60 protein-coding genes (2 of these 60 running past the window's edge) are annotated in these 54,189 nt (G+C 59.9%); 33 read left to right on the plus strand and 27 right to left on the minus strand.

Translation table 11 applies throughout. The annotated features are described in order from the left end of the window. The 6 genes in view from hemH to SynPROSU1_RS04080 are tightly spaced (at most 56 nt apart) and all read left to right on the plus strand, a layout consistent with a single transcriptional unit that may run on beyond the window. Positions 1–360: the 3' portion of a ferrochelatase gene (gene hemH / locus SynPROSU1_RS04055; protein WP_186571608.1), read on the plus strand. It extends 816 nt beyond the left edge of the window; the window shows 360 of its 1,176 coding nt (coding positions 817–1,176); its start codon lies beyond the left edge, outside the window; it ends in the stop codon at positions 358–360. A gap of 56 nt (positions 361–416) precedes the next feature. Then, positions 417–2,204: a biosynthetic-type acetolactate synthase large subunit gene (gene ilvB, locus SynPROSU1_RS04060; RefSeq protein ID WP_186571609.1), complete on the plus strand. Its 1,788-nt coding sequence runs from the start codon at positions 417–419 to the stop codon at positions 2,202–2,204. Beyond that, positions 2,201–2,548: a nuclease gene (locus SynPROSU1_RS04065; protein WP_186571610.1), complete on the plus strand. Its 348-nt coding sequence runs from the start codon at positions 2,201–2,203 to the stop codon at positions 2,546–2,548. Before ilvB ends, SynPROSU1_RS04065 begins: the two co-directional genes overlap by 4 nt. Next, positions 2,541–2,765: a GIVxVP protein gene (locus tag SynPROSU1_RS04070; protein WP_186571611.1), complete on the plus strand. Its 225-nt coding sequence runs from the start codon at positions 2,541–2,543 to the stop codon at positions 2,763–2,765. The genes SynPROSU1_RS04065 and SynPROSU1_RS04070 overlap by 8 nt, the downstream gene beginning before the upstream one ends. Positions 2,766–2,798: 33 nt before the next feature. Next, on the plus strand, positions 2,799–3,986 hold the full coding sequence (locus SynPROSU1_RS04075) for an amino acid ABC transporter substrate-binding protein (RefSeq protein ID WP_255444780.1): 1,188 nt from the start codon (positions 2,799–2,801) through the stop codon (positions 3,984–3,986). 22 nt (positions 3,987–4,008) lie between these two features. Then, the gene (locus tag SynPROSU1_RS04080) at positions 4,009–5,676 is read left to right on the plus strand and encodes an NAD(P)/FAD-dependent oxidoreductase (protein WP_186571613.1); all 1,668 of its coding nucleotides are present in this window, start codon (positions 4,009–4,011) and stop codon (positions 5,674–5,676) included. 19 nt (positions 5,677–5,695) lie between these two features. Here the strand turns inward: SynPROSU1_RS04080 and SynPROSU1_RS04085 are convergent, their stop codons facing one another. The 4 genes from SynPROSU1_RS04085 to SynPROSU1_RS04100 all read right to left on the minus strand — a co-directional run bounded on the left by SynPROSU1_RS04085 (position 5,696) and on the right by SynPROSU1_RS04100 (position 9,302). Then, a complete protein-coding gene (locus SynPROSU1_RS04085; RefSeq protein WP_255444781.1) occupies positions 5,696–6,280 on the minus strand; it encodes a hypothetical protein in 585 nt (194 codons plus the stop codon). Between the two features lie 93 nt (positions 6,281–6,373). Further along, the gene (gene pgeF, locus SynPROSU1_RS04090) at positions 6,374–7,162 is read right to left on the minus strand and encodes a peptidoglycan editing factor PgeF (RefSeq protein ID WP_186571615.1); all 789 of its coding nucleotides are present in this window, start codon (positions 7,160–7,162) and stop codon (positions 6,374–6,376) included. Positions 7,163–7,173: 11 nt separating this feature from the next. Next, positions 7,174–8,058 carry a Tab2 family RNA-binding protein gene (locus tag SynPROSU1_RS04095; protein ID WP_186571616.1) on the minus strand — a complete coding sequence of 295 codons (885 nt, stop codon included), beginning with the start codon at positions 8,056–8,058 and terminating at the stop codon, positions 7,174–7,176. Next, positions 8,055–9,302, minus strand: coding sequence for a S1 RNA-binding domain-containing protein (locus SynPROSU1_RS04100; RefSeq protein WP_186572227.1), 1,248 nt, complete (start codon positions 9,300–9,302; stop codon positions 8,055–8,057). Before SynPROSU1_RS04100 ends, SynPROSU1_RS04095 begins: the two co-directional genes overlap by 4 nt. Positions 9,303–9,376: 74 nt before the next feature. Here SynPROSU1_RS04100 and SynPROSU1_RS04105 point away from each other — a divergent pair, with 74 nt between their 5' ends. The 6 genes from SynPROSU1_RS04105 to folE all read left to right on the plus strand — a co-directional run bounded on the left by SynPROSU1_RS04105 (position 9,377) and on the right by folE (position 14,668). Further along, the gene (locus SynPROSU1_RS04105; RefSeq protein ID WP_186571617.1) at positions 9,377–10,192 is read left to right on the plus strand and encodes a creatininase family protein; all 816 of its coding nucleotides are present in this window, start codon (positions 9,377–9,379) and stop codon (positions 10,190–10,192) included. A 102-nt stretch (positions 10,193–10,294) separates the two neighbouring features. Next, complete coding sequence (locus SynPROSU1_RS04110; RefSeq protein WP_115023913.1) at positions 10,295–11,014, plus strand: aldehyde oxygenase (deformylating); 720 nt, start codon at positions 10,295–10,297, stop codon at positions 11,012–11,014. Positions 11,015–11,127: 113 nt separating this feature from the next. Next, positions 11,128–12,168, plus strand: a complete 1,041-nt coding sequence (locus tag SynPROSU1_RS04115) for a long-chain acyl-[acyl-carrier-protein] reductase (protein ID WP_186571618.1) — start codon at positions 11,128–11,130, stop codon at positions 12,166–12,168. 13 nt (positions 12,169–12,181) lie between these two features. After that, a complete protein-coding gene (locus tag SynPROSU1_RS04120; RefSeq protein ID WP_186571619.1) occupies positions 12,182–13,171 on the plus strand; it encodes an acetyl-CoA carboxylase carboxyltransferase subunit alpha in 990 nt (329 codons plus the stop codon). A gap of 24 nt (positions 13,172–13,195) precedes the next feature. After that, positions 13,196–13,903 (plus strand): SDR family oxidoreductase, encoded by a 708-nt coding sequence (locus tag SynPROSU1_RS04125; RefSeq protein ID WP_186571620.1) that lies wholly within the window; start codon positions 13,196–13,198, stop codon positions 13,901–13,903. A gap of 9 nt (positions 13,904–13,912) precedes the next feature. Next, a complete protein-coding gene (folE, locus tag SynPROSU1_RS04130) occupies positions 13,913–14,668 on the plus strand; it encodes a GTP cyclohydrolase I (RefSeq protein WP_186571621.1) in 756 nt (251 codons plus the stop codon). A gap of 11 nt (positions 14,669–14,679) precedes the next feature. Here folE and SynPROSU1_RS04135 read toward each other — a convergent pair whose 3' ends face one another. Continuing rightward, entirely contained in the window at positions 14,680–15,342 is a 663-nt protein-coding gene (locus SynPROSU1_RS04135) for a phosphoribosylanthranilate isomerase (protein WP_186571622.1), read from the minus strand. Between the two features lie 71 nt (positions 15,343–15,413). Here SynPROSU1_RS04135 and SynPROSU1_RS04140 point away from each other — a divergent pair, with 71 nt between their 5' ends. Further along, on the plus strand, positions 15,414–16,664 hold the full coding sequence (locus SynPROSU1_RS04140) for a site-2 protease family protein (protein WP_186572228.1): 1,251 nt from the start codon (positions 15,414–15,416) through the stop codon (positions 16,662–16,664). On the opposite strand, the gene SynPROSU1_RS04145 is transcribed toward SynPROSU1_RS04140, so the two are convergent. Next, a complete protein-coding gene (locus SynPROSU1_RS04145; RefSeq protein ID WP_186572229.1) occupies positions 16,622–17,338 on the minus strand; it encodes a lipoate--protein ligase family protein in 717 nt (238 codons plus the stop codon). The two genes, SynPROSU1_RS04140 and SynPROSU1_RS04145, sit on opposite strands and share 43 nt — an antisense overlap. A gap of 27 nt (positions 17,339–17,365) precedes the next feature. Between SynPROSU1_RS04145 and SynPROSU1_RS04150 the strand changes: the two genes are divergently transcribed. After that, complete coding sequence (locus SynPROSU1_RS04150; protein ID WP_186571623.1) at positions 17,366–18,133, plus strand: sulfite exporter TauE/SafE family protein; 768 nt, start codon at positions 17,366–17,368, stop codon at positions 18,131–18,133. 19 nt (positions 18,134–18,152) lie between these two features. Here the strand turns inward: SynPROSU1_RS04150 and SynPROSU1_RS04155 are convergent, their stop codons facing one another. Further along, positions 18,153–18,623 carry a CRR6 family NdhI maturation factor gene (locus tag SynPROSU1_RS04155; protein ID WP_186571624.1) on the minus strand — a complete coding sequence of 157 codons (471 nt, stop codon included), beginning with the start codon at positions 18,621–18,623 and terminating at the stop codon, positions 18,153–18,155. An 83-nt stretch (positions 18,624–18,706) separates the two neighbouring features. On the opposite strand from SynPROSU1_RS04155, the gene psaM reads away from it, so the two are divergent. The 3 genes from psaM to SynPROSU1_RS04170 all read left to right on the plus strand — a co-directional run bounded on the left by psaM (position 18,707) and on the right by SynPROSU1_RS04170 (position 20,277). Then, positions 18,707–18,811, plus strand: a complete 105-nt coding sequence (gene psaM / locus SynPROSU1_RS04160; RefSeq protein ID WP_025362433.1) for a photosystem I reaction center subunit XII — start codon at positions 18,707–18,709, stop codon at positions 18,809–18,811. Between the two features lie 140 nt (positions 18,812–18,951). Beyond that, a complete protein-coding gene (locus SynPROSU1_RS04165) occupies positions 18,952–19,254 on the plus strand; it encodes a hypothetical protein (protein WP_186572230.1) in 303 nt (100 codons plus the stop codon). Between the two features lie 69 nt (positions 19,255–19,323). Continuing rightward, on the plus strand, positions 19,324–20,277 hold the full coding sequence (locus SynPROSU1_RS04170; RefSeq protein ID WP_186571625.1) for a protochlorophyllide reductase: 954 nt from the start codon (positions 19,324–19,326) through the stop codon (positions 20,275–20,277). A gap of 6 nt (positions 20,278–20,283) precedes the next feature. On the opposite strand, the gene SynPROSU1_RS04175 is transcribed toward SynPROSU1_RS04170, so the two are convergent. From SynPROSU1_RS04175 to SynPROSU1_RS04205, 7 genes are all read right to left on the minus strand, one after another. Further along, the gene (locus SynPROSU1_RS04175; protein ID WP_186571626.1) at positions 20,284–21,153 is read right to left on the minus strand and encodes a sulfotransferase; all 870 of its coding nucleotides are present in this window, start codon (positions 21,151–21,153) and stop codon (positions 20,284–20,286) included. A gap of 48 nt (positions 21,154–21,201) precedes the next feature. Continuing rightward, the gene (gene bchL / locus SynPROSU1_RS04180; protein WP_186571627.1) at positions 21,202–22,092 is read right to left on the minus strand and encodes a ferredoxin:protochlorophyllide reductase (ATP-dependent) iron-sulfur ATP-binding protein; all 891 of its coding nucleotides are present in this window, start codon (positions 22,090–22,092) and stop codon (positions 21,202–21,204) included. Positions 22,093–22,210: 118 nt separating this feature from the next. Then, complete coding sequence (locus SynPROSU1_RS04185) at positions 22,211–22,351, minus strand: hypothetical protein (protein WP_186571628.1); 141 nt, start codon at positions 22,349–22,351, stop codon at positions 22,211–22,213. Between the two features lie 12 nt (positions 22,352–22,363). Further along, positions 22,364–23,833 (minus strand): FAD-dependent oxidoreductase, encoded by a 1,470-nt coding sequence (locus SynPROSU1_RS04190; protein ID WP_186571629.1) that lies wholly within the window; start codon positions 23,831–23,833, stop codon positions 22,364–22,366. Positions 23,834–24,069: 236 nt separating this feature from the next. Beyond that, positions 24,070–25,656 (minus strand): ferredoxin:protochlorophyllide reductase (ATP-dependent) subunit B, encoded by a 1,587-nt coding sequence (locus SynPROSU1_RS04195; RefSeq protein ID WP_186571630.1) that lies wholly within the window; start codon positions 25,654–25,656, stop codon positions 24,070–24,072. A 4-nt stretch (positions 25,657–25,660) separates the two neighbouring features. Further along, positions 25,661–26,938, minus strand: a complete 1,278-nt coding sequence (locus SynPROSU1_RS04200) for a ferredoxin:protochlorophyllide reductase (ATP-dependent) subunit N (protein ID WP_186571631.1) — start codon at positions 26,936–26,938, stop codon at positions 25,661–25,663. Positions 26,939–27,047: 109 nt separating this feature from the next. Beyond that, on the minus strand, positions 27,048–27,425 hold the full coding sequence (locus SynPROSU1_RS04205) for a hypothetical protein (RefSeq protein WP_115023893.1): 378 nt from the start codon (positions 27,423–27,425) through the stop codon (positions 27,048–27,050). 116 nt (positions 27,426–27,541) lie between these two features. Between SynPROSU1_RS04205 and SynPROSU1_RS04210 the strand changes: the two genes are divergently transcribed. Then, on the plus strand, positions 27,542–28,327 hold the full coding sequence (locus SynPROSU1_RS04210) for a BMC domain-containing protein (protein WP_115023891.1): 786 nt from the start codon (positions 27,542–27,544) through the stop codon (positions 28,325–28,327). A 25-nt stretch (positions 28,328–28,352) separates the two neighbouring features. On the opposite strand, the gene SynPROSU1_RS04215 is transcribed toward SynPROSU1_RS04210, so the two are convergent. Further along, the gene (locus SynPROSU1_RS04215; protein WP_370586277.1) at positions 28,353–28,874 is read right to left on the minus strand and encodes a non-canonical purine NTP pyrophosphatase; all 522 of its coding nucleotides are present in this window, start codon (positions 28,872–28,874) and stop codon (positions 28,353–28,355) included. Positions 28,875–29,290: 416 nt separating this feature from the next. Here SynPROSU1_RS04215 and SynPROSU1_RS04220 point away from each other — a divergent pair, with 416 nt between their 5' ends. The 13 genes from SynPROSU1_RS04220 to cbbX all read left to right on the plus strand — a co-directional run bounded on the left by SynPROSU1_RS04220 (position 29,291) and on the right by cbbX (position 42,641). Continuing rightward, a complete protein-coding gene (locus tag SynPROSU1_RS04220; protein WP_006169870.1) occupies positions 29,291–29,602 on the plus strand; it encodes a BMC domain-containing protein in 312 nt (103 codons plus the stop codon). Between the two features lie 71 nt (positions 29,603–29,673). Beyond that, entirely contained in the window at positions 29,674–31,089 is a 1,416-nt protein-coding gene (locus tag SynPROSU1_RS04225; RefSeq protein WP_115023888.1) for a form I ribulose bisphosphate carboxylase large subunit, read from the plus strand. Positions 31,090–31,148: 59 nt separating this feature from the next. Continuing rightward, on the plus strand, positions 31,149–31,490 hold the full coding sequence (locus tag SynPROSU1_RS04230; protein WP_115023886.1) for a ribulose bisphosphate carboxylase small subunit: 342 nt from the start codon (positions 31,149–31,151) through the stop codon (positions 31,488–31,490). Positions 31,491–31,591: 101 nt separating this feature from the next. After that, positions 31,592–33,961, plus strand: coding sequence for a CsoS2 family carboxysome shell protein (locus SynPROSU1_RS04235; RefSeq protein WP_186571633.1), 2,370 nt, complete (start codon positions 31,592–31,594; stop codon positions 33,959–33,961). 7 nt (positions 33,962–33,968) lie between these two features. Further along, a complete protein-coding gene (locus SynPROSU1_RS04240; RefSeq protein ID WP_186571634.1) occupies positions 33,969–35,714 on the plus strand; it encodes a carboxysome shell carbonic anhydrase in 1,746 nt (581 codons plus the stop codon). Positions 35,715–35,716: 2 nt separating this feature from the next. Next, positions 35,717–36,031, plus strand: coding sequence for a carboxysome peptide A (locus SynPROSU1_RS04245; RefSeq protein WP_186571635.1), 315 nt, complete (start codon positions 35,717–35,719; stop codon positions 36,029–36,031). After that, the gene (locus SynPROSU1_RS04250; RefSeq protein WP_115095164.1) at positions 36,031–36,282 is read left to right on the plus strand and encodes a carboxysome peptide B; all 252 of its coding nucleotides are present in this window, start codon (positions 36,031–36,033) and stop codon (positions 36,280–36,282) included. Before SynPROSU1_RS04245 ends, SynPROSU1_RS04250 begins: the two co-directional genes overlap by 1 nt. A 53-nt stretch (positions 36,283–36,335) precedes the next feature. After that, positions 36,336–36,872 (plus strand): BMC domain-containing protein, encoded by a 537-nt coding sequence (locus tag SynPROSU1_RS14110; protein WP_186571636.1) that lies wholly within the window; start codon positions 36,336–36,338, stop codon positions 36,870–36,872. A gap of 111 nt (positions 36,873–36,983) precedes the next feature. Further along, positions 36,984–38,828 carry an NAD(P)H-quinone oxidoreductase subunit F gene (locus SynPROSU1_RS04260; protein ID WP_186571637.1) on the plus strand — a complete coding sequence of 615 codons (1,845 nt, stop codon included), beginning with the start codon at positions 36,984–36,986 and terminating at the stop codon, positions 38,826–38,828. A gap of 10 nt (positions 38,829–38,838) precedes the next feature. Further along, on the plus strand, positions 38,839–40,329 hold the full coding sequence (locus SynPROSU1_RS04265) for an NADH-quinone oxidoreductase subunit M (protein WP_186571638.1): 1,491 nt from the start codon (positions 38,839–38,841) through the stop codon (positions 40,327–40,329). Next, positions 40,326–41,465 carry a CO2 hydration protein gene (locus SynPROSU1_RS04270; RefSeq protein ID WP_186571639.1) on the plus strand — a complete coding sequence of 380 codons (1,140 nt, stop codon included), beginning with the start codon at positions 40,326–40,328 and terminating at the stop codon, positions 41,463–41,465. Before SynPROSU1_RS04265 ends, SynPROSU1_RS04270 begins: the two co-directional genes overlap by 4 nt. A 35-nt stretch (positions 41,466–41,500) precedes the next feature. Beyond that, entirely contained in the window at positions 41,501–41,752 is a 252-nt protein-coding gene (locus tag SynPROSU1_RS04275) for a 4a-hydroxytetrahydrobiopterin dehydratase (protein ID WP_186571640.1), read from the plus strand. Beyond that, positions 41,736–42,641, plus strand: a complete 906-nt coding sequence (gene cbbX / locus SynPROSU1_RS04280) for a CbbX protein (RefSeq protein ID WP_186571641.1) — start codon at positions 41,736–41,738, stop codon at positions 42,639–42,641. Before SynPROSU1_RS04275 ends, cbbX begins: the two co-directional genes overlap by 17 nt. Here the strand turns inward: cbbX and SynPROSU1_RS04285 are convergent. From SynPROSU1_RS04285 to SynPROSU1_RS04305, 5 genes are all read right to left on the minus strand, one after another. After that, the gene (locus tag SynPROSU1_RS04285) at positions 42,595–43,818 is read right to left on the minus strand and encodes a chloride channel protein (RefSeq protein ID WP_186571642.1); all 1,224 of its coding nucleotides are present in this window, start codon (positions 43,816–43,818) and stop codon (positions 42,595–42,597) included. The two genes, cbbX and SynPROSU1_RS04285, sit on opposite strands and share 47 nt — an antisense overlap. Further along, the gene (locus SynPROSU1_RS04290) at positions 43,815–44,072 is read right to left on the minus strand and encodes a 2Fe-2S iron-sulfur cluster-binding protein (RefSeq protein ID WP_255444882.1); all 258 of its coding nucleotides are present in this window, start codon (positions 44,070–44,072) and stop codon (positions 43,815–43,817) included. The genes SynPROSU1_RS04285 and SynPROSU1_RS04290 overlap by 4 nt, the downstream gene beginning before the upstream one ends. A gap of 98 nt (positions 44,073–44,170) precedes the next feature. Continuing rightward, positions 44,171–45,865: a cadherin repeat domain-containing protein gene (locus tag SynPROSU1_RS04295; RefSeq protein WP_222929901.1), complete on the minus strand. Its 1,695-nt coding sequence runs from the start codon at positions 45,863–45,865 to the stop codon at positions 44,171–44,173. Between the two features lie 167 nt (positions 45,866–46,032). Then, positions 46,033–47,511, minus strand: a complete 1,479-nt coding sequence (locus tag SynPROSU1_RS04300) for a cobyric acid synthase (RefSeq protein WP_186572232.1) — start codon at positions 47,509–47,511, stop codon at positions 46,033–46,035. Between the two features lie 23 nt (positions 47,512–47,534). After that, positions 47,535–47,858, minus strand: a complete 324-nt coding sequence (locus SynPROSU1_RS04305) for an Npun_F0494 family protein (protein WP_255444784.1) — start codon at positions 47,856–47,858, stop codon at positions 47,535–47,537. A 112-nt stretch (positions 47,859–47,970) separates the two neighbouring features. Here SynPROSU1_RS04305 and SynPROSU1_RS04310 point away from each other — a divergent pair, with 112 nt between their 5' ends. After that, on the plus strand, positions 47,971–48,552 hold the full coding sequence (locus tag SynPROSU1_RS04310; protein ID WP_255444883.1) for a nucleoside triphosphate pyrophosphatase: 582 nt from the start codon (positions 47,971–47,973) through the stop codon (positions 48,550–48,552). Between the two features lie 16 nt (positions 48,553–48,568). On the opposite strand, the gene SynPROSU1_RS04315 is transcribed toward SynPROSU1_RS04310, so the two are convergent. Beyond that, positions 48,569–48,712, minus strand: a complete 144-nt coding sequence (locus SynPROSU1_RS04315; RefSeq protein ID WP_186571645.1) for a hypothetical protein — start codon at positions 48,710–48,712, stop codon at positions 48,569–48,571. A gap of 113 nt (positions 48,713–48,825) precedes the next feature. Between SynPROSU1_RS04315 and SynPROSU1_RS04320 the strand changes: the two genes are divergently transcribed. Beyond that, positions 48,826–49,068, plus strand: a complete 243-nt coding sequence (locus SynPROSU1_RS04320) for a hypothetical protein (protein ID WP_186571646.1) — start codon at positions 48,826–48,828, stop codon at positions 49,066–49,068. Between the two features lie 32 nt (positions 49,069–49,100). Here SynPROSU1_RS04320 and SynPROSU1_RS04325 read toward each other — a convergent pair whose 3' ends face one another. From SynPROSU1_RS04325 to rpsD, 6 genes are all read right to left on the minus strand, one after another. Next, the gene (locus tag SynPROSU1_RS04325) at positions 49,101–50,219 is read right to left on the minus strand and encodes a hypothetical protein (RefSeq protein WP_222929902.1); all 1,119 of its coding nucleotides are present in this window, start codon (positions 50,217–50,219) and stop codon (positions 49,101–49,103) included. Positions 50,220–50,776: 557 nt separating this feature from the next. After that, complete coding sequence (locus SynPROSU1_RS04330; RefSeq protein WP_186571648.1) at positions 50,777–50,974, minus strand: hypothetical protein; 198 nt, start codon at positions 50,972–50,974, stop codon at positions 50,777–50,779. Positions 50,975–51,288: 314 nt separating this feature from the next. Continuing rightward, the gene (locus SynPROSU1_RS14115; protein ID WP_304623045.1) at positions 51,289–52,164 is read right to left on the minus strand and encodes a calcium-binding protein; all 876 of its coding nucleotides are present in this window, start codon (positions 52,162–52,164) and stop codon (positions 51,289–51,291) included. A gap of 408 nt (positions 52,165–52,572) precedes the next feature. Next, positions 52,573–52,881, minus strand: coding sequence for a hypothetical protein (locus SynPROSU1_RS04340; protein WP_255444786.1), 309 nt, complete (start codon positions 52,879–52,881; stop codon positions 52,573–52,575). Positions 52,882–53,119: 238 nt separating this feature from the next. After that, on the minus strand, positions 53,120–53,746 hold the full coding sequence (locus SynPROSU1_RS04345; RefSeq protein WP_255444787.1) for a DUF4079 domain-containing protein: 627 nt from the start codon (positions 53,744–53,746) through the stop codon (positions 53,120–53,122). A gap of 61 nt (positions 53,747–53,807) precedes the next feature. Next, positions 53,808–54,189, minus strand: the 3' portion of a protein-coding gene (gene rpsD / locus SynPROSU1_RS04350; protein WP_115023856.1) for a 30S ribosomal protein S4. The gene runs 227 nt beyond the window's last position; only the last 382 of its 609 coding nucleotides appear in the window; its start codon lies beyond the right edge, outside the window; it ends in the stop codon at positions 53,808–53,810.

Here is a 54,189-nt window from a genome sequence, read left to right on the forward strand (position 1 = left end):
ATCAGCTTCGTCAGCGAGCACATCGAGACGCTCGAGGAAATCGACATTGAATACCGGGAGCTGGCCACCGAGGCCGGGGTGGTGAATTTCCGCCGGGTGCGGGCTCTTGACACCTATACGCCCTTCATTGAAGGTCTTGCTGATCTGGTGACCAGCAGCCTGCAGGGCCCTGAGGTGAGTCTCGATGCGGCGGCCGAACTGCCTACCAAGGTGAAGCTCTACCCCCAGGAGAAGTGGGAATGGGGCTGGAACAACAGTTCTGAAGTCTGGAATGGCCGTCTGGCCATGGTTGGTTTTTCGGCTTTTCTGCTCGAGTTGATCAGTGGTCAAGGGCCGCTTCATGCCCTCGGATTGCTCTGATCAAGCCAGGGGCGCTTCCGGCCCTTAATCTTGAGGGTCATTGACCTGTCGCACCTGTGACTCTCACCTCCGCGTCTTCGGCCGTCACCGGGAAGCAGGCAGGTAACGGTGGGGAGAGAATCTCAGGGGCCACAGCCCTGATGGATGCCCTGCGACGCCATGGCGTCGACACGATCTTCGGCTACCCCGGCGGGGCGATTCTTCCCATCTACGACGCTCTCCACATCGCCGAGAGCGAGGGGTGGGTGAAGCACATCCTGGTGCGACATGAGCAGGCCGGCACCCACGCTGCCGATGCCTATGCCCGCGCCACAGGCAAGGTGGGAGTTTGCTTTGGCACATCAGGGCCCGGTGCCACCAACCTGGTCACCGGCATTGCCACCGCCCAGATGGATTCGGTGCCGATGGTGGTGATCACCGGTCAGGTCCCTCGCCCGGCGATCGGCACCGATGCCTTTCAAGAGACCGACATCTTCGGCATCACCCTGCCGATCGTGAAGCATTCCTGGGTGGTGCGGGATCCAGCGGATCTTGCGTCCATCGTTGCCCAGGCTTTTTTGATCGCGGCCAGTGGGCGTCCGGGCCCTGTGCTGATCGACATCCCGAAGGATGTCGGCCAGGAGATGTTCGACTATGTGCCGGTCGAGCCCGGGTCGATCGTTCCTCAAGGCTTCCGCAAGCCCCAGCCGCCCCGGGATGAGCCGATCCTGTCGGCGCTTGAACTGATTGCCGAGGCGGAGTGTCCCCTGCTCTACGTGGGTGGTGGAGCGATTTCTGCCAGCGCCCATGACAGCCTCCGCGTGATCGCTGAGCGCTTCCAGATCCCCGTGACCAGCACCTTGATGGGGAAGGGTGCCTTCGATGAAAACGATCCCTTGTCGGTGGGCATGCTCGGCATGCACGGAACGGCCTATGCCAACTTCGCCGTTACCGAATGCGATCTGCTGATTGCCGTCGGCGCTCGCTTTGACGATCGGGTCACCGGCAAGCTCGACACCTTTGCCCCCCGGGCACGGGTGGTCCATTTTGAGATTGATCCGGCCGAAATTGGCAAGACGCGTCGCCCTGACGTTGCGGTGCTGGGTGATCTGGGCCTGAGTGTGGCGCGTTTGGTGGAGCTGAGCCTGCAACGCGAGGTGCAACCACGCACCGCTCCTTGGCTGAAGCGCATCGCCGAGTGGAAACAGACCTACCCCCTCACCGTTCCTCCCTCAGAGGGCGCCTTGTACCCCCAGGAGGTTCTGCTGGCCGTTCGCGATCTGGCACCGAACGCGATCGTCACCACCGATGTGGGGCAGCATCAGATGTGGGCCGCTCAGTACCTGCGCAATGGTCCTCGCGGCTGGATCAGCAGCGCTGGTCTTGGCACCATGGGCTACGGCATGCCCGCTGCGATGGGCGCTCAGGTGGCCTGCCCCGACCGTCAGGTGGTGTGCATTGCCGGTGATGCCAGCATCCTGATGAACATTCAGGAACTGGGAACCCTGGCGGCCTACAACCTCCCGGTGAAGGTGGTGATCGTCAACAACCATTGGCAGGGAATGGTGCGCCAGTGGCAGGAGAGCTTCTACGAGGAGCGCTACTCCGCTTCCGACATGCTCAATGGCATGCCGGACTTCGTGGCTCTCGCTCGCTCCTTCGGTGTTGACGGCGTGCATATCCGCGAGCGGCAGTCGCTGCGCGGGGATCTGGAGGCGGCGCTAAACGCCCCCGGCCCGATGCTCATTGATGTGCACGTTCGCCGTGGTGAAAACTGCTACCCGATGGTGCCCCCCGGCAAAAGCAATGCTGAAATGGTGGGCCTTCCGGCTCCCATGCCGAGTCTCAACACCACGACCCCTTGATTCGTTTCGTCTTAACCGGTTTGCTGTTGCTGCTTTGTGCGGCACCGGTTCAGGCTGCTGAGGTGCTTCAGGTGCGCAACAGTTCCCTGCTTCAGGTGGGTGATCGCAACCGCACCTACACCGTTGTGCTGGCCTGCGCCGCAGTTGATGCGAGCCGGGAAGCCGAGGCGACGGCATGGCTTCGTCAGGAGCTGCCCCGCCGGCGCAGGGTCAATCTTCGCCCGATCGGCTCCAGCGAGGGCCAGCTGAAGGCTCGGGTGACGCCCATCGGCGCGGAGCGTGACCTCAGCACCGGCTTGATTGCCGCTGGTTTGGCCAGCGACAGCTGTGGCGCCAATGGCTGATAACCGAGTCGCCCGGGGCATTGTGTTGGTGCCTTGCCTGCTTCTTGGGGGTGCCTTCCTGGCAACGGCCGCCTGGGGGCAGGGTGCTGCTGCTGAAAATCGCACGCTCGCCATCGGGATTGGTGCTGGCTTGCTCTTGGCCGGTTGGTTGTCCCAATTGGGTGGCGCGTCTGAGGGCTCTGTGACAAAACCAGACGAGTCCGACTCCAATCCCTAACTTGCGTGGATCGGGTTGCTTCCCTCCGATCCCATGTCGAAGCCTGAGTGGCGCCGCTGGCCTTGGCTGTCGTGGTGTGTGGTCGCAGCAACGCTGATTGGCTGCCAATCCATCGTGGCCAGTGGTCTCAATCGCCCGCGTTTGGCGGTGCTGCTGCCGATGGGGCACCGCGATGCGCACGTGCGGCAAGACTTCCTCCAGGGCTTTCGTCTCGGTCAGTCTTCGGTTGAGGCCTGCGGTGAGTCCTTCCCGCTGGTGGCGTGGCATGGGCTCAACTCCGGCGAGGAACCTGATGCGCAGTTGATGCCCTCCCGCGAGCTCAAGCTGCTGGTGGCTCCCCCCTCTGCGGACCTGCGGGCCTTTGCCGCTTTGGCGGTTGAGCGTGACCTCACTGTGTTGTTGCCCTTTCAGCGCGGCCAGTCCTTGGACACCTTGCGTGGTCTCGAAGGCCGTTCACGGCTCTGGCCAATCGTTCCCTCGCACCAGGAGGATCTCAAGGCGATGGTGGCCGCGGCGATGAAAGCCGGTTGGGGACGAGCCATGGTGGTTGAAGACCCTGCCGCCCTGGAATCCACCAGCTCCAACGCTTTCGTTGAGCTGTTTCAGGCTGCGGGCGGCATTGTTGAAAGCTATGAAGCGGAGCCAGTGCAGCGGGTTGACCCCAGCAACGGACGGCGTCTTCAGCGGTTTAAGGACGACATGTCCTGGTCGTGGACGCCCACTGTTGTGGTGGCCGATGCTCCGGATGGACCTTTGTCCCAACAGCTGCGAGCGGAGCAGCAGCAGGGCCGCTTTGGTGGTGGTGCACCGCGAACACCCAACTGGATCTGGCTGAGTGAGGCTGAAGGGCTGCAGGATGCTCCCGAGGTTCCGTGGCAACAGCTCGGCCTCCAGCATCCAGCCCGTGGTGAGGCCTGGCCGGACTTCCAGGAAACCTTCCAGCAGCACACCGGCTCGGCTCCATCGCTGCTCGCCGGTGCCGGCTTCGACACGGCGCGGCTGCTGGCCCTAGCGGATGCAGCACCGTTGCCCCTGTCTGCTGATGGCACCAACGACGCCATGGGTTGGCTGGATCCGGATCAGGAGGTCGTCCAGATTTGCGAGGCCTTCGATCGGCGTCGACGCGGAGAGCCTTTACTCCTGGAAGCTGCGGCCAGTGATTCCCGCTTCCGTGCCGGCCAGGCCCCGTCCGGTCAGGCCATTGCCGGTCTGATCGAATGAGGTCTGGGGATCCAACCTCGAGATGCTGCGCCTGAGTGAGTTGAAACTGCCCCTCGATCACGGGGAGGAGGCACTGCAGGAGGCGGTTCTCAAGCGCCTGCGGATACCGCCAGACCGTCTTTTGAGCCACACCTTGGTCAAGCGCAGTGTCGATGCGCGTCGCCGCGACAGGATTCAGTTGATCTACAGCGTGGATGTGCAGGTCAAGGGTGAGGCGGCCTTGCTGCAGCGCATCGGCAACAAAGGTCGGGTGCGTCCCGCACCGGACACCCGCTACCGGCCGGTCGGTCGTGCTCCGGATGGCTTCCCATTGGAGACGGTCGAGCGGCCGGTGGTGGTGGGAGCGGGCCCCTGCGGCTATTTCGCGGCCTTGCTGTTGGCGCAGATGGGCTTCCGGCCGCTGTTGCTGGAACGGGGCGAGTCGGTGAAGCAGCGCACCCTGCAGACCTTCGGCTTCTGGCGGGGCACCAGCCCCTTCAACCCGGAATCCAACGCCCAATTCGGTGAGGGGGGGGCCGGCACCTTCTCGGACGGCAAGCTGTACAGCCAGGTGAGCGATCCTGAGCACTACGGCCGCAAGGTGCTGGAGGAGCTGGTGGCCTGTGGCGCCAGCGAAGAGATCTTGACGCTGCATCGACCCCACATCGGCACCTTCAAACTCGCCACCGTGGTGCGCGGCCTTCGGGCGCGGATTGAAGCGCTGGGGGGTGAGGTGCGGTTCAACAGTCGTGTGGAGCGCCTGCAGCTCAGTGCCAGCACCGGTGAAAAGCCCCATCAACTCGAGGGGGTGGTGCTGGCTGACGGTGCGGAGATCCCTTGCCGCCATCTGGTGCTGGCCCCGGGGCATTCGGCGCGGGACTGCTTTGAAATGCTGGAGGAGGTTGGTGTGCAGCTGCAGCGCAAGCCGTTTTCGGTGGGTGTGCGGATTGAGCATCCGCAGCATCTGATCGATGCAGCCCGGTGGGGGGAGGCGGCCGGCCATCCGCGTCTCGGGGCGGCCGAGTACAAGCTGGTGCACCATGCCGAGAACGGACGCTGCGTCTACAGCTTCTGCATGTGTCCCGGTGGATTTGTCGTGGGTGCCACCTCGGAAGAGGGCCGGGTCGTGACCAACGGCATGAGTCAGCATTCTCGTAATGAGCGAAACGCCAACAGCGGCTTGGTCGTGGCCCTGGATGCAGACGACCTTGCCCCGTTTGAACGTTTTCCCGGGGACCCGTTGGCGGGAATAGCCCTGCAACGGGATCTCGAGCAGCGTGCCTTCCAGCTTGGGGGCAGCACCTATGCCGCTCCAGCGCAGCGGCTGGAGGATTTTCTCCTCGCCCGTTCGTCAACCCGCCTTGGCGCCATCGCAGCGTCGTATCAACCGGGCGTGCATCCTGCCGATCTGACCGATCTTCTTCCCGCTCCGATCGTTGAGGCGTTGCGCGAGGCGTTGCCGGCTTTTGCCCGCAAGCTGAGGGGCTACGACCACCCCGATGCTGTGCTCACCGGCGTCGAAACCCGCACGTCATCGCCCGTTCGCATACCCAGGGATGACGCACTGGAATCCCTCAATGTGAGGGGTCTGGTGCCGGCGGGGGAGGGGGCGGGCTACGCCGGCGGCATCCTTTCGGCTGGAATCGATGGCATTCGGGCCGCTGAAGCCTTAGTCCTCCAAATCCTGGGGACTGTCCCTCAGTCCCCTTGACCCTCACCCGACTCGGCGATCAATACCCTGCAAAGGGTGTGGAGGAGTGATGCACCACGATGCGTAGAGCCCCCTCGTCATCACGCACGTAGCCGAAGGTCTTATCGACCTTGCTGGTGGTGCCATCGGCTGCTTCCAGATGAACCCAGCCCATGGCATTGGCGGTGTTCCCAAAACTCTGAATCACGAAAATTTCAGGCTCACATTTCACCCAGGGGCTCCGCTTGGCCCCGGGGGTACCAATGGCAAAGCCGGAGTCGCCGAAGGCCGGATCGTCCCCGACGAAATACGACACAGCACCACTGCGGGTGTCGCGGAAGGTGACGTCACCTTTGGCCCAGGTCGGCTTGAAGGCCACGGGACCGAACTGATAGCCGTAGGCCGCATCAATGACTTCGCCTGCCAGGGGTTTGGATTTGGCCAGACCGCCCTTTTTATGGGTTTTGCTGATGGTGATAAGGGCCTCGCACCAGGCGTCCTGGGCGGCCTTCACCTCGCTCACCTTGATGGTTTCCGACATCACGGCCGGCTTGGCATCAGCGGCAACTCCACAAACAAACAGAGGAGCGACGGATGCCGCACTCGCCAAACCCAGGCGAAGCATCGATTGGAACATCGTGAAAGGTCAAATGCCTTCTCAAACTGGCCTGCAGCTCAAGGCTCGTCAGCCTTTGCCATCAAACCGTGATTTGAAGGTTCAGGTTGGGGCTTGCGCCACGATTCCACTCCACTGCACGGCTTTCACCTGATCGCGTCGCCATGAATGGAACAGCTCGGGTTCACTGACGGTGCAAAGCGGGCAGTGGGAGATTCGTTCGCCGGCGATTCCCGCCTGTTGGAGTTGCAACCGGGCAGCGGCACGGATGTCCAGACGATGCCGCCCCGGTTGCTCATCCGTTGAGACGGCTCCGCGTTCCGACAGGTCAACATCGCCTGGGATGGCGGCGGCGATGGCCTGCACCACCTCATCGCCCACCTGGTAACGCGGCCCGCTCACGGCAGGCCCCAGGGCAATGACCAGATCCTCCCGCCGGGCACCCTGCTCCACCAGGCGATCCAGGGCTGTGATCAGGATTCCAGCGGCCACGCCTCGCCAGCCGGCATGGCAGGCCGCCGCATGCCCGGTGCCTGGATCCGCGATCAGCACCGGCGTGCAGTCGGCGCCGCACACCCAGAGGCTTTGCCCTCCGCGATCACTCACAAGGCCGTCGCCTTTAGGCCAGGGATCCTGACGGGCATCACTGGCGTTCAGCACGATTCCACTGTGCACCTGCTGGGGACGATGGACACTGATGCCGGCGCTGATGTAGCCAGCTAATTCATCGGGTCCGCGGCCATGCCACAGCCGGGTGAAGAACCCATGCTCGAAGCCTTGTTCGTGTAGCAGATCGCTCTGGAGGTAATACCCCCCATAGCAACCGACCCAGGTCCAGCCCTTCAACGTGTTGAAGCTGCTGTCTGGTCGATCAAATGGCCCGTCTTTCATCAGCCCTGCAATCAGGCCATCGGGATGTCCCGCAGCATCCAGAAGCCGCCAAAGGTCTGCTCCTCTGGGCTGGCCTGGATGGCGATGAATTGCAGACCGCGCACCTGCTGTTGTGAGGTCGTCAGTGCTTCTGCGATTTCAGCGGCAACCCCAGGTTCCAGGTCACTCACCAGCCAGCGGTCGTCCTGACCGGCTTCCAACACCAGTTGCCGGTCTTCAACGGTCATTCGTACTGGTTCGAGACCGCCCAACCAGCCCGCCATAGCGAGGGAGCGGCTCTGGCTGAACAGTCGTAAACCCGGGACGGAAGCATCGGGATCGATGCCATCGGGCACCGGCAGAAGCCCGCTGAAACTCATCGGCCATTCCGCTGCCTCCAGCAACAGGCTTGCCGGCAAGGCAGCCCAGCTCCAGGCATCCCCTTGAACCTCCTCCGGGAGCGGCACCGGCGGCGTTGGGACAGGGGCCGGAGCAGGGGCGAGGGGGCCGGCCATGAAGCCCTCCTCTTGCGGGTACACCTCCCGTTCGCGTTGTTGCAGCCAATCGAGCAAGGCAAACGTGCGGCGACTTGGAATCACCTCGAGGTCTTGTTCTGCCGCGGCACGCTGCACCATGGTGCGCATGGAACTGCGCCAGCAGCGCAGGCGTAGGGGGGATCCCCAGCCTCCGCTGGCGGACATCTCCTTGGCTTCCGCCATGGCTTGGCTCAGCCACAGTGAATTCACCTCGCCGGAGGGACACACCTTGGCGAAGCGAAAGGGTGGTGCGTCGCTGCTCGCCGGCGGCGTGGAGGTGATCAGCAGTTCCCAGCGCTTGCGGCCATCGGCCTCCAGGATCGGTCGGGAGTAGAAGTCGAGTTCCCAGTCTTCAGAGGCTGTCAGGGCAGCAGTGCTCATCCGGCGGATTGCTCCTGCTGCTTCAGCATGTTTTGTGCCCGGCTGGCACGATCGGCGGCTTCAGCCATCACTTTGTCTTTTTCAATCAAGAGCTCGCCGGGGGGGCCTTCGAGAAGGGCTGTGTTGAGGCCAATGCGTCCGCGTCCCGGGTCCAGTTCCGTGATCAGGGCGGACACCCGGTCGCCCTGATCAAACACCTCACGGATCGAGCGCAGGCTGCCGTTGGTGATCGCTGATTGGTGCAGCAGTCCGCTGATGCCACCGAGGTCGATGAACAGGCCGTAGGGCTTCACAGCAGCAACTTGGCCTTCCACCAATTGACCCACTTCCAGATCTTGAAAGCGTTCAGCGACGGCGGCACGTTTTTCAGACATCACCAGCTTGCGGGTTTCGGAATTGACCTCGATGAAGGCCACGCCCAGGGTCTTGCCCACCAGCTCCTGGTGATTCTCACCGTTTTGTAGTTGAGAGCGGGGAATGAAGCCCCGAAGCCCTTCGAGATCGCAGGTGACACCACCGCGGTTGAAGCCATTCACGATGACCTGAACCACTTTTCCCTGCTTCTCCATGTCCTTCACCCGGTCCCAGCTCTTGCGCAACTCCAGGGCGCGGCAGCTGATCGTGACCATTCCATCAGCGTTCTGCTCACGGGTCACCAGAACTTCAACTTCCAGGCCCTTGGGGAAGCGCTCGCGGAAGTTGGTGATGACGCCGAGGCCCGCCTCGCTCTTGGGCATGTAGCCCGGAGCCTTGCCGCCGATATCCACATACACGCCATCGTTTTCGATGCCGATCACGTTGCCCTTGATCACTTCCCCGGTCGTGCCGACTGGTGCGTTCTCGTCGAGGGCGGCGAGGAACGCTTCTTCGTCGAAATCGAAATCGTCAACGCTGCGCGGTTGATTGCGCTGCTCTTTCTTGGGCTTGCTATCCGGCGCACCCATCAGGTCAGCCATGGTCATGCCTTCCATGCCGCCCATGTCGAAACGGGCGTCGTCGTCCGTGCTTCGAGAGGTGGCTGACTCCTGTTGCACCGGCCGTGGCGGTGTGGCGAGACCGGCACGTTCCTCAAGGATGCGTGCTTTTTCCGCCGCTGCTTCAGCCGCCGCGCGAGCTTCTGCAGCCTCCAGCTCAAGCTTTTCCTGCTCTTCGCGGCGATTGATCTGCATCACCTGCAGCGGTTTGGTCGCTGCCGGCTTGGGTGCCTTCGGGCGGTTGGGCTGCGGGCTGCCGGCTGCGGGCATGGACCATCGGGGTCGTCGATCGCCCATTTTGACAGGCTGGGCTGGGATCAGCATCCCCATGCCTGTGCAACTCCATGGATCAGCCCCGCAAGCGATTTGATCAGCTGACATGGCCTGAGGCCAGAAACGCTGCCTCTCGGCCTGGTGCCACGGTGATCTGGCCGTTTGGAGCCCTTGAGCAACACGGCCCCCAGCTGCCCCTGGCGACGGATGCCGTGTTCGCTGAAGGCATCCTGGATTCGGTTCTGTCTGGGCTTGATCCCGGTCTACCGCTGTGGCGGTTGCCTTGTCAGGCCATCGGCTTTTCGCCTGAGCATCAGAACTTTCCCGGCACCCTCAGTCTTTCGGCTTCTCTCATTCTTGATCTGGTCGAGCAGGTGGGCATGCAATTGGCGGCGATGGGGATGCAGCGCCTCGTTTTGTTCAATGCCCACGGCGGCCAAATCGGTTTGTTGCAGGTTGCGGCCCGCCAGCTGCGGGCCCGCAGCCCGTCGCTGGCTGTTCTTCCCTGCTTCCTTTGGAGTGGTGTGGACGGGTTGGCTGATCTGCTGCGAGAAGAGGAGTTGCTCCATGGCTTGCATGCCGGGCAAGCCGAAACCAGCTTGATGTTGCAGCTCGAGCCAGACCTGGTCGGGTCAGCCCGCCCTGTGGATGGACTTGTATCGTCTGGCTCCTCTCAGGAACCGCCGGAGGGGTGGAGCCTCGAAGGGGCGGCACCCTGCGCTTGGCTCACCGACGATCTCAGTGCAACGGGCGTGATCGGGGATGCGCGTGAGGCATCGGCAGGCCTGGGCCGCCGCTTGGAGGAACGTCTTATTCGCCATTGGCAGGCGCGTTTTCAGACCCTTATGGCGAGTGACTGGCCCCCCTCCCAAAGCCTGCTCAGCTAACCGTCCAAGGGCCCGTCCAAGTGCTGAAGTTTGGACGCATGTGTCCCCAACTCTTGGGGCACTGGTTATTGTCAGTCCCACTTAAGTGGTAGCAAGCGTCCTATGACGACCCTCAACGCACCTGAAGCACCTGTGCTGGAGGGCCAAGACGCACTGCCCGATTTCACAACCGCTGCCTACAAGGACGCCTACAGCCGGATCAACGCCATCGTGATCGAGGGCGAGCAGGAAGCTCACGACAACTACATTTCTCTCGGGACGCTGATCCCCGACCAGGCTGAGGAGCTCAAGCGCCTGGCACGGATGGAAATGAAGCACATGAAGGGCTTCACCTCCTGCGGCCGGAACCTGGGCGTTGAAGCTGACCTTCCTTTTGCCAAGAAGTTCTTCGAACCGCTTCACGGCAACTTCCAAGCTGCGCTCAAGGAAGGCAAGGTGGTTACTTGCCTGTTGATCCAGGCTCTGTTGATCGAAGCATTTGCCATTTCCGCATATCACATTTATATCCCCGTAGCTGATCCCTTCGCTCGCAAGATCACTGAGGGTGTTGTTAAAGATGAGTACACACATCTGAACTACGGCCAGGAATGGCTGAAGGCCAACTTCGAAACCAGCAAAGATGAGCTGTTCGAAGCAAACAAGGCCAACCTTCCCCTAATCCGCTCGATGCTGGAAGACGTGGCTGCTGATGCTGCCGTCCTCCATATGGAAAAGGAAGACCTAATCGAAGACTTCCTGATCGCCTACCAGGAAGCTTTGGGTGAAATCGGCTTCACCTCCCGTGATATCGCCCGGATGGCGGCGGCAGCTCTGGCCGTTTAAACCAGTTCGGGACCCCATTGACGCCGGTTTTTCGACAGGCACGTTGCCGTCGATACCGGTTGGCGTGGGAGCATGGTCCCTCGAGGTGTTCTTTGAGACGTCAGCAGTAGGGCATGTTTGGTCTGATCGGACATTCAACGAGTTTTGAGGCCGCTCGCCGCAAGGCAATGGAACTCGGTTTCGATCACATTTCGGACGGAGATCTCGATGTGTGGTGCAGCGCACCTCCGCAGCTTGTGGAGCATGTTGAAGTCACCAGTCCAACGGGCACGACCATCGAGGGTGCCTACATCGACTCCTGCTTCGTGCCCGAGATGCTGAGCCGTTTCAAGACGGCTCGCCGCAAGGTGCTCAACGCGATGGAACTTGCCCAGAAGAAGGGCATCAACATCACTGCCCTGGGCGGTTTCACCTCAATTATTTTCGAGAATTTCAACCTGCTGCAGCACCAGACGGTGCGCAGCACCACCCTGGATTGGCAGCGGTTCACCACCGGGAACACCCACACGGCCTGGGTGATCTGCCGCCAGGTGGAGAACAACGCCCCAACCCTCGGTATCGACCTCAGTAAGGCCAAGGTCGCTGTTGTTGGCGCGACCGGTGACATCGGCTCCGCCGTCTGCCGTTGGCTTCAGGCGCGTACAGGCGTCGAAGAACTGTTGTTGGTGGCGCGTCAGCAGCAACCGTTGCTGGACCTGCAACAGGAACTCGGCAGTGGAAGGATCCTGACGCTCGATGAGGCTCTGCCGGAAGCGGATGTGGTCGTCTGGGTGGCGAGCATGCCCCGGACCCTTGAGATCGACCACAACAGTTTGAAGAAGCCTTGTTTGATGATTGACGGGGGCTACCCCAAGAATCTGAATACCAAGGTCGCTGGTGGCGGCATCCACGTGTTGAAGGGTGGAATCGTTGAGTTCTGCCGCGACATCGGTTGGTCGATGATGGCCATCGCCGAGATGGAGAAACCTCAGCGCCAGATGTTTGCTTGCTTTGCAGAAGCGATGCTGCTCGAATTCGAGCGCTGTCACACCAACTTCAGCTGGGGGCGCAACAACATCACCCTCGAGAAGATGGATTTCATCGGTGCGGCATCGGTCCGCCATGGGTTCAGCACCCTGAACCTCCATCCCAACCTGCAGGCCACTGCCGCCTGATCCCCGGAGAGCCATGCCCCGTCGCCCCCTGCTTGAGTTCGAAAAACCGCTCGTCGAGCTGGAGCAGCAGATTGAGCAAATCCGCCAGTTGGCCAGGGATTCGGAAGTTGACGTGTCGCAGCAGCTGCAGCAGCTGGAGACCCTCGCAGCCCGTCGGCGTCAGGAGATCTTTCAGGGGTTGACTCCCGCCCAGAAGATTCAGGTCGCCCGCCATCCTCAGCGTCCGAGCACGCTGGATTTCATTCAGATGTTCTGTGACGACTGGGTCGAACTGCATGGAGACCGTCGTGGCAATGACGATCAGGCGTTGATTGGCGGCGTCGGACGGGTGGGTGATCGACCGATCATGTTGATCGGCCATCAGAAAGGACGCGACACCAAGGAAAACGTCGCCCGCAATTTCGGGATGGCCGCTCCGGGTGGCTACCGCAAAGCGATGCGGTTGATGGACCACGCCGATCGCTTTCGCTTGCCGATCCTCACTTTTATCGATACTCCCGGTGCCTATGCCGGACTCGAAGCTGAGGAGCAGGGCCAGGGTGAAGCAATCGCCGTCAACCTGCGGGAGATGTTCCGCTTGCGCGTTCCGGTGATCGCCACTGTGATCGGCGAGGGTGGTTCCGGCGGTGCGTTAGGGATCGGGGTGGCGGATCGATTGCTGATGTTCGAGCACAGCGTCTACACCGTTGCCAGCCCTGAAGCCTGTGCCTCCATCCTTTGGCGTGATGCGGCAAAGGCGCCGGACGCAGCGGCAGCCTTGCGGATCACCGGTCGCGATTTGTTGGAGCTGGGGGTGGTGGATGAGGTTCTCGAGGAGCCTTCCGGTGGCAACAACTGGGCGCCGTTGGAAGCCGGTGAGATCTTGCGGGCGGCGATCGAGCGGCATCTGGATGACTTGCTCAGCCTGTCAGAACAGCAATTGCGAGATGCCCGTTACTCCAAATTCAGGGCTATGGGGCGTTTTCTCGAAAAAACTTCACAGGATGTCGAGAAAGCAGCTTAAGGTGTCGTGGTTTGCTAACGGTTTTTGCCAACGGCTCTAATTACGGGTGCGAGTCGAGGCATTGGTCGCCGCACAGCTGAGCTCCTGGCTCAACAAGGCTGGGACCTGCTTCTGACGGCCCGCAGTGCCGATCAACTTGATCAGCTCGGTGAACAGCTCAGGGATCAGGGCGTCTCCGTGGCGTCTACTGCCATTGATCTGACCCAACCTGATGCGATCGCTTCAGCGATGGCCGACCTGCAGCAGCAGGGGGCTACACCTGCGGTGTTGATCAACAACGCGGGTGCCGCTTACACCGGCGACCTTCTGGCCATGCCGCTGGAGCGTTGGCAATGGCTGTTACAGCTGAATGTCACCAGCGTGATGCAAGTTTGTTCAGCAGTTGTTCCCTCCATGCGAAAGCACGGCGGACTGGTGATCAACATCAGCAGCCATGCCGCCCGCAATGCCTTCCCCCAATGGGGCGCGTATTGCGTGACCAAGGCTGCTTTGGCCAGCTTCACCCGCTGTCTGGCCGAAGAAGAGCGTGGCCATGGCATTCGTGCCTGCACCCTCACTCTCGGAGCCGTCAATACTCCGCTGTGGGACGCGGAAACCGTACAAAGCGATTTCGATCGTCGTGCCATGCTCTCTGTCGATCAGGCAGCAGAAACACTGGCGAATCTGGCGATGCAACCCAGCAACCAGTTGATCGAAGACCTCACCCTTATGCCGGCAGCCGGCGCCTTCTGAGCGAGCACTATGACCTCCACAGTCCCTTTCGTTTCCAACGGCGTCGCCAACAGCAATGGCAATGGCCGCAGCAGCTTGAGTCCAAAGATTTCAGCGCGGATTCGTGAACGCCTGAGAGAAGCAGGTGCGTCTTTCCTGGCCAATGACAACATTGCCGATCACCTCCTGCCTGGTGAATTGGATCAATTGCAGGTTGAAGTCGCTGACAAAGTTCGCGACCTGCTGCGCAGCTTGGTGATTGACATCGAGAACGACCACAACACTCACGAGACGGCGGAGCGGGTCGCCAAGATGTACCTCCAGGAAGTGTTCAAAGGGCGCTATCAACAGCAACCCAAGGTGGCCAGCTTCCCGAATGTGAAGCAGCTGGATGAGATCTACACCGTTGGACCGATCACGGTGCGTTCCGCCTGTTCCCACCACCTGGTGCCGATCATGGGCAACTGCTGGATCGGAATCAAGCCTGGCTCCCGCGTGATCGGTCTGTCCAAGTTCACCCGCGTGGCTGATTGGGTGTTCTCCCGCCCCCACATTCAGGAGGAAGCGGTGATGATCCTTGCCGATGAAATTGAGAAGCTCTGCGAGCCTCAGGGCCTCGGAATCATTATCAAGGCGCAGCACTACTGCATGAAATGGCGTGGTGTGAAGGAGCCCCAAACCAGCATGGTGAACTCTGTGGTTCGCGGCGATTTCCGCCACGATCCAAGCCTCAAGCAGGAGTTCTTCGAGCTGGTGCGTCAGCAGCAAGCGCTGCTCAGCACCTGATCAGCTCTGAATCAATTCTTCTGCACTGCCTCGACAAGGGCTTGAACCTTGTCGAGGTTTTTCCATCCCGGCCGTTCCTCCAGCCTGCTTGATGCGTCCAGGCCTTGGGGGCTGACATGGCTGAGGAGTTCAGGAACCCACTCCGCACTCACCCCACCCGCCAGCCACCACGGCACCGAGAGCTCGGTGTCACTGAGCCAATCGAGGGGCAACCGGTGGCCGGTGCCGCCGAGTTGATCGGCGCTCCAGGCATCGAGGAGCAGCGCGTTCATGTGGGGGGCGTAGTGCTTCAGTTGCAGGAGATCCTCGGGTTCGCGCACCCGCAACGCTTTCCACCACTGTTGACGGGGATAGCGCTGTTTCAAGGTCTGGCAGCGCTCTCTGGATTCGTTGCCGTGCAGTTGCACCACGGAGGGCTGTCCAGTTCCGCTCAGCGCCTCCTCCAGGGCCGCATCGCCCGGATCGGCCACCACCCAAACCCGATTCAGTGGGGGATGCTGCTCCTCGAGCACCGTGAACAAGGCCCTGCGCTGTGTTGGTTCGACATAGCGCGGGGTGTTTTCAACGCCGATCACGCCAATCGCTTGTACTCCCATGCGTGCAATGGCGAGGGCTTGCTCAAGGTCGGTGATCCCGCAGATCTTGAGGTCTGGGGTGGGGCGGGGATCACGCAAGGGCTGCACCGATTGCTCTCCCTAGGATCGTGGATGACAGTCCGCGACAGCGGCACACGACGGGATTGACGGTGGGAGAGGGCTGGCAGGTGCTCAAAATCGGCGGAATTCCACTGCGGCTCCAGCCCAGCTGGTTGTTTGCTGTAGCGATTTTCACCACGTTGTTCCAATCCCGTTATGCCGCCACGGCCTCTCAAACCGTCAGCTGGGGTTTGGGTTTACTGACCACCTTGCTGTTGTTCAGCTCCGTGCTGCTGCACGAATTGGGCCATGCGCTGATGGCCCTGCGGGAAGGGGTGAAGGTGTTGAGCATCACCCTGTTCCATCTGGGCGGTATTGCCCGGGTCGAGAAAGAATGCCCCACCGCCATGGGCAATCTGCGCATCGCGGCGGCTGGTCCGATCGTCAGTTTGTTGCTGGCCCTCGGGATGCTGCTGGGTGCTGCATCTCTTTCCGACACCCAGCCCTTGGCCACGCAGCTGTTGAGCCAGGTGGGGTTGCTCAACTTGATGCTGGGACTGTTCAACCTGTTGCCGGGGCTGCCCCTGGATGGTGGGTTGATCCTCAAGGCCTTGGTCTGGCAGGTCAGCGGCAGTCAGCAGAAAGGCGTTCAGGTGGCTTCGGCGTCCGGGCGGGCCCTGTCGATGCTGATGATCCTGATGGGCGGGGTCCTGCTCTGGCAGGGCTGGGGGATCAACGGAATCCTGTTGATGTTGATCGGCTGGTTCGGGCTGGGTGCCAACCGCAGTCAGACCCAGATGCTGCAATTGCAGAACGTGCTGCGCGAATTGAAGGTGGAGGCTTCGGCGGGCCGACGCTTTCGCGTGCTGGAGGCTGATCAGACCTTGCGGCGCCTCAGCCAGCTGCGGCTGACCGCCAGCGTGGAGGAGGGTCCGGCTGATTGGGTGCTCGTCTGCAAGAGCGGTCGATGGGTGGGCTGGATTGATGATCAGCCCTTGAAGCTCTTGCCTGTGCAGCAATGGGACCAGCAGCGACTCGAGGATCATCTACGCCCCCTCTCTGAACTGCCGTCAATCGTGGGATCTGCTGGGTTGGTGGACGCGGTGCCTGCTCTTGAGTCGGCCTCCCAGGGTCGCCTGTTGGTGATGAGTGCTGCAGGCCTTCCCTCCGGCACCCTCGATCGCATGGATGTGGGGGATGCCGTCCTGAAGCGTCTGGGGGTGAGCCTGCCCGCAGCGATTCTTGATGAAGCGCGCAAGCGCAACGGCTATCCAATGGGCCTGGCGATGCTTCCGCAAATGGTTCAAACGATGCAGTCTCAAAGTTCCGACCAGGACGCCAGCTCGTCGTCCAACTCCTGAGCTTCTTTGGTGCTCAGAGGCTGCATTTGCCAACAGCAGCCAGTCCACGACTGAATCAGGCTCTGGCGCAGCTGCTGATCCAAATCCATGCGGCTGATCTGAGCCGGTGCTGCTGCCGGTGCCGCTTCCCCAAACACGTCAGACCAAAGGTCGGCGGGCGGATCCAGCAGGATTTCGCCGTGCTGAAGCAGACGACCGTTCTGCCAGCGTTGGGCGCTGCCGACCCGTTTCACGCCGAATTCATCCACCAGGTCGGCCACAGTTGCAGTGGCGAAACAATTGCTGGCTTCGGCTCCAGCTGGGTCGGATCCGAACTGAAGCGGTAGACCGAGCCCCTCGAAGCCATCGACCAACCACTGACAGGCCTGGCGATAGGCCTCCTGGCGTCGTCGTGGTGCATCGGGCCAGATCAAGGCGTAGGTGAGACCGCCGGCATGGAGCACCGCCCTGCCACCGCTGGGACGTCGCACCAGGCGGAGGCGGCCGCGCTGGGCCAGATCATTCCAGTGGTCAGGCCATTGGCGTTGATGGCGTCCAAGCGACAGCCAAGGTCCGTCCCAGCGGTAAAAGCGCAGCGTTGGCCCGTTGCTCCGGTTCAGAAGCCAGGCATCCAAGGCCATCTGGGTGTGTCCATCTGCTTGCTGGGTTGGAAGCAGACGCCCCGTTGCGGGCATGCTGGAGGGAAGGATCGATCGCACGCCATGGTGCCCTGGTGGGATGTGCCGATCCTGATCGCCCTGGGTCTGCTGGCCGGAGGGTTGGCTGGGCTGCTTGGTATCGGCGGTGGGTTGATCTTCGCGCCGCTCCTGCTCTGGCTCGATCTCCCGCCCCATCAGGCCCTGGCCACCAGCAGTTTCGCCATTGTGCCCACGGCATTGGCGGGTACGATCACCCACCTGCGCCAAGGCCAGGTGCCGACTCGGCCCGGCCTCGCCATCGGCTTAGCGGCCTTCGGTTCGGCGCTGCTGTTTGGTGGGTTAGCTGGCTTGGCAGCGGGCTGGATTCTGTTGGCGATGCAGACGCTGATGTATGTCGTGCTGGCGTTCTGCGTTCGTGAACGGTCCGAGGCGGATGCCAGCGAGAACGTCGATGACAGCAGCGCACCACAGTTGGCCGGTGTGGGTTGCATCGCCGGCTGGACCGCCGGGATGTTGGGTCTGGGCGGGGGGCTGGTGATGGTGCCGCTGATGAGTGGTCCGTTGTCCGTGCCGATTCATCAGGCCGTGCGGCTCAGCACGGTGGCGGTGCTCTGTTCGGCCAGCGCAGCATCCCTGCAGTTTCTGCATGAGGGACGCGGTGTTCCTCTGATGGGTCTTCTGCTGGGTGGGGTGGCCGCCTTCGCGGCCCAGTGGACCGCCAGCCGTCTTGATCAGTTTGATGCGGTTCTTCTGGTGCGCTGCCTGCGGGGACTGGCGATCATCCTGGCGATCGACAGCTCCCGGCGAGCGCTGCAGCTATGGCTGTCGTAAGAGCCAATCAGTTCAGCGGTCAGTTCAAAAGATCCCAGAACCCCGCATCGAGCTCATAACCCAAGGCTGCGGCCATTTGGGAGAGGTTGCCTCGCATCGGCTGTCCCAGCTGCTGCTGGCAGAGGTCGTCGAGCAGCATCAAGCGATGGGTCACCCAGAGTTCCAAGGCCTCAGGGTCAAAACGCAGGCCTTCGCTGCGGCTGAAACTGTGAGGCACCACCAGTGCGACGTGGCGGATCAAGCTGCCCTGGTCGCGTTCGAGCACCAGGGGCAGCCAGGGGAAGCGGGCATCCGCCCGCAGAGCCCAAAGGCGAGGTTCAGGGCATTCCGGCAGCTCCCGCGGGTCATCCTCAGCGCGGGGCCAGTCGAAACGGAGCTCGAGTACCGGCCCCTGGCGAAGCAGTGCGTCCAGCGGCTGATCGCTCCAGATCTCCAGCGGCTGCAGATCCAAAGCGCGGATGGCAGGGGCATCGATCAGAACCGGATCCATGGGCTGGTGTGACAGGCCTTTGCGAATGATGGCCTGCAGCCCCTCCTTCGGAGAAGAATGGGAGCGTTTGATGCATGGCTCCCATGGAAACCGTTCTGTCTGCACCTGAGGTGTTCATCGCCCTCGTGGTGGCTGCCCATGCCGCTGTTCTGGCCCTGCGTCTTTCCATCAGCCTCTACGAAGCCTGAGTTCAACGGGCTGCCCATATCAACGGGCGTAGAGCTGGTCTTGGCACCGTGAACGGATTGCGTTACAAGCGGATGTTCGTGCTGATGCGGTGACCGCCAGTCAGGTTCAAAGTCCAGCTCCCCGCACGGATGCAGCCAGCATGGCTGCAGCGATTCAGCGGCAGACCGATCAACAAGAACTGCAGTGCAGCCTGCTTGCCCTGGCTGCCAAAGCGGGTCTTGTGCTTCTGGGTTGCGTGAGTTTGATCCGCTTGTCGGTGGCCTATCAGGAACGGATGGACCGCCACAGTGAAATTGCGGCGGTGGTGTCGATTGAGACGGCCAAATTAGAAACGCTGCAGCATCGGTTTGATCGTCTGTTCAGCATCGGTGGAGAGAAGCGCCTGATCAGCGAGCAGGATCAGTGGATTGGCCCCAATCGCAAGCGCATTGTTTGGCGCTGAGATTCGTGACCAGCGGCGTTGGGATTGAGTGCTGACCGGCAGACTGGCAACCTCCCTGGCCCTGTCTTGATGTCAACGCCCGGCACCGTTCTGATCACCGGCACCACATCAGGTGTGGGCCTGAATGCCACGCGCGCTCTGGTGAAGCGGGGCTGGACGGTGATCACTGCCAATCGAAGCCCACAGCGGGCCGCGGCTGCTGCTGATGAGCTGGACCTCCCCAAGGAGCGGCTCCAGCACGTGTTGATGGATCTGGGTGATCTCGACAGTGTGCGCCGGGCGGTGGATGCCCTGCCCGATCGTCTGGACGCGGTGGTCTGCAATGCGGCGGTGTACAAACCCAAGCTGAAGCAGCCGGAGCGCTCTCCGCAGGGGTACGAAATCTCAATGGCCACCAACCATTTCGGCCATTTCCTGTTGGTACAGCTGCTGTTGGGTCGTCTGAAGGCCTCCAGCCACCCCTCGAAGCGGGTGGTGATCCTCGGCACCGTGACGGCCAACTCCAAGGAACTGGGGGGCAAGATTCCGATCCCTGCACCGGCCGATCTGGGGGATCTTTCCGGTTTTGAGGCTGGTTTCAAAGAGCCCATCGCCATGGCCAGCGGCAAGCCGTTCAAGCCTGGCAAGGCTTACAAAGACAGCAAGCTTTGCAACATGATCACCACCCAGGAGCTGCATCGCCGCTTGCACGGGGAGACGGGGATCACCTTCACTTCGCTCTACCCGGGGTGTGTGGCCGACACCCCGTTGTTCCGCAACACCCCCAAGGCTTTTCAGACGATCTTTCCCTGGTTCCAGAAGAACATCACCGGCGGCTATGTCTCCCAATCCTTGGCAGGTGAACGGGTGGCTGATGTGGTGGCAAACCCAGATTTCGCTGAATCCGGTGTGCACTGGAGCTGGGGGAACAGGCAGAAGAAGGATGGTCAGCAGTTCAGCCAGGAACTGTCCGACAAGGCCACGGATCCGGAGACGGCCCGGCGGGTGTGGGAGCTGTCCATGGCCTTGGTGGGTCTGAGCTGAGCCTGATCAGGCTGGCGTCTCCATCTCCATCCACCGACTCGGAACCGCAATCCCCCGAGCCAGCAAGCCATTCAGCTCACGAGCAACGATCGGGGCACAGTGTTTTCGGAACACAGCCGGGGGAGCTTGGACGACCGTTGTGTTGATCCGGCGGTTGAGGTTGTTGTGACCGGAGTGGTCTCGGGCGGGGATCTCGAGAAACTGTTCGATGCTGGCCAGCAATGCTTCGGGTTGATTTTCGATGTCGTCAAAGAGGATTGCTTTGGCATTCTGGTGACCCAGTCCGTCACAAACTGCATCGAGGTTGCTGCAGTATTGACTGTGTCTATTCACGGCAGAATTACTCAGAAAATGCTCAATCTGTTGTTCGAAGTCTGATGGATGGATGTTTTCGTGTGATTGGCCTGAAAATTTGTATTGGCTCCAGAGCCGTTCGCAAGGTTCTCTGAGGATGTAAATCGCTTTGGTCTGTTTGCTGACCTCTGATCGCAGTCGTGTCCAGCCTTCGGCCGGAATCAAGGCCGACAGATTGCTGAAGTCAGCGTTCCATGCACGTCGCCCTTTGTTGCCGTTGAACAGATTTTTATACCAAGGGACAGAAGTTGCCCCTTTCAGGTAGTAATCGTTGTACCAGTCTCGAATGAGCTTCTGACGTTCTGGTCGGAGATTGCCAATGTTGTTGAGTCGCGTTCGTACTCGATGGAGGCGATGCTCATCGGTGAGATGTTTCTTGTTCAGGTAATGGTGAGCTAGAAAGTGAATCTCTTTCTCTGGGGTAAAATGAATATCAGGATGACGCTTCAGTATGGAGTAAAGCCAGGTTGTCCCGGCTTTCATCGCTCCAATGCTTAGAAATAATCTCTCCATCTGTCCCATTTATTGATGGGATTTTACCTCGATCTTTGCTGTTTCAGTTTTTGGTTGTTAGTCGAATCCCAGCAGGTCAAAAATTTCGCGGTCTTTCAGAGAGACGGCCTCAAGGGGCTCCACCTTGTCGAGCATGTTTTGGGCCAGTCGGAGATATTCGCTCCTCACCGCTTGCACGGCTTCGTCATCATCATCCATTTCAAAGATGGTGCATTTCTTCAGCCTCGACCGCCGGATCGCATCTACATCCCTGAAATGGGCCATGGTGCGTAGGCCGGTGCGTTCATTGAATTTGTCGATTTGATCGGTGTCGGCGGATCGGTTGGCCACGACGCCGCCCAGCCGCACTTTGTAGTTCTTGGCTTTGGCCTGAATCGCTTGAACGATGCGATTCATCGCGAAGATGGAATCGAAATCATTGGCCGTCACGATCAGGCAGTAGTTGGCGTGCTGCAGCGGGGCGGCAAAACCACCACACACCACATCGCCAAGTACATCGAAGATCACCACATCGGTGTCTTCTAGAAGGTGATGCTCCTTGAGCAGCTTTACGGTCTGTCCGGTTACGTAGCCACCGCAGCCCGTGCCCGCCGGTGGGCCACCGCTCTCAACGCACTGCACACCGTTGAAGCCGGTGAAGACGAAATCCTCAGGCCGCAGCTCTTCGCTGTGGAAGTCCACCTCCTCGAGGATGTCGATCACCGTGGGCACCATCTTGTGGGTGAGGGTGAAGGTGCTGTCGTGCTTGGGGTCGCAGCCGATCTGAAGCACCCGCTTGCCCAGTTTTGAGAAGGCGGCTGACAGGTTCGATGAGGTGGTGGATTTGCCGATCCCACCTTTGCCGTAGACGGCGATCACCAGGGTCTCCTCCTGGATGCCCAGTGCTGGGTCCTGGTGGACCTGGACACTGCCTTCGCCGTCGGCTGGTCGCGTCAGAGTCGTGGTCATTCAGCGACCTGTGCAAGAGAAGTCAGTTTCATTCAACAGCAGCAGATGTGCAGTAGTTGCTTTTCACTAAGAAATGAAAGATCTGGGCCATGGTTGAGCTGCAGGAACAGAATTTCTTTCAATTGAATAAAAAGAAATGAGTGCAAATGCTCAGGTTTTTGCTGTGATGTTCTGGCACGCAGATCACCCGTTGGCCCGGATGCTTTGAAGGTGCAATTGAGGCCGGGATGGCCGCAGCCTCGAAAGCGATGAGTGCCATCCAATCGGCCATTCAAACTTGAGCCACGGCCTTGGTAGAGGCCTGGATTCCAGCTTCGATCGCCCCCTCGAAGTAGCCAGGCCACCGGCTGGACGACTCTGTGCCGGCCCAATGGACGCGCCCATGGGATTGTTGCCAGCCCTGTCCATAAGTTGTCCAGCCACCAGGAGTGACAAAACTGGTAAACGCTCCAGTGGACCAAGCTTCTTGGTTCCAGTTCTGAATGATCAGTTCTTCAGGTGCGCCCGCCTCGGGACCCCAGTAAGTGATCAGATCATCCAGGACGGCCTTTCGCTGCTCCTTGCTTGTTTTTTGCTGGAATGCGACAGCGGCACTTGCAGTGACAAAACTGGCGAGAATCCCAGGTGATCCACCGGGGAGCGAGCTATCTGCTGTGAGCTCCAGAGTTTTCAGATTGCCAACACCGAAGCCATTGAGATTGTTGTTACGCCAGAAGGCATTCTTGTAAATCGCGAACACCTTGATCATGGATCCCATGGGGCTGCGTTGCAGGAATGAACGTGTTTCAGCCGGTAGATCAGGTGTGAAGGTGATCCGCTGCCGAAGTGGTGGTGGGATGGCCACGATGGCAGCCTTGGCCTTGATGGTTTGTCCTTGGCCAAAACGGATGATGACGCCATTGTCGTTCTGCTGAATCGACTGCACAGGCGCATTCAGGCTGATGAATGGTCTGAGTTCAGCGGTGAGTCGTTCGGCAACCTGGCCTGCTGCACCTTTGAGCAACCAGGACTCTGGAGCTTCGTCCTGAGGAGCAACGGACTGCGTCCATGCCAAATGAAGGATGGAGGCATCCCAAGGATCAAAGCCACCAGATCCCCCGACAACGGATAGCCATTCGAGTTCGAAATCACTAAGCCGCGAATCACTGTTCTTTTCGCACCATGACCGAATGGACGTGTGGTCTAGTTCAGCTGCATTGGGTGCTGTCCAGGGTCGGGCTGGATCTACTGAAGCCGCAATCGCTCGAAAGGCCGTCATCGCTTTTTTCGCTTTGGCCACCTGCTCTGCAGGCTGTTGGATCTGATCTGCTTCAAAGAGCAGGACACTGTTGGAGGGCTTCGTTGCCAGGTCGGCCACCACCCTTTGGCCGTCCCACACCAACACACCTTGGCCGTCGTAGTAACTGGGAAAACGTTCAAGACCCAGTTCCTCCACGAGGCTCTCAAAGCGATGGTGGGTCTCGCCTCCCCATTGGCCGCCCAGATCAATCACGGCGCCTGTTCGTGTTGTCTGGCGAACCATTCGCCCGCCCGTTCGGGCTCGGGCCTCGAGAAGATGAACCTTCAAGCCATTTTTGCGAAGCTCACGAGCGGCTGTCAGGCCAGACAATCCTGCTCCGACCACCACTACATCCACGTCAGATGGAGTCGCTGATTCGGCTGCAGGTCCCTTTTTTCCAAGAGTCAGGGAGCCGATCCCGGCGAGCCCCGCTCCGGCAATCAGTTCACGCCGTGAGATCACCAAAGTATTTCGAAGACAGCTTTTTTATGCTTAGCGAAGGTATCTCTTTTTGGCGGTATGAATAGAGGATTTATTTAATGATTGAATAGGATGGGTTGGGTAATTGTTTGGCTGTTATTCATGCCAAACTACGGATCTATTTAAAAATCCGGGCGACCCAAGCCTCTGATTCTCAATATTTTTTGGCCGGTTTATTTGATTTCAAAATGATGTGATTTCCTTCCTTCAACCTTTGCTCATGCCTTGTAGTGGGCTTTGGCGTCATAGAGCGTTTCGCTGCTTATCTCCCGGCAGCCCACATCGCGGGCGTAAGCCTCGGTGTTGCGACGCACCTTGCCCCGCACGAAGAAGGGGATCTTTTTCAGTTCGGCTTCCCCGTCGGCTGTCCATGCCAGTGCGTCGTTGCCGTCCTCAGGGATGTCGCTTGGAATCTCAGGCAATGGGGAGATGTCGGCGGCTCCGGCACCACCGGCATGGCCCAGATGGCTCTGGTGACCATCCACAAATTCGAAGTCGTGGCGGAACATGCCGATCAGGTGTTCCTCCAGCCCCATCATCAGCGGGTGGACCCAGTCGTCGAAGATCACGTTTGCCCCTTCCCAGCCCATTTGTGGGCTGATCCGGGCGGGCACGTCCTGAACGTGCATGGGTGTGCTGATCACCGCGCAGGGAATCCCCAGCCGCTTGGCGCTGTGGCGTTCCATCTGCGTTCCCAGCACCAGTTCCGGTGCTGTTTCCGCCATGGCAGCTTCCACTTCCAGGTAGTCGTCGCAGATCAGGGCTTCCAGGCCCAGGGCTTTGGCGGCCGCCCTCACGGGCCGGGCCATTTCCCGGCTGTAGGTGCCCAGCCCCACCACAGTGAAGCCCAGTTCCTCACTGCAGATCCTTGCTGCGGCTAGGGCATGGCTGCCGTCGCCAAAGATGAACACCCGCTTGCCGGTGAGGTAGGTGGAGTCGACGGATTCCGAATACCAGGGCAGGCGTGAGCGCTTGTAGCCCTCATCTGGAGCGGGGGCCGCCATACCCAGCAGGCTGTGCACCTCCACCAGGAAATCGTGGGTCGCGCCGACCCCGATCGGCACCGTTCGGCTGAAGGGCATCCCGAAGTTGCGCTCCAGCCAGCTGCAGCTGGATTCGGCCACCTCTGGATAGAGGCAAACATTTAGATCGGCATCGGGGATGCGCTTCAGATCGTCCACCCCCGCACCGAGCGGTGCCACCACTCCCACATCAATGCCGTGCAGGGTGAGCAGCTTTTGCACCTCCAGCACGTCGTCGCGGCAGCGGAAGCCAAGCAGTGATGGACCCAACAGGTTCACCCGCGGTCGGCGCCCCTCCTGATGCCACGCCTTGGGGTCATGGTTGATGTCTGTGGGGACCTGCGCCTTGAGCAGGTTGCGGATTAATTGATAGAAGGTCTCCGCCGCTCCCCAGTTCTCCTTCTTGCTGTAGGCCGGCAGCTCCAGATTCACCACCGGCATGGTCAGGTCCATGCCCTGGGCCAGGGCGCCCGGTTGATCCTGAATGAGCTCCGCGGTGCAGCTTTCACCCACCAGCAGGGCATCGGGTTGGAAGCGCTCCACGGCTTCGCGCACATGCCGCTTCACCAGTTCGGCGGTATCACCCCCCAGATCCCTGGCCTGGAAGGTGGTGTAAGTGACCGGTGGTCGTTGCCCGCGCCGCTCAATCATCGTGAACAGCAGGTCGGCGTAGGTGTCCCCTTGGGGGGCATGGAGCACGTAGTGCACGCCGTTCATCGAGGCGGCGATGCGCATGGCCCCCACATGGGGCGGACCTTCATAGGTCCAGAGCGTGAGTTGCATGGGATCAGACGTGAACGGGGGTGTCGGGGCTACTCGGATGCAGACCGGGGCGAATCAATTGCCGGCGACGCAACGGCCGGGAAAACAGTTCCGCCAGGTCGCCCGCCTGGTCGATGCCATGAATCGGGCTGAACACCAGTTCGATCGACCATTTGGTGGCGATGCCTTCGGCCTCGAGCGGATTGGCGAGGCCCATGCCACAGACCACAAGGTCCGGTTGGCTGGCGCGTACCCGGTCGAGCTGTTGCTCAACGTGCTGCCCCTCCATCACCGGGGTGTCGTCGGGAAGCAAAGCCAGCTCGGCGGCCATCTGTTCGCGGTTCAGATAAGGCGTTCCCACCTCCACCAGCTCCATGCCGCATTCCCGTTGCAGGAAGCGGGCTAGGGGCAATTCGAGCTGGGATTCGGGGAGCAGAAAGATCCGCTTGCCCTCCAGCACGGCGCGGTGCCGGGCCAAGGCGCTTTGGGCGCGCTTCATCAATGGATCGAGCACAGCGGCGACCCGCTCGTCCGGGAGATGGAATGCCGCAGCAGCAGCCTCCATCCAATGGCGACTGCCTTCAGCGCCCAGGGGAAATGGGGCTGTGAGCACCGTGGCACCGCGATCGCTCAACAAGCGGGCGGTTTCGGTCAGAAAAGGTTGGGTGAGTAGCACCGTGGTTCCCGCTCCCACCCCAGGCAGATCGGTTGATTGCCGGGGCGGAAGGCTCTGAATGGTCTTGATGCCCATCCGCTGGAACAGGTGAATCAGCCTGTCTTCCACGGCATCGGCGAGGGTTCCCACCAGCAGAAGCTGCCGCTCATCATTGGCGGGCAAGAGGGGGACGAGCGCCGCCAGCGCCCCGTCTTCCCCCTGGGTGAAGGTGGTTTCAATGCCGCTGCCGGAGTAGTTCACCACCCGTACACGGCCGGAGAGCTCATCGTTCAGCCGTTCAGCGGCTCGGGCCAGATCCAGCTTGATCACTTCGCTGGGGCAGGACCCCACGAGAAACAGCGTGCGGATCTCGGGGCGGCGTTGCAGAAGTTCCTTGCAAACGCGATCAAGTTCGTCGTGAGCATCCGCCAGGCCGGCCAGATCTCGCTCGCTGAGAATGGCTGTGCCGAAACGCGGTTCGGCAAAAATCATCACACCCGCGGCGCTTTGAATCAGATGGGCGCAGGTGCGTGATCCGACGACCAGAAAAAAGGCATCGGGCATGCGCCGATGCAGCCACACGATGGAGGTGAGACCACAGAACACCTCCCGTGGTCCTGATTCCTTCAACAAGGTGGGCCCGGCCATCGGCCGCTCCATGCGATGTGCACCCCTTAAGTTGCAAGAGATCGGGCCATGGATGCCAAAGCCAGCGCAAACTCTTTGGGATCAGGCCATGACAGACCATGCTTCGCGATCAAAGGCGGCGGCGGAATCCGTCGTAACGCTCTGAACGGTCGCTCTCCTCTGTTTTGCTCAAACGCCAAACGTTGCGGCTGACCCGACGGGCAACGAGGCCGCCGCGTTCCGCCCGTTCCGTTCCCGGTCGGGCTCCAAGAAGCATGCTCACTTCCGCCGTGGTCAGGGGAGCACCGGTCTCAATCGCCAGGGCCGTCAGTTCAAGGCGTTGACGCAGCTGACGCAGACGATCTCTGTCTTGATTGCCTGATGCCTCCAGCCAGGGCAGATCCACCTGCCCATCCTGCGCGAGGCGTTGCATCAGGCCAAAGCTCACCATCCCAAGGGCTTGATCAGCGTTGAGATCAACTGGTTTTAAAGAAGACTGCTCAGTCATTGCAGGATCTCGAGAGGTTTTCTGGACGGTATCGGCTGTCTTTCAAGGTGCAAGACCGCTGGCTTTAACTCTTTGATGGCCCGTCTGCACGAGATTCGTCCGGTACACTCCCCGCCATGACCCGTTTTGCCAGCTTCGATGCTCGGGAGCGGCGACGCGGCGGTAGTGCTCTCGTCACCGGGACTGAGGTGACCTCCCAGCAGGGAGGGGCAAGTTGTGTTGTCACGACGGATTCTGAGTCTCCCCGGCTGCTTCGCCAAAACAGCCAAGTGCAGTCGATCGAACTGCGCACCCACGTGTTCATCGACTCGCTGCAACCTCAACTTGCGGCCTACATGGGGTCGGTGAGTCAAGGATTCCTGCCCATTCCTGGAGACGCTTGCCTCTGGATGGAGGTTTCTCCGGGCATGGCGGTTCACCGCGTCACAGACATTGCTCTGAAAGCCAGCAATGTTCGCCTTGGCCAGATGGTGGTGGAGCGGGCTTTTGGTTCGATGGCCCTCTATCACCGCGACCAGAGCACTGTTCTCCATTCCGGAGATGTGGTGCTGGAAGCGATTGGCAGCACGATTGAGCAGCGTTCTCCAGCAGAGGTGAGCTGGACCGAAGTCATTCGAGCAATCACGCCGGACCACGCCGTGTTGATCAACCGCCTCAACCGACGCGGTTCCATGATTGAGGCCGGGATGAGCATGTTCATCCTGGAGACTGAGCCGGCGGGGTATGTGCTGATTGCTGCCAATGAGGCTGAAAAATCCTCGAATATCACTTTGGTGGACGTGAAAGCTGTGGGTGCCTTTGGACGCCTCACCCTGGCGGGGCGTGAAGGTGATGTTGAGGAAGCGGCGGCAGCTGCGATGCGCGCCATCGACCATGTCAACCGAAACGCACGATTGCGCTGACCGCTCTGCTCGCTGATCGTTGAACTCAGTTCAGGCCAAGAAGTTGGCGTAATTGAGGTGCCAGAGCTCGTGCTGCTTTGCCACGGCTGCCCAGTCGGCTGAGTTGTGCCGGGTTCAGTTCGCCATAGGTGCAACGGGCTTCACGCACCCAGAGCAAGGATTCAAATCCGCCACCTGGGTAGGCCGGTGCGCTGAGGAGCTCACCCCAGCAAATGCCCTCTGCCGACGCTCGGCACGTCCCTGTGGGGTCGCTCAGCACCATCGTGCTTCGGAAGCAGGCGCTGCGATAAAGGGACGGGCCCAGCTCCGCAAGGATTCTCTGCACTTTGGCGTCGTTGCCTTCGGCATATCGGGCGGAGAACAGGCCGGGCGCGCACTGGAGTGAATCAACTTCAAGGCCTGAATCGTCTGCGAGGGCCCAACCTTGGGTTCGTAGTGCTGCTGCAGTGGCCTTCAGCTCGGCGTTTTCCCGGTAGGTGTTTCCCGTTTCCTCAACGTCCAGGTCGTCGGGTTGACGCTGAACGTGAATGGGAAGCGGACCCAGCATGGCCTCAATTTCAGCAACCTTGGTGGGGTTACCCGTGGCAATGGTGAGCTGAAGCAACAAGGGGGCCGACAAATGAGGGCCTCCATTGTGCGGGCTGATTGGGGGGTAGGAATTAAAAATCTCTGGATTCGACCCAGCAACACGCATTTGGGTTGAACATTCCACCCCTCAGCAAGGCTTCGGGAACGTGTCGCAGGATGAAGCTATGGAGTTTCACCGCACTCGACAACGACTTGTGCGGATGTGATCACAGGAACCACCACAGCAGACCGGAACAGTGAGGCACTGCGTGATAAGCCCAGCTTATTTAGTTCACTATGGACAGTGATCAAGAAAGTCTTCCAAATCGCTTGACGGGAAGGGTTCTGGCGGAGCAATGTCCCCAGCGAACATTCCACCTCTTTTCCCGGTAGGCAATGGCTAACGAAACCATGGGCATCGCCCTCGGCATGATCGAGACCCGCGGTCTGGTCCCCGCCATCGAGGCAGCTGATGCCATGACCAAGGCTGCCGAAGTGCGCCTGATTGGTCGCGAGTTCGTCGGTGGCGGTTACGTCACCGTTCTGGTGCGCGGCGAAACCGGTGCTGTGAATGCTGCAGTGCGTGCTGGCGCTGATGCTTGCGAGCGCGTCGGTGACGGCCTGGTTGCTGCTCACATCATTGCCCGCCCCCACCGCGAAGTGGAGCCTGCACTGGGCAACGGCAACTTCCTTGGTCAGAAGGACTGAGATCTTCCGCTGAGCCTCTGACGAGGCACGCGAACGTCTCACCCTCTTCACCGACCTAACGGAGTTTTCCCATGAGCAAGAAGTACGACGCTGGGGTCAAGGAGTACAGGGATACCTACTGGACTCCTGATTACGTCCCCCTCGACACCGACCTGCTGGCCTGCTTCAAGTGCACCGGCCAAGAAGGTGTGCCCAAGGAAGAAGTTGCCGCTGCTGTGGCCGCTGAATCCTCCACCGGCACCTGGTCCACTGTGTGGTCCGAGCTCCTTACCGATCTCGACTTCTACAAGGGCCGTTGCTACCGCATCGAAGACGTCCCTGGTGACAAGGAGTCTTTCTATGCCTTCATCGCCTACCCCCTCGATCTGTTCGAAGAGGGTTCCATCACCAACGTTCTGACCTCCCTGGTCGGCAACGTCTTCGGTTTCAAGGCTCTCCGCCACCTCCGTCTGGAAGACATCCGCTTCCCGATGGCGTTCATCAAGAGCTGCTACGGCCCGCCGAACGGCATCCAGGTCGAGCGCGACCGGATGAACAAGTACGGCCGTCCCCTGCTGGGTTGCACCATCAAGCCGAAGCTCGGCCTGAGCGGTAAGAACTACGGCCGTGTTGTCTATGAGTGCCTGCGCGGCGGTCTGGACTTCACCAAGGACGACGAGAACATCAACTCCCAGCCCTTCCAGCGTTGGCAGAACCGCTTCGAATTCGTTGCGGAAGCCATCAAGCTGTCCGAGCAGGAGACCGGTGAGCGCAAGGGTCACTACCTCAACGTGACCGCCAACACTCCCGAGGAGATGTATGAGCGCGCTGAGTTCGCCAAAGAACTCGGAATGCCAATCGTCATGCACGACTTCATCACCGGTGGCTTCACAGCCAACACCGGTCTGTCGAAGTGGTGCCGCAAGAACGGCATGCTCTTGCACATCCACCGCGCCATGCACGCGGTGATCGACCGTCATCCCAAGCACGGCATCCACTTCCGCGTTCTCGCCAAGTGTCTGCGTCTGTCTGGTGGTGACCAGCTCCACACCGGCACCGTGGTCGGCAAGCTGGAAGGTGATCGTCAGACCACCCTCGGCTACATCGACCAGCTGCGCGAATCCTTCGTGCCCGAAGACCGCAGCCGCGGCAACTTCTTCGATCAGGACTGGGGTTCCATGCCTGGTGTGTTCGCCGTTGCTTCCGGCGGTATCCACGTGTGGCACATGCCCGCACTGGTCGCCATTTTCGGTGACGACTCCGTGCTGCAGTTCGGTGGTGGTACCCATGGTCATCCCTGGGGCTCCGCTGCAGGTGCTGCTGCCAACCGCGTGGCCCTCGAGGCCTGCGTCAAGGCACGCAATGCCGGTCGCGAGATCGAGAAGGAAAGCCGGGACATCCTCATGGAAGCCGGTAAGCACAGCCCTGAGCTGGCCATCGCTCTCGAGACCTGGAAGGAGATCAAGTTCGAGTTCGACACCGTCGACAAGCTCGACGTTCAGAACTGATCGTTTCTTCGGCCGGTTGATGCAACCGGCCACCCCTTTTTCTTAAACCCAGGATCCCCATGCCTTTCCAGAGCACCGTGGGTGACTATCAAACAGTCGCCACCCTGGAGACCTTCGGCTTCCTCCCGCCGATGACCCAGGACGAGATCTACGACCAGATCGCGTACATCATTGCCCAGGGTTGGAGCCCGCTCGTTGAGCACGTCCATCCCAGTAACTCCATGGCCATCTATTGGTCTTATTGGAAGCTCCCCTTCTTCGGTGAGAAGGATCTGAACGTTGTCGTCAGTGAGCTCGAGGCTTGCCATCGCGCATACCCCGATCACCACGTGCGCATCGTCGGTTACGACGCCTACACCCAGAGCCAGGGTGCCTGCTTCGTGGTCTTCGAAGGACGCTGATCCTTCGGACCCATGGTTCTGAGCCCTGACCTGATCAGGGCTCCAGCTTTTTTCGGAGGGGCAAGTGCCCTTCCACCTCACGACGACTCCCTCGGGCGGACATGGCAAGACTCTCCAGTCGCGAACTCGCATTAGAACGCCGTAAGGCGCTGACCACTTCCGGTAAGAAGTCCTCAGCTGCAGCTGGTACAGGCGCCAACCGTGTTCGCACCGTTGATGACGCCCGTCCCACCCGCACGAACGTGGCTGAAGTTGCTGAACCTGCTTCTGCACCTGTTGTTTCCGCTGCTGTAGCTCCGCAGCGAACACCTGCGTTCACCGCTGCTCCTTCCAGGCGCAGTTCACAGGTCAAGCCTCATCGCGATGCCAGTCGTGATCTGGTGCTTGCACGCCGTGAGGCCCTGTCCCGTCGCGGCAAAACCGCAGACACCAGCCGCGATCGCAACCGCGCTGATTTGGCCCGTCAAACCAAACCTGCTCCAGCTCCTGCACCCTCTGAAACCACGAAGAGCTGTGGCTGCGGAGGCAAGCGCGCTGCCGAGAAGACTGCACTGACCTCATTGAGTGCATCGGCCCCCAAGCTTTCCGCCCGCACAGAGCGCCGCGCCTCAGCGCCCAAGCGTCGCGCCATCGAGAATCCCAGTCGCGCCCTTGTTTTGGCCCGTCGCGACGCCATGGCCAAGCACGGCAAAACCGCCGGCAAGCAGTCCACCAGCGCCGCTGCTGTTGCCCGTCAGGCCAACCCTGATCTCACCAGCCGTGAGCTGGCCCAGCAGGTGCGCGAGTTGCGCACCAAGGCCGGTGCACGCAACAAGCAGAGTGCCGGTGTCACCCGCCCCACCGGTCCCAACCGCCATGGCGCCAAGCAGGCTGCTGCCGCTGATGCCCATTGGAAAGTTGGTGAAAGCACCACCACTGCTGGTCAAACAGTGACCGGCACCCAGGCCAACCGTTCGGTCAAAACCACCGGCAACGAAGCCAGCACCTGCCGATCGATCACAGGTACGGAGTATTTGGGGGCTGAAGTCTTCCAGACCTTCTGTCAGACCGCTCCGGGTGCCACGACTCCAGCCAAAGTGCGTGTGACGGCCACCAGCCACGGCAACCGCGTCACCGGAAATGAAGTGGGCCGCTCTGAGAAGGTCACCGGTGATGAGCCTGGCACCTGCAAGAGCGTGACTGGCACCGAGTACATCTCGGCCAACCAGTCCGCTGCCTACTGCGGTGGAGCTATGAGTTCCCCCCGCAAGGTGGGTCACAGCTTCACGGAACAAGGTCGTCCCGTCAGTGGCGTGATGGTCGGCCGCTCCGCCAGCGTCACTGGTGATGAGGCCGGCGCGAATCGCAGCCTCACTGGCGATCAATACCTCGGTTCTGACCCCCTTCCTGAAGGCCGTCCGGCAGCCAAGGTTGGTTTGTCCGGCACCCTGTCGGGCACGGGAGTTACTGGAACTTTGGTGGGTCGCTCCTCCCAGGTCACCGGTAATGAATTCGGCTCCTGCCACCGTGTGACCGGAGATCAATACATCAGTGCTGAGCAGGTGAATGCCTTTTGCGGCGGCAAACCTGAGCCTGAAGCTGCCAAAGTTGGTTTCAGCGTCACCAACCGCAACCAGGTGGTGAGCGGAACCCGCACCGGCCGTTCGGAGCACGTCACAGGTGACGAGCCCGGTAGCTGCCAGGCCGTAACAGGAACTCCCTATGCAGGCCTCGAGCAGGCCGGCCAAAACTGCGGCACTCCCGCAGTCCAAGCCATTCGTGAGCGCACCCCTGTGCGTCCTGGAACCCCTTCCGCTGCGATGACTGGGATTCAACCCGGTGTCGGCGGTGTCATGACTGGGGATAAACGCGGCGCTTGTGAAGCGGTGACCGGTACTCCTTATGTCGGCGCTGATCAGTTGGCCGCTGCCTGTGGTGCTGATGCCCCTGCCGGCACCGACACCCACGGTCAATCCCCTGAGGGTGCTGCCTGGACCCGTTTCAGTGTCGTGTCTCCCGCCCGCGCTGCTCAGCAGCAGCGTGACGCACGCTCCGGTGTGACCGGCACGTCCTACGAGGAGGGCAATCGCATCACCGGCCCTTTTGACATGGCTGGCGGCAAGGTGACCGGTACCGAGCAGTTTCGCTTCGATAACCGCGAGTTCCAAAACCGCCAGCAACAACGTCAGTTCCAGCCCACCGTTGCTGTAGTTAGTGAGCCCACTGACAAGCCTGCATCGCGGGTGACCGGAGAGGGTTCTTCCACCAAGATCACTGGTGATGACTGGGATCGTGGTGAGCACGTAACCGGCACGGAGGGTGCATCGGCGCGCCGACGCAATCCCAGCCGTCCGGGTCCGATGAGTGCCATGTCCTCGTTTGAGCGCAAGCGCAACGAAGAGACCGAATGGCCTGTCAGCCGGGTCACCGGTTCCAGCGGTAACACCGAGAAGGGGTCCTTGATCACCGTCTCCGGCGGCGCACGGGGCTGATTCATTGATGGTTCGCTCCAAGCCTTTCCGTGGCGGGCGACCTCAGGCCCCCTCGGCACCGACACGTCGCCAGCTTCAGCAGCTGGCCAACATCGCTGATCCGGCAGAGACCGCTCCGGATATGGAGTCGTCGACCCGTCAGGCTGCTCTGCAACGGCGCCGTGCCTTAACAACTTCAGGCAAAGCAGCTCAATTGGATCGTGGATCCGTTGCTGCTGGCAGGATTCGCTCCAGCAACGACGCTCAGCGTCCTGCTCCCTCCCAGCCTGGTTGGGTGCGCAGGGAGAAAGCAGCCACCCGGGCTGTTCCTTTCAATCTGAGTCGTAGTTCACTGCCGATCACACATCGGCGCCATCCGCTCACGGATGCAACGGCCAACGGCCGTCTTCAGGCTTACGAGCAGGAGATCAAAGGACGTTTCGATCGGATCGTTCCGCTTCTTCAGCAGGTTTCAGCGCTGCAGCATGAAACCGATTTCATTCCCCAGGCCCAACGGCTCTGCCGTTCCGAACTCGGCTTTGACCTGCCGGATCACATCCTGCAGCGGGCCTGGGTGCGTCCTCTCGACATGCGCGCTCTGTTCGCGTGGTGTGTGTTTGAAAGCCATCGCTTGTTCAGTGACCGCTTCTTTCAGGACGACCCCCTGGGCGGAGCCACTGGCAGTCCTGCTTCCAGGGAGTTTGAACAGTTCCTGCTCGACTGCGGCATTCATCTTCTCGATCTGACTCCTTGTGCTGACGGGCGCCTTGCCCACACCGTGGCCTACGCCCTGCGCATTCCCTTCAGCGCTGTGCGTCGCCGTTCCCACGCCGGCGCCATGTTTGATGTGGAGAACACGGTGAACCGTTGGGTCAAAACCGAGCATCGCCGCTATCGCGAAGGCGCTCCGAATCCCTCCACCGAACCAACCCGCTACCTGAAGGTGGTGACCTACCACTTCAGTTCCCTTGATCCCTCCCACCAGGGCTGTGCCGCCCATGGCAGCAACGATGAATTGGCGGCCTCGGCTGGTCATCAGCGACTGCTGGACTTCCGTGAGTCGGTGGAAAACAGCTTCTGCTGCGGTGCTTCCGTTGATCTTCTTCTGATCGGCCTCGACACCGACACCGATGCGATCCGTGTTCATCCCCCGAGCCGTGATAGCGAAATGGTGCTCGACCGTTGGCTTTGCGCCAGGGAACTGCATGCAGCCACGGCATCCATGACTGCTGATCAGGCCATGGCTCAAATTGCTGAAGCCGTCGAAAGCTCAGCACCTGCCCCCATGGATGCAGGCATGGTGTCTTTTCTGACGCGGTTGATTGCCAACAACATCTCCCAGATCGACTACGTGCAGGATCTGCACGGTGGTCCCTATCCGGATGCTGGCCACGCGGAGCGGTTTATCGGCGTTGGTATCGGTTTCAAGGAGGTGCATCTGCGCAACCTCACTTACTTCGCCCATCTCGACACCGTTGAGGAGGGAGCTCCTGATCTTGATGTGGGGGTCAAAATTTTTAAGGGCCTCAATGTGGCCCGGGATCTGCCGATTCCGATCGTGGTGCGTTTCGACTATTCAGGTCGCGTCCCCGGAGCCCGCGAACGGGCCATTGCCGATTGCCAACGGGTGAATCAGGCCATCGCTGATCGCTATGCAGCTCTCGTTGACGATGGTCTGCTCCACACTTGTCTCACCATTCGCGACCGCAACCAGACGGCACCGGCCGAGGTCGTCGGTTCCACGCTCGACCCGCAACTTCCGGAGGCTCACTGATCATGCTCATCGTCAAGGTCATCAAGCCGCTCGTTTCCACCAACCGGATCCCCGATTTCGAGCACAAACATCTGCAGGTGGTTCTCGATGGAAGCACCAAGAAGGTGGCCGTCGATGCAGTCGGTGCGAAACCCGGCGACTGGGTGATCTGCGTCAGCAGCTCTGCTGCCCGCGAAGCTGCCGGAAGCAAGTCGTATCCCAGCGACCTCACCATTGTCGGAATCATTGATCACTGGGAACCCGATCCGCCGAAGACCTCGGCTCCATCTCCATCGCCCAGCCCCAGCGGCACACCCGCAGGAGGCAAAGCCAGCTGATGGAGATCATGCAGGTGATGGGCACGTTGATCTGCTCTTACAGAGTTGCAGGGCTGGATCACATGCATCTGCGCATCCTGCGCAACAACAAGGGCAAGAAGCTTGTGGCCGTTGATCCTGTTGGTGCCCGCGAGGGCAACTGGGTGTTCACCGCCAGCGGTTCGGCGGCTCGGCATGCCTGCCCTGACAACACCGTTCTCACCGATCTGACCATCGGTGGAATCATCGATTTCTGGAATCCGGACGGATAGGGACCACCCATCTCCCTCCGCCGTTTCCGTTCCGTTTCCACACCTTCACAGCCATGGCTACTCCTTCCCCCACCCCCCGTCGTCGCACCACCCGCACGTCTGCTGCGGCGAACAAGACCGTGGATGTGAAGCCTGTGGCTAGCACCGCTGCTGCAGCTTCAACCACTGCCAAGGCTGCTCCTGCAACAACGCCTTCTCGCGCCACCACGACCACGCGCCGCAGCAGTGGATCCACCACAGGTTCAGGTGGCGGATCGGCGGTGGCTAAACCCTCTGCCACGCCTTCTCCCAAGGTCCCCGGTGTGGCCCTGGGCCTGATCGAAACCCGTGGGATGGTGCCTGCCATTGAGGCAGCCGACGCAATGACCAAGGCTGCGGAAGTCACCTTGATCTGCCGTGAATACGTCGGTGGTGGTTACGTCACCGTGATGGTGCGTGGTGAAACCGGTGCCGTGAATGCCGCTGTGCGTGCCGGTGCTGATGCTTGCGAGCGGGTCGGCGACGGCCTCGTTGCCGCTCACATCATTGCCCGCCCCCATAACGAGGTGGAACCGGTGTTGGCCGGCAGTGGTGCAGCCCGCCGCAGCTGAAGGACAAAAAGCCACCTCATCGCCGTTCACAAAGAGCGCTTTTGCTTGTAACCGGCATTTAGATTCGCCGGCCAACCAGCGACCAGCTCGATCATCATCCCGCTCGCCGTTTTGACCCCGGAGCTTTCGCTTCCAATTCAGTCCGCCTGGTTGATCCCGCTCTATGGGTTCATCGGGATGCTGGTCTCCCTGCCCTGGGCCTGTGGCTGGTTTCGCCGTGATGCTCATCGACCAGCGGCGTATCTCAATATTCTCCTGACCCTGCTGGCCTTCGCTCACGGAAGCCTGATCCTTCAGGAGGTCTACCAATCGGGGCCGGTGGATCTGGCTTTCCCCTGGCTCACGGTGGCTGATCTTGAGCTGGACATCAGCTTCAGCCTGTCGCTCACCAATCTGGTGGCTCTGGAGCTGATCACAGGTCTCAGCCTTCTCTCTCAGGTGTATTCCCTGGGTTACATGGACAAGGAATGGGCACTGGCCCGTTTCTTTGCCCTGCTGGGTTTCTTTGAGGGGGCGATGAGCGGCGTCGTGCTCAGCGACTCCCTGTTCCAGAGCTATTTCCTGCTGGAGATGCTGACGCTCTCCACTTATTTGTTAGTCGGATTCTGGTATGCCCAACCCCTGGTGGTGACCGCCGCACGGGATGCCTTCCTCACCAAGCGCGTTGGTGATGTGCTGTTGCTGATGGGTGTTGTGGCGCTCTGCAGTTACTCCGGCGTGATGGGGTTCAACGACCTCTATGCCTGGGCCGCCCAGGACACCCTTTCTCCTCTGGCGGCGACGCTACTGGGCCTCGGGCTGGTCGCAGGCCCAACAGGCAAGTGTGCCCAGTTCCCCATGCACCTCTGGCTGGACGAAGCCATGGAGGGCCCGAACCCCGCCTCGATTCTGCGCAACTCGGTGGTGGTGACCTGCGGCGCGATTGTGCTCCTGAAGGTGATGCCCATCCTTCAGCTTTCGCCCATCGCCATTGGCGTGATGCTCGTGATCGGCAGCATCAGTGCGATCGGCGGCTCCCTGGTGGCCCTAGCCCAGGTCGACATCAAACGCACGCTGTCGTACTCCACCACGGCCCACATGGGCCTGGTCTTCATCGCCATCGCGCTGCAGATCCCAGTCCTGGCTTTGCTTCTCCTGTTCACCCATGCCGTGTCGAAAGCTCTCCTGTCGATGAGCATCGGTGGGGTGATCGCCTCCACCAACTGCCAGGACATCACGGAGCTGGGTGGTTTGGGCAGCCGCATGCCTGCCACCACCACAGCCTTCCTGGTGGGAGGTGCCGGTTTGGTTGGGTTCCTCCCTCTGGGTGGTTTCCTCGCATTGGCCCAGTCGATTGAGTTGCTGAGTGTGCGCTCCGTTCCCTTCATGGCTGTGTTCCTGCTCACCAACACCCTCACTGCGGTTGGTCTGGTGCGGGTGTTCCGTCACGTGTTCATGGGCGATTCCCTGATCAAGTCCCGCCGTGCTGCCGAGGTCAACTGGCAGATGGCGTTTCCGATGGTGGCGCTCACCGTGATCGTGCTGATCACCCCGCTGTTGCTGGTGCGGCTTGAATCTCTCGACGGTTTGCTGGCGTTTCCCCTCTGGGCAGCAGCTCTTGTGGTGGGCAGCGGCCTGCTCGGGCTCCTTGCCGGCGCGGTGCTCCCCTTGAGCAAGGCATGGTCCCGTTCGCTCAATCCCCTGCTGCGTTGGTGGCAGGACCTTTTGGCTTACGACTTCTACACCGAGCGCTTTTACCGCCTCACCATCGTCAATGTGGTGGCCGGCTTCTCCCGCCTGGCTTACTGGTTTGACCGCAATGTGGTCGATGGTCTTCTCAATGGAGTCGCTCGCTTTTCCCTGGCCAGTGCCGACAGCCTCAAGCTCAGCGTCAGCGGCCAAAGCCAGTCCTATGTGCTCACGGTTCTCTTGGCCATCGTTCTCTTTCTCACCGCGGTGAGCTGGTTCTTCACCTGATCGCCTCGAGATGCTGCTTTCCCTTCTCCTCCTTATCCCCTTCCTCGGGGCCCTAGCGCTGATCCTCTGGCCGGGATCTCCCTCCAGTGCCCGTTTGCGCGACGTTTCCATCGTGCTGCTGGTGGTCCAGTGCCTGGCGAGCTTTGCGCTGTTGGTGCCCTTTGATGCTGGCGATCCGGGCCTGCAGCTGGTGGAACAGGCCCGCTGGGTGCATGCCATCGGTCTCGATTACGCCCTGGCGCTGGATGGCCTGTCGCTGCCGCTGGTGTTGATGAACGGCGTGCTCTGCCTGGTGGCCGCCATCGCGTCTCGCACGATTGAAAATCGCCCACGGGTTTACTTCGCCCTGCTGCTGGTGATTTCAGGCGCGGTGAACGGGGCGTTCCTGGCCCAGAACCTGCTGCTCTTCTTCCTGTTCTACGAACTGGAACTCATTCCGCTCTGGATGCTGATCGCCGTCTGGGGTGGTGCCAACCGTGCCTATGCCGCCACCAAGTTTTTGATCGTGACGGCCGTTTCAGGCGTTCTGATCTTGGGTGCTTTCCTCGGCATTGCCCTGGTCACCGGGACCATGGATTTCAGTCTGCGGCCGATCCTTGCCGGTGAACTGGGCATGACGGCCCAGCTTGTGCTGATGGGAGCACTCCTGATCGGTTTTGGCATCAAGATCCCTCTCTTCCCCTTCCACACCTGGCTGCCGGATGCGCATACCGAGGCCTCCACGCCGGTGTCGGTGCTTTTGGCTGGCGTTCTCCTGAAGCTTGGGACCTATGGATTGCTTCGCTTCTGCCTCGGCTTGTTCCCAGATGCTTGGCATGTGGCTGCTCCCTGGTTGGCGGGGTGGGCAGCCATCTCCGTGCTCTATGGATCCCTGGCGGCGATTGCTCAGACCGACATGAAGCGAATGGTGGCCTACAGCTCCGTGGGCCATATGGGCTATGTGCTCCTTGCAGCTGCAGCCGCCACGCCTCTCGGTTTGCAGGGAGCTCTCTTTCAAATGGTCAGCCATGGCCTGATCTCAGGGGTGTTGTTTCTCGTGGTGGGCGTTGTGTATGCCCAAACCGGAACCCGTGATCTCAACGTTCTCCGTGGCCTGCTCAATCCTCAGCGTGGGCTGCCCCTGACCGGCTCCCTGATGATCATCGGTGTGATGGCCAGTGCCGGAATTCCGGGAATGGCTGGATTCATCTCCGAATTCTTGATTTTCCGCGGCAGCCTTCAACCCTTCCCGCTGGCCACACTCCTTTCGATGGTGGGATCCGGCCTAACGGCGGTGTATTTCCTGTTGCTGGTGAACCGTGCCTTCTTCGGTCGCCTGGCGATTGCCCCCGGCGAGGTGGTGAATCCCCGTATCCTCGATCCCGTGGCGTTGCGGGAGCAGGTTCCGGCCATCGCCCTCAGCCTCGGTGTTCTGGTGCTGGGCCTTGCTCCTGAGCTGCTGTCGAACCTCAGCGAGGCGGCCACCACGGGCCTCAGCCTGATCACCGGAGATCTGTCATGACCCCGACATCCGTGTCCCCCATACAACCTCCAGTGCTTCCGGATCAGGAGGAGCTCATCCGCCGTCTCCTCAGCGATACACCGCTGCTCAAGGACACTCCTGATCATCTGCTCCAGGTGGTCAATGTTCTGGAGAGTTACGGCCTGGTTCTCGATGCCTACAGCAAGAACCTGGTGGACCAGGGAGAGAAGCAGATGCTCAATCCCTTCCCGGTGTTTCGCTTTTTCCACGAGGGGTTCAGCGTCAAACGCCTCTGGACCCATTTGATGGGTGATCGGATCAACTTCGAGTACGCCGAGTACTGCCAGAAGGCGATGTTCTGGCACGGCACCGGCGGACTGGATGCCTACCTGGATACGCCTGCATTTGCTGAGGCTTGCCAGCGGGTGATCAAGCGCAAGTCAGCTCGCGATCCTCTGCTGGCCTTGAACAACCGCCTCTATCCGGATTTCGCACCCGAGGCGATCCGCTCCCTCACCACCATTTACTGCCTCGGCCTGTTCTGGCGGGTGATGAGTGACATCTTTGTCGACTTGGCCCGTCGCTATGCGATCAAGGAAGTCATCTGCGTCAACGATGTGGTGCATCACATCCGTGACGGCTTGGTGGCGGCAGCGGGAAGCCCGATCGAATACAAGGTGTCGATCGGCGGTGAAGAGATCTGGGTGTTGCCGCCGGAAGCCGGTCTCACTTTCTTGGTGGATGTGGCTGTTCCTTATGTGGAAGCTGTTTTCTTCCGAGGCATGCCCTTCCTGGGAACGGTGTCGTACAACGCTCAGGCTCGGCAAATCTCACCGGACATCAGTGATTTCAAATATGGCGCCCTTTATGCCGATCCGATTCCCAGCATGGGTGCTGGGATTCCTCCAAGCCTGTGCATGCAGGACATGTACCGCCACCTGCCTGAGGAACTGAGCCTCTGGTACGACGACCATGGTCGGGGACAGACCGATGTGCACATTCAGATCTGCATCAGCTTCCAGAAGTCGATGTTCTGCGTCACCAATGCCGCCATCGCTGGAACAATGCCCCATCCGCTGGATTCCGAGGATCTCGAGGAGCAGGCGGCCAATCGGGCCTATGCCGAGGCCTGGTCTGGGCGCTTGATGGGCTGCCAGCGGGTGGCGCTCCTCTAGGTTTTCAGCAGGTTCAGGCTGATTGGTGGGCTTTGATGAATCAGTGGCAGGAGCGGAAACGACCCGTGTGTCTCGAATGTCGCTTTGAGTTCGACAGCTACGACGCCACCCGCGATTTCCTTGACAAGCTTGGAGAGCACAGTGAAGCGACCCAACGCTTCCCCGATATCAGCTTCGGGCGCACCTACGTGAACATCACCCTGCGTCCGGAGGACGATGGGCCTGATGCCCAGGTGAGCGAGGCCGATCGCGCCTTTGCCGCAGAGATCGATGCCCTCCTCCGTTGATCTGGCCTCGGCCTATGCCGATTCCGGCGTGGCTGAGGTGCTGGACCAACTTGACCGGGAGCTGATCGGCCTGGCGCCGGTGAAGACGCGGATCCGTGAGATTGCTGCCCTGTTGCTGGTGGATCAGGCGCGGCAGCAACTGGATTTGCCCAGCACTGCGCCCAGTTTGCACATGTCGTTCACCGGTCATCCCGGTACCGGCAAGACCACCGTGGCGCAGCGGATGTCGCAAATCCTGCACCGCCTGGGTTACCTGCGTAAAGGCCATGTGGTGACGGCCACCCGTGACGATCTGGTCGGTCAGTACGTGGGCCATACCGCTCCCAAAACCAAGGAGATGCTCAAGCGGGCCCAGGGGGGAGTGCTGTTTATCGATGAGGCCTATTACCTCTACAAACCCGATAACGAACGCGATTACGGCGCCGAGGCGATTGAAGTTCTCTTGCAGGAGATGGAGAGCCGGCGCAGCGATGTTGTGGTGATCTTTGCGGGCTACAGAGATCGGATGGAGACGTTCTACAGCTCCAATCCAGGGCTCTCATCACGGGTGGCCCATCATCTGGATTTCCCGGATTACAGCGACGACGAGCTGATGGCAATCGCAGGGCTGCTCCTGGATGAACAGCATTACAAGTTCAGTGCCGAGGCGGAAACAGCTTTCTCTGAGTACGTGTCTCGTCGGCGTCAGTTGCCCTTCTTTGCCAATGCGCGCTCGATTCGAAATGCCTTGGACCGGGCTCGATTGCGCCAGGCCAACCGTTTGTTCTCGCGGATGGGGGAAGCTCTGACCAAGCTGGATCTCACCACAATTGAGGCTTCTGATATCCGGGCCAGCCGCGTGTTCAATGGCGAGGTGGAGGGCCACCATCCAGGGAACCATGCGACCTGATCAGGTGAGCCATGCAGAGGCCAATGAGCAGGCCTGCTGCGCCGTGGCCCTGCAGTAGGGCAAGCCCCAGCACCAGAACGGCGAAGGGCCCAGGAAGCACGCAGCGGTACAACGCACCGGTGAGTGCTCCGCACCAGCTGCCAAGGCTGCCCAGATCAGGAAGGAGCAGATGCAGCCCGGTTCCCATCGCGCAGGCGATCAGGAACAGTGGGAAAAACACTCCACCGCGCCAGCCGGTTTCCAGGCAAAGGGCCAGCATCAGCAGCTTGACCAGTGCGGAGACGAGCAGAAGCCAGGCTCCACTTGAGTTCTGGCCTTCGAGCAGAGGCCGCATCTGATCTTCACCGTCGAAGGGAACCAGTGGCAGCCAGTGCATGCAGGCCCCCAGCAGCAGGCCGGTCAGCACCGGCCACCAGGGCCATTGGGCCAGGAGTTGGCGCTGCTCAAGCCAGCCGCGCCAGCGCAGAAGCAGCCAGCCCAGTCCGCAGCCGATCAAGCCTCCAATCACTCCTGCGCTCAGGGTGCCGAGGTCTTCCCCCAGGGTGCTCGGCCAGATGTAGGGGAGCCGTTGCAGTGATCCGCCACTGGCGGCGCCGATGCCATGGAAGGCCGCAAACCCGGCCAGACCTCCGAGGGTCCCTGGCAGCCAGCGGTCGAGTAGTTCCAGTCTTCTGTTCGGTTGGGGGGCTTCGCCAACGACAGCACCCCCCAGCAGTGGAGCGCCGAACATCCCGAGGCTTCCCGCCACTGTTGCCGCTTTGAGTTTCTGATCTCGTCCGCGCCAGATCCGTTGGCTGATCAGTGCGGCCATGCGGCTCATCAGGGCCTCCGGCCCGATGCAACCTCCACCGAGCTGGGCCAGGGTCGCTCCAAGAAGACCACGGCCCTCATCGCGCTTCTGAGCCTGGTCCGGATGATTCAGATCGTTGAGGGTCTCACGCAGCTCAGGCAGCAATGTGGTGGGGCCTGGTCGATGCAACAGCGCCAAGATCAAGCCGCAGCTGCCGCAGATGAGCAGCGACCAGCCCAGGGGTAGGCCGCGGTCCAACCCTTCCAGGATGGGATCTCCCCAGAACAATCGGCTCAAGCTGTCGATCCAGCCCATACCAAGAGCAACACCGGCGCCGCTCAAGGCTCCGGTGAGCAGGGCTATCAGGCTCAGGCGAAAGGGAGTCACCAGTGCGGGTCGGTGGCGAAGTCAACGGAGAGTTTCGCTGATTTCGAAGCGGGCACGGTGCTGATGCAGGCGCGTACCACCTTGCCGTTGACTTCGATTTCACAAGCGCCGCAGCTGCCCCCGAGGCAGCCGGTGGGAATGTTGATGCCTGCTCCACTGGCGGCCACCAACCAGTCCTGGCCAATGGTTTCCTGCGTTGTACGGCCATCGGGCCAGCGCACGGGGATCTGTCGAGGGGGCATGCCGTGCTTCATGTTCACCAGCCATGCTGCCTGTGAGTGCTGCCATGAAAAAGCCCCCTCTGGATGGGAGGGGGCGAGGGCTTGGTGTTAGTTGTGTTGACGCAGGATCCTCAGATGACGTTGATCTGTCGTGTGGGAACGAAGTTGGCGCCTTCCAGGCCTCCGATTTCGAACAGCTCCTGGGCGTCAGCGGAGAAGTTGCCGCTGGCGGAGTAGATGAGCGTGCCGGTGTCGGCAGCAAAGCCGAGGATGCCGTCACCGTTGTTGTCGAAGTTGAAGCCGGTGCCTTGAGAGAGGTCGGCTTCGAAGTCGGCGGTGATAATGGTGTTGCTGAGGTTGGTGTTGGCGTTGATGAGGAAGTCCTCTCGCTGCTGAACAGGTTGTCCAGCGTTGTAGTTGGTGAAGGTGGCGGCATCGATCTCGATGAGATCGAAGGTGTTGAGGGCTCGAGCGTTGTCGTTGTTGAAGCCCTGGAAGGTGTCGAGGATGACGGTGTCCTTGCTGGTTTGGCTGGTTTGGCGAGCCAGGCTGATGGTGTGCTGGGCGTTGTGATCCCAGAGGTCGATTTCGTCTGTACCAGCGCCGCCGGTGATTTTGGAGATGCCTTCTCTTGAACCGACGAGCGTGTCGTTGCCTTGGCCGCCGTTCATGGTGACGTTGCCCACGAGGCCTTCAAAGACGTCGCCACCAGCACTGCCTTTGAAGACGATGTCACCGGCGAAGTTCTGGTTGCCAGCCTGAGCACGCTCGAGTTCAACGCCCTGAGTGGATGTGATGCCGGAGAAGTCGAACTCGGTGGCACCTGTATCAGCCCATTCATCCAAGTCGAGGGTGTTGGTGAAGGTGCCGTCAACATCCAGTTTTTTGAGGTTGATGATGTTGCCGAGCTCAATATCTGTATTTCCGGCGTCATCTTGATCAGCGATGACCTGGATGGTTTCGATGTTCTGGATGCGAGTGATCTCGCTGTCATCCAGGGTGTCGTCCAAGTCGAAGTTGCCGTTGGTTTTGATGACGAGGAGGTCGCTGTCGGTGGTGGAGCCATCGACGACGGAGTCGAGTAAGCCGTTGCCGAGTGTGCCCAGCTCGGCAGTGATTACGTCGTTTTGGTTGCTGAGGTCATTGGCGGAGATGTTGTCGAGGAGAGGAGTGAGCTGAACGGTTTGGCCTTCCTCGATGTCGTTGACGTTGACGTTGACGGCTTGAGTGGAGGCATTGCCGTGTTCGTCAGTGGCGACGACGTTAAAGGAGTAGGAGGATTTGGATTCGAAATCAGGGGACTGGTTGATGGTGACCCTTCCGGTCTCTGGGTCGATGGTGAAGGCGTTGGAATCACCACCGCTGAGTGCGTAGGACACAGCTGAGGTGTCTGTGGTTTCAGCGTCGTAGACGAGGGAACCGGGATCAACATTTTCATCAACAGATCCTTCAGGACCGGAGGTGAAGATCGGAGAGCGGGTGTCGAGTTGTTCGGTGGTGGGCCGGTATTTAACGCGCTTGCGTTTTTTGTTGGCAGAGATTGTGGTGGTGAAGGTTTGCTCGTCGGAGTCGAGGTCGTAGAGGCGAGCAGCGGTGCGAGAGAAGTTGTGAGCGTCACCGTTGCTGTCAATTAGTTTGATGGTGAGATCAGCGTTGTTAGCACCTTGAAGAGCCTCATCTCGATCGAACCGGAAATTGATGCGTTTGCCGGCGTTGTTGATGTCAACGGAATCGAGAAGGTCACCGTTTTCGTTGTACACTTCAGCGGTCATTCCGAAGAGACGCTTGTAGCCTTTCAGGATGGATTTGAGTTTAAAGATAGCCATGATTGATGTGTTGAAAGTGAGGTGTTGGGTTTTGAATATGTCGGGTGTTTCCCCCGATGAACCAAGAATCACCGAGCCGGAAGTGAAAGGAGATGAGCTGAGTCAAGTTGAGCTGTGATGTTGGTCACAGGCCCAAGTTGAGTCGCTTTGAAGAAAAAGTTCTGCGCTCAGTTGAGGAGCGGCTTGATGTTGATATGAGCCTCAAAGGCGTCCGCAAGTCGATTGATCAGACGCTCGCGGTGTTCGGTGTGGTGTACATCGAGAGTGGTTAGTGCGCTCAGTCCTTTCCTTTGGCGGAGCTTGTTGAGCCACAGCCGCCGCCAACATCCGTTGTCCAGCAAGCCATGCAGATAAGTGCCCACCACGGCTCCGCTGTGCTGTTGGCTCACCCAACCGATCCGTTCCGATGAGCTCAGGGCTTGGATTGCATTGGCACGTGTGCCTGCTTTTAAGTCGGTGAAGCCGTGATGCAGCTCAAAGCCCTTCAAGGTGCAGGGCTGAGGCCAGATCGCCACTACTTCTTGTTGTCGTGTGGTTTTTGTAGGGCTGAATGTGGTGCAGATAGGTAGTAACCCCAGGCCTCTTGCGCTGGTTGGTGATCCTTCTCCTTCCAGTCTTTCGGGATCTCGGAGGTCTTGCCCGAGGATCTGCATGCCGCCGCAAATGCCCAGGACGGAACCCCCAGCGCTGGCGTAAGCCCTGAGTTGGTCGTCCAGTCCGCTGTTGTTCAAGGCCTCCAGATCCCGCAGTGTCTGCTTGCTGCCAGGCAGGATGACGGCATCGGGCTCACCGAGAGAATCGCCTGGTGACACCCAGCGCAGCCTCACGCTGGGTTCGGCTTCGAGCGGATCGAGATCGGAAAAATTGCTGATGGAGGGCAGCCGCAACACAGCGATCTCCAGATCGGTGGCCCCGCGGCTGGGTTTGCGTTCCAGCAAATCGAGGGAGTCTTCTGGTGGAAACAAGTCATTGAGCCAGGGCATCACCCCCAGCACCGGAACCCCGGTGTTGGCTTCCAGCCAGCTTCGCCCCTCATCAAAGAGCTCCCGCCGGCCGCGGAAGCGGTTGATCAGGATGCCCTTGATCAGAGGCCGCTCCACCGGTCGCAAGAGGGCGAGCGTCCCGACGATCTGGGCAAAGACCCCTCCTCGCTCAATGTCGGCCACCAACAGACAGTTGGCTCGCAGGTACTGGGCCAGGCGCAGGTTGGTGAGGTCGCGGCGTTGCAGATTTACCTCCACAGGACTTCCCGCCCCTTCCAACACCAGCCGGCCTTGGGGCCATTGCTGCTGAAGCTGCATCAACCCGGTTCGGATCGCCTGCCAACCCGGGCGGAACCAGTCGCGGTAGTAGTGCTCGGCGCGGGCTGTCCCCACACTCTGGCCTCCATGGATCACCTCACTGGTGCTGTCTCCCCTGGGTTTCAGCAGCACGGGATTCATCGCGCAGCAGGGCTCAAGGCCGGCCGCCCAGGCCTGCATGGCTTGGGAGTAGGCCATCTCGCCGCCATCGGCGTCCACCCAGGCGTTGTTGCTCATGTTTTGGCCCTTGAAGGGCAGCGCCTGTTCTCCCCGTCGTTGAAGCACCCGGCATAACGCCGCCGTCATGAGGGATTTGCCCGCCCCGCTGGAGGTGCCCAGCACCATGAGGGGGCGTGGAGTGGTTGGCGTCACAACGGCCAGTGCCGACGCAGGCTGTGACGCAGTCGGTCCAGTATTGGGATCTGACGCTGCAGGATTGCAGGATCGTCATCAAGAAGCTGGCGACCCAGGGGGGTGAGCCTGAAGCGGCTGGTCAGCCCCTGCCCATCCACTTCCCGGCGTAGCACTCCCACGCTGATCAACCAACGGAGGTCGTCCTCGAGAGCTTCGCTGTTGCGGAACCAGCGTTCCTTGCGGCCGTAGCGGCCGGGCTCGCTCCAGAGGTCGCCGGCATCAATGCCCTGCTGCTGAAGGTCTCGATAGAGGGCCTCAGAAAAAGGCAGACATCCCATGGCCCGGCAGGCCCGGTCACGGCTGCGTCGATCCAGCAGGTCGGTGGGGTGAGCGATGGCGAAGCCTCCCGTCCCTGGCAGCCTACGGAGGGTTGTTCTGCGGTGTGTTCTCGTGCTCTTACTTGCCTCTGCCTCGCCGGCGCGTCGCCGCTTGCTGGAGCAAGCGGGAGTGCTGCATCGGGTGCGCGTCAGCGGTGTGGATGAGGATCAGATTCACCACGCAGATCCAGCAGAGCTGGTGAAATTGCTGGCTCAGGCCAAGGCCGCTGCTGTGGCTCAGGAACTTGATGCCGTTGTGGATGCCGAGATCACGGCCGTGCTGGGGTGTGATTCCGTCCTCAGTTTTGAGGGGCAGGTGTTCGGCAAGCCTGCGGGTCCAGGAGAAGCGATCGAGCGCTGGCAGCGGATGGCTGGTCGGAGTGGTTCTCTCCTGACGGGTCATTGCCTGATGCGTCGAGGTCAGGCCGATGTGGTGGCGTGTGTGGAAACAGTGGTGCGGTTTGCGTCGCTCAGTCAGGACGAGATCGAGGCCTATGTGGCGAGTGGAGAACCCCTTCAATGTGCCGGTGGTTTTGCCCTCGAGGGGCGAGGCGGTCTGTGTATCGATGGCCTGGACGGTTGTTATTCAAACGTGATCGGCTTGAGCCTTCCCTGGTTGCGTCAGGCGCTGTCTGCTGCGGAACGTTCCGATTGAGTGGTGCTTGACATGTTCAAGCACTGAAATCTCCATTGGACGTGAAGGGGCTGAGGCCATTGCAGTGCGGGTAGCTGGTTCGGTTTTCTCCACGATCCCTTTCCTTCCTGCGTAGTTCGATGCTGCGCTGCTTGGCAATGGTGTCTGCGGTATTGATCACGGACTGCCAGATCAACTGCGAAGACTCAATGGCGACCTAGAAATGGAGCGCGTTTCTGATCCGCCGAGCATGCTCCGGTTGGCTCTCCCATTCTTTGTCCTCTTGTGCGGCAGATGCGGCATTGGCTTCTGAGTTGTGTGTTGGCTGCAGGCGCGACTGCAGGGTTCGTGGCAGCTGTAGGTGCAGCCAAAGATGGGTTGTTGTTGCTGTTGTTTGGAGGGTTTTGGATCGGAATTCATGCCTTTTTGGGATTTGTCCGCTTGAGTTATCGAAATGACCGCATTGCAGGCCTGAGGCTGTTGTCGTTTGAGGACTATGAGCGCATGCAGCGCAACAAAAAAACTCCCCGTGCATGACGGGGAGAAGAGGGGGGCGTTGTTGTGATGGATCAGATCAATTCGAACTGTCTTTTGCCGAGTCGGTTGCTGTCGCCTTCAATCATGGCGAGGAGGCCACCGCCATCGCCTTCTTCTGCGCCGTTGCGGTTCCAGCTGAGCATGCCGGTGCTGCGGTCGTAGACGAAATCGACATCATCCTTGGAGAGAGCCCGCTGCGCCTTGCGGCTGTTGCGAGCAATCACGATGTCAGCGTTGTTGAGATCTAGGCCATACTCGCTGACATCGATGAGGATCTTGTCTTTGTCCGATTTGGAGAAGTCGGTGATGGTGTCTGCGAAGCGCTCGCCCCGTGCCCGGCGGTGTGAGCTTTCCATGTAGAAGTGGTCAGCACCGCCACCACCGGTGAGGTTGTCGCGTCCGCGTCCGCCATGGAAGTCTTCATTTTTGAATGTGCCTTCCAGGTCGAATTCGCGACGAGCATTCTGATTGGGGTCGCTGATGGTGGTGCGATGGGATTTCCAGAGTTTGTTGAAGCGTGTGAGTTCACCGTTGTCGACGAATTCGGTGCTTTCGTGAATGCGGGTTTCGTTGACGCCATCGCTGAAGACGAGCCAGCGACCACCGTCTTCCCCGGCCTGGTTGTCGAGGACAACATCAACGAGTGAGAAGTCACCGCCGGTGAGTTCGGCGATGTCAGTATTGCCCTCGCCGCCATGGAGGGTGTGCTCATAGCCAGCGGCCACGCTCATGGTGTCGTTACCAGCACCGGCCTTGATGTTGCTCTTGCCGGAGTGAATGGTGAAGGTGTTGTCAGCACCATTGCCGGTCAGTTGGAAGGTTGTATTTCCATACTCTTTGGACGGATCCGTGGAGAAGTTTTCAAAACCTTCGACGCGGTAGCCCTTGCCGTCGGTGAACGCTTCACGGTCCCAGTTGAATCGACCTTCCTGAAGATTGAAGCTGACTTCGCCACTGATGTTGCCACCGCTGTAGACGAATGTGTCGTCTCTGGAGCCGTCTGCTTGGCCTGCATCGAGATTGCCAGGATTGTCGGCATTGTAGATAACGCTATCGCTGACTTCTGGAACTGTGCTTCCTTCTTCGCGGGCTTCTTCAACCATCGCTAGGAGCATCTTTTGCAGGACTTGAACAGAGTTGTGAGTGGTCATTGTTCTGAGTGAGATGTGATTTGGGTCGTTGGGTTGTCCCCTCCGATGCACACACCATCTCCGGAATCATTTGACCAGTTGATGACCTGCGTCAACGGTGCCTGTGATGTTGATCACAGGGGCTCAGAAGTGCTGCAATGACTGGATTTAAGGCTCACTCCCAGGTGCTAACCAAGCTGTCTGTCCTGCTCTTTAGTCATCAAGAACGGGTCAGGACAGTCCAGCAACAGCCGCACTACCACTGGCTCCCCTAGGTCTTGCACCCCACCAGGCAGCTATCGCTTGAAGAGGTCAGGGTCATTAGCGCTAGTGCTGCAACGAGTTATCCCAATAGGAATAGGGCAATGCGGGTGTCTTCAGGTATCGGTCAGTCGTGACTGTCTTGAGTGTTCCCCGCTCTACTCAAGCGATAAAAAAACCGCCATTGCTGATGGGTGGAGTGTGCCGGTTTTGTCGGGAGATGGATAGCGACAATCACAATGCCCCATGCTTTTCCCTTGCGGGTCTTGCATGGCTTTCAGTCTCTCACCCATGGCATCAGGCTTCCCGACAGGCTGTTATTGAAGGTCTCTGCAATTAATCAGCATTTGTTCGACCTCTTCCTGTTTAAGCTGCCCTTCCTCCGTGCCTTTTTCGAGCTCTACACGTAGTTCAGTGCAGATCGTCGTAATAGACGGATATGCATCAACAGCTTGAGCTGAAATCAAAGATGCACTAACAACAGCAGCGGCAGTAAGGACGTTGATGAGTTTCATTTGATTTGAGTGATGTGTTGGGCTCTCGCCCCTTAAACACACCATCGTCGTTCCAGTCAGAAACCACCTCCCCCACCTGAGGGGTATTTGAAAGCAGATATATCCCCCAAATGGGTAGGCATGAAAAAGCCCCGCCGAAGCAGGGCTGATCTTCTGTATGAGTGTTCTGCCGGGGGGTTGATCAGGAACCACACCTCCTGCCCTGCCTTTCCCAAAGGTGGGTCTTGTATGGCTTTCAGTTCAGTATTTGAACTTCAGGCTCCCCGGTAAGGATTTGTTCAATACTCACAAGGTCTCATGCCAAATTCGATTTTTCAAATTCTCCAATGCTGATCCCCCCACTCCTGAATACCAGTCAGTCGCTCAGTATGTACAAATTTCGCCCCATTCCAGTCGCCGTCATTCCCAATGACTTCCATGCCTCCTGCATTCCAGCCGATCGTGATTCCATTTTCGGTAGGACCTTCAATGAAAAATAGTGTATGACCATCAGCATTTTTGACTTCCGTCGATTGATAAAAGTCGCCCTGTGTTCTGGCTTCACGATGCGGAAGCTGAGCATTTCCATCCCAGAGTGTTGTTTCAACCCTGGCGATGCCTCCAGTCAAATCCCTCATGTCTCCCTGAAGAAACACTCGATCACCAACATCCATGAACTCCCATACTTCGTCTGGATTTTGGCTGTCATAATGTTGCATGATAACTGCATCGACGCCGACACCTCCGTTGTAAATATTTTTCCCCGCACCATTTCCGATTAAGGCGTCGTTGTCAATGCCTCCATATAAATAGTCGTCGCCGTTTCCAGTAAACAAGCGGTCTCGCCCTGCTTGTCCATATAAACGGTCATTGCCATCGCCGCCTCGAATGGTGTCATTGTCCAGATGTTCACTTCTGTTGAGATGGGCATATTCTCCATCTCTACCATCTTGTTCGGATCCTCCATAAATTACATTGTTTCGATCATCCCCATAGAGCTCATCACTTCCTTCTAATCCCCACAGATTGCCGTCAAAGGTTTCTTCTGCATGCATAACATCGGCTTCTTCTGTTCCGACACTCTTCAACGCGATTTTTGTGGCGATCTTCAAGTGTTGTTGGAATTTGGTTTTAACTTCGTAGTAATCCAGTTTTTGTTCTTCCTCTGGAGTTGAGAAATAGCTGTATTTGTCCCAGAATTTGAAATCCATTGTTTTTGAGTGGTGTGTGGTTTGTGTCGTTGGGGTCGTCCCCCTCCGATGCACACACCATCTCCGGAATCACCGCACCAGTTGATGACCTGCGTCAAGGGCGCCTGTGATGTTGATCACAGGGGCTCAGAAGGTCTGCAATGACTGAATTTAAGGCTCACTCCCAGGTCAATCAAGCAGCCCGTCCTGCGCTTCCACTCTCGTGAACGAATAGAGCCAGTCCAGCAACAACTCCACCACCACCACTGGCTCCCCTAGGCCTTGCGCATCCCCAGACAGTCATCGCATGAAGAGGTCAGGGTCGTGAGCGCGTCTTGCGATGACAAGTTCCCCACTCTGCTCAAGCAATAAAAAACCCCGCCAAGCGAGCGGGGCAATGAAAACCAAGTTCCCACCGCAGTCTTTCAGCTAACGCGGAGAACCGTTGTAAACAACGTCGACAATCGAATCTCCATCTTCAGAAACAAGGATTTCAGTCTCAACCGTGGGTGGACGTCCTGCTTCTTGCCAGCCTGGAGAACCCCCATTAAAGACGAACAGGAAGCCCTCGCCTGCATTCTGCAAGCACTTGCCACCTCCCTTCCCTGTGGCGTACATGCATTTCGCGGCTCTGTAATTGTTGAGTCCACCGTTGATGGACTCAGCACGCATCCTGGCGGTGTTCATCGCACGGACGTTTTCCTTCGAGACTTTTTGGGCAAGAGCGGGAAACACCATCAGTGCACCCACTAGAAATCCCATCGATAGGCGGGCAGGGTTTGAGATATGGGTTCGCTTTTTTCGGATCAACACTGCGGGGCTTTTCAGCTCACCTGGACATCTTCTTTTGAGCCGTCGTTGTTACCAGTCCTCGCCAAGCCCTGTTACTGAGCTTCCCGAGTGGGTTGAGGGTGCAAACAATTTCAGGTCGCTTTCCCTTGCTAACTATTTGCTGCTTAGTGAGATGCCGCAAGCTTCAGAGCCTGCTCAGCAACAGGTTTCTCGTACCAGAGATCGCCTGCATGGCCAGCAACAAAGCCACGATCAGATTGCTGCTGATGTGCAGGCGTCGTGCCTGCACGGAATGACCAATCAAAGGCTGCAGGGCTGTGGAGCTCAGCAACAGGGCGGTGAGCAGTAGGCCCATCCAGAAATGGGACTGCCAGAACAGGGGGCTCCAGGGAACATCGCTGAGCCGTTCCACGGCCGGTTGCAGTCCCAGCAGAAGCAGGCCGCCTGCACTGGCGGCAGCCCAGAGCAGGCGCTGCCAGATCATCCGACTCGAGAGCAGACGTCCGAAGCTGAACAGCACGGCGCTTCCGGTCAGCAGCAGACCCAGGGGATGGGTGGTCCAAAGGCTATGGCTGAGGCCGATTAGTACTGCTACCAGCACGCCGCCGGTGACCCAGGCCCCATGCTGCGCGTGCTCAACCGGAACGGTGTCGGCGATCGGGTTGATCTTCAATCGCTTTTCCCGCGCCAGGATCCCCAGCCGGATCGTTGCCCCTACCACCGGGTAGACAAACAGGATCATCAAGACGGGGTGGATGAGTCCGAGCCAGTCGTGGCTGGTGACCGCTTGCAGTGCTTGGGGATCAGCCAAAAAAAAACGCAACCCTGACCCCAGGGTTGCGCATCGTGGATCTTTGAGCCTTGGCTCTGGATCAGACCTTCCTGGAGTAGTACTCCACCACCAGCAGTTCGTTGATCTCAAGGGCAACCCACTCGCGTTCGCAGCGGGCGGTGACCTTGGCACTCAGCTTGGCTTTGTCGAGCTCCAGGTGGGTCGGCACGTTGGCCAGACCGGGGAACTCGAGGTTGGCTTCAGCCAGTTTTTTGCTGCACTTGCGCTCGCGAATGGCGATGACATCGCCAGGCTTGCACTGGTAGCTGGCGATGTCGGTCACACGTCCGTTCACGGTGACGTGACCGTGGTTCACCAGCTGACGGGCGCCGGGCACGGTGGGACCGAAACCGAGGCGGAAACAAACATTGTCGAGACGGTTCTCGAGCAGCTTGAGCAGGTTGGTTCCAGTGGAACCCTCC

The organism is Synechococcus sp. PROS-U-1 (assembly GCF_014279755.1).
Lineage (GTDB): Bacteria > Cyanobacteriota > Cyanobacteriia > PCC-6307 > Cyanobiaceae > Parasynechococcus.

Bases quoted from the DNA above. Each gene is read 5' to 3' on its own strand.
- SynPROSU1_RS04070 (WP_186571611.1), top strand. From the start codon at position 2,541: ATGGCTGATAACCGAGTCGCCCGGGGCATTGTGTTGGTGCCTTGCCTG.
- SynPROSU1_RS04075 (WP_255444780.1), top strand. From the start codon at position 2,799: ATGTCGAAGCCTGAGTGGCGCCGCTGGCCTTGGCTGTCGTGGTGTGTG.
- SynPROSU1_RS04080 (WP_186571613.1), top strand. From the start codon at position 4,009: ATGCTGCGCCTGAGTGAGTTGAAACTGCCCCTCGATCACGGGGAGGAG.
- SynPROSU1_RS04085 (WP_255444781.1), bottom strand. From the start codon at position 6,280: ATGCTTCGCCTGGGTTTGGCGAGTGCGGCATCCGTCGCTCCTCTGTTT.
- pgeF (WP_186571615.1), bottom strand. From the start codon at position 7,162: ATGAAAGACGGGCCATTTGATCGACCAGACAGCAGCTTCAACACGTTG.
- SynPROSU1_RS04095 (WP_186571616.1), bottom strand. From the start codon at position 8,058: ATGAGCACTGCTGCCCTGACAGCCTCTGAAGACTGGGAACTCGACTTC.
- SynPROSU1_RS04100 (WP_186572227.1), bottom strand. From the start codon at position 9,302: ATGCCCGCAGCCGGCAGCCCGCAGCCCAACCGCCCGAAGGCACCCAAG.
- SynPROSU1_RS04105 (WP_186571617.1), top strand. From the start codon at position 9,377: ATGGATCAGCCCCGCAAGCGATTTGATCAGCTGACATGGCCTGAGGCC.
- SynPROSU1_RS04110 (WP_115023913.1), top strand. From the start codon at position 10,295: ATGACGACCCTCAACGCACCTGAAGCACCTGTGCTGGAGGGCCAAGAC.
- SynPROSU1_RS04115 (WP_186571618.1), top strand. From the start codon at position 11,128: ATGTTTGGTCTGATCGGACATTCAACGAGTTTTGAGGCCGCTCGCCGC.
- SynPROSU1_RS04120 (WP_186571619.1), top strand. From the start codon at position 12,182: ATGCCCCGTCGCCCCCTGCTTGAGTTCGAAAAACCGCTCGTCGAGCTG.
- folE (WP_186571621.1), top strand. From the start codon at position 13,913: ATGACCTCCACAGTCCCTTTCGTTTCCAACGGCGTCGCCAACAGCAAT.
- SynPROSU1_RS04145 (WP_186572229.1), bottom strand. From the start codon at position 17,338: ATGCCCGCAACGGGGCGTCTGCTTCCAACCCAGCAAGCAGATGGACAC.
- SynPROSU1_RS04150 (WP_186571623.1), top strand. From the start codon at position 17,366: ATGGTGCCCTGGTGGGATGTGCCGATCCTGATCGCCCTGGGTCTGCTG.
- SynPROSU1_RS04155 (WP_186571624.1), bottom strand. From the start codon at position 18,623: ATGGATCCGGTTCTGATCGATGCCCCTGCCATCCGCGCTTTGGATCTG.
- psaM (WP_025362433.1), top strand. From the start codon at position 18,707: ATGGAAACCGTTCTGTCTGCACCTGAGGTGTTCATCGCCCTCGTGGTG.
- SynPROSU1_RS04165 (WP_186572230.1), top strand. From the start codon at position 18,952: ATGGCTGCAGCGATTCAGCGGCAGACCGATCAACAAGAACTGCAGTGC.
- SynPROSU1_RS04170 (WP_186571625.1), top strand. From the start codon at position 19,324: ATGTCAACGCCCGGCACCGTTCTGATCACCGGCACCACATCAGGTGTG.
- SynPROSU1_RS04175 (WP_186571626.1), bottom strand. From the start codon at position 21,153: ATGGGACAGATGGAGAGATTATTTCTAAGCATTGGAGCGATGAAAGCC.
- bchL (WP_186571627.1), bottom strand. From the start codon at position 22,092: ATGACCACGACTCTGACGCGACCAGCCGACGGCGAAGGCAGTGTCCAG.
- SynPROSU1_RS04185 (WP_186571628.1), bottom strand. From the start codon at position 22,351: ATGGCACTCATCGCTTTCGAGGCTGCGGCCATCCCGGCCTCAATTGCA.
- SynPROSU1_RS04195 (WP_186571630.1), bottom strand. From the start codon at position 25,656: ATGCAACTCACGCTCTGGACCTATGAAGGTCCGCCCCATGTGGGGGCC.
- SynPROSU1_RS04200 (WP_186571631.1), bottom strand. From the start codon at position 26,938: ATGGCCGGGCCCACCTTGTTGAAGGAATCAGGACCACGGGAGGTGTTC.
- SynPROSU1_RS04205 (WP_115023893.1), bottom strand. From the start codon at position 27,425: ATGACTGAGCAGTCTTCTTTAAAACCAGTTGATCTCAACGCTGATCAA.
- SynPROSU1_RS04210 (WP_115023891.1), top strand. From the start codon at position 27,542: ATGACCCGTTTTGCCAGCTTCGATGCTCGGGAGCGGCGACGCGGCGGT.
- SynPROSU1_RS04215 (WP_370586277.1), bottom strand. From the start codon at position 28,874: ATGCTGGGTCCGCTTCCCATTCACGTTCAGCGTCAACCCGACGACCTG.
- SynPROSU1_RS04220 (WP_006169870.1), top strand. From the start codon at position 29,291: ATGGCTAACGAAACCATGGGCATCGCCCTCGGCATGATCGAGACCCGC.
- SynPROSU1_RS04225 (WP_115023888.1), top strand. From the start codon at position 29,674: ATGAGCAAGAAGTACGACGCTGGGGTCAAGGAGTACAGGGATACCTAC.
- SynPROSU1_RS04230 (WP_115023886.1), top strand. From the start codon at position 31,149: ATGCCTTTCCAGAGCACCGTGGGTGACTATCAAACAGTCGCCACCCTG.
- SynPROSU1_RS04235 (WP_186571633.1), top strand. From the start codon at position 31,592: ATGGCAAGACTCTCCAGTCGCGAACTCGCATTAGAACGCCGTAAGGCG.
- SynPROSU1_RS04240 (WP_186571634.1), top strand. From the start codon at position 33,969: ATGGTTCGCTCCAAGCCTTTCCGTGGCGGGCGACCTCAGGCCCCCTCG.
- SynPROSU1_RS04245 (WP_186571635.1), top strand. From the start codon at position 35,717: ATGCTCATCGTCAAGGTCATCAAGCCGCTCGTTTCCACCAACCGGATC.
- SynPROSU1_RS04250 (WP_115095164.1), top strand. From the start codon at position 36,031: ATGGAGATCATGCAGGTGATGGGCACGTTGATCTGCTCTTACAGAGTT.
- SynPROSU1_RS14110 (WP_186571636.1), top strand. From the start codon at position 36,336: ATGGCTACTCCTTCCCCCACCCCCCGTCGTCGCACCACCCGCACGTCT.
- SynPROSU1_RS04265 (WP_186571638.1), top strand. From the start codon at position 38,839: ATGCTGCTTTCCCTTCTCCTCCTTATCCCCTTCCTCGGGGCCCTAGCG.
- SynPROSU1_RS04270 (WP_186571639.1), top strand. From the start codon at position 40,326: ATGACCCCGACATCCGTGTCCCCCATACAACCTCCAGTGCTTCCGGAT.
- SynPROSU1_RS04275 (WP_186571640.1), top strand. From the start codon at position 41,501: ATGAATCAGTGGCAGGAGCGGAAACGACCCGTGTGTCTCGAATGTCGC.
- cbbX (WP_186571641.1), top strand. From the start codon at position 41,736: ATGCCCTCCTCCGTTGATCTGGCCTCGGCCTATGCCGATTCCGGCGTG.
- SynPROSU1_RS04290 (WP_255444882.1), bottom strand. From the start codon at position 44,072: ATGAAGCACGGCATGCCCCCTCGACAGATCCCCGTGCGCTGGCCCGAT.
- SynPROSU1_RS04295 (WP_222929901.1), bottom strand. From the start codon at position 45,865: ATGGCTATCTTTAAACTCAAATCCATCCTGAAAGGCTACAAGCGTCTC.
- SynPROSU1_RS04300 (WP_186572232.1), bottom strand. From the start codon at position 47,511: ATGGTGCTGGGCACCTCCAGCGGGGCGGGCAAATCCCTCATGACGGCG.
- SynPROSU1_RS04305 (WP_255444784.1), bottom strand. From the start codon at position 47,858: ATGGGATGTCTGCCTTTTTCTGAGGCCCTCTATCGAGACCTTCAGCAG.
- SynPROSU1_RS04320 (WP_186571646.1), top strand. From the start codon at position 48,826: ATGCGGCATTGGCTTCTGAGTTGTGTGTTGGCTGCAGGCGCGACTGCA.
- SynPROSU1_RS04325 (WP_222929902.1), bottom strand. From the start codon at position 50,219: ATGACCACTCACAACTCTGTTCAAGTCCTGCAAAAGATGCTCCTAGCG.
- SynPROSU1_RS04330 (WP_186571648.1), bottom strand. From the start codon at position 50,974: ATGAAACTCATCAACGTCCTTACTGCCGCTGCTGTTGTTAGTGCATCT.
- SynPROSU1_RS14115 (WP_304623045.1), bottom strand. From the start codon at position 52,164: ATGGATTTCAAATTCTGGGACAAATACAGCTATTTCTCAACTCCAGAG.
- SynPROSU1_RS04340 (WP_255444786.1), bottom strand. From the start codon at position 52,881: ATGGTGTTTCCCGCTCTTGCCCAAAAAGTCTCGAAGGAAAACGTCCGT.